Annotated in this window: 59 protein-coding genes and 1 pseudogene (2 of these 60 cut by a window edge); 34 read left to right on the forward strand and 26 right to left on the reverse strand. The window is 71.2% G+C overall.

Annotated features, from left to right (window positions below; translation table 11 throughout):
- Positions 1–535, forward strand: the 3' portion of a protein-coding gene (locus ACIBST_RS17860; RefSeq protein ID WP_397172810.1) for a response regulator. It extends 89 nt beyond the left edge of the window; 535 of the gene's 624 nt are visible here — the last part of the coding sequence; its start codon lies off the left edge, out of view; the stop codon is at positions 533–535.
- An 18-nt stretch (positions 536–553) separates the two neighbouring features.
- On the opposite strand, the gene ACIBST_RS17865 is transcribed toward ACIBST_RS17860, so the two are convergent.
- Positions 554–1,219, reverse strand: a complete 666-nt coding sequence (locus tag ACIBST_RS17865) for a hypothetical protein (RefSeq protein WP_397172811.1) — start codon at positions 1,217–1,219, stop codon at positions 554–556.
- 169 nt (positions 1,220–1,388) lie between these two features.
- Between ACIBST_RS17865 and ACIBST_RS17870 the strand changes: the two genes are divergently transcribed.
- Positions 1,389–3,989 carry a protein kinase gene (locus ACIBST_RS17870; RefSeq protein ID WP_397172812.1) on the forward strand — a complete coding sequence of 867 codons (2,601 nt, stop codon included), beginning with the start codon at positions 1,389–1,391 and terminating at the stop codon, positions 3,987–3,989.
- A 5-nt stretch (positions 3,990–3,994) separates the two neighbouring features.
- Here the strand turns inward: ACIBST_RS17870 and ACIBST_RS17875 are convergent, their stop codons facing one another.
- On the reverse strand, positions 3,995–4,711 hold the full coding sequence (locus tag ACIBST_RS17875; RefSeq protein WP_397172814.1) for a hypothetical protein: 717 nt from the start codon (positions 4,709–4,711) through the stop codon (positions 3,995–3,997).
- A gap of 89 nt (positions 4,712–4,800) precedes the next feature.
- Here ACIBST_RS17875 and ACIBST_RS17880 point away from each other — a divergent pair, with 89 nt between their 5' ends.
- The 3 genes from ACIBST_RS17880 (at position 4,801) to ACIBST_RS17890 (ending at position 6,893) form a co-directional block, all read left to right on the forward strand.
- Positions 4,801–5,589: an ABC transporter ATP-binding protein gene (locus ACIBST_RS17880; protein WP_352319106.1), complete on the forward strand. Its 789-nt coding sequence runs from the start codon at positions 4,801–4,803 to the stop codon at positions 5,587–5,589.
- 95 nt (positions 5,590–5,684) lie between these two features.
- Positions 5,685–6,611 (forward strand): SPFH domain-containing protein, encoded by a 927-nt coding sequence (locus tag ACIBST_RS17885; protein WP_397172816.1) that lies wholly within the window; start codon positions 5,685–5,687, stop codon positions 6,609–6,611.
- A gap of 51 nt (positions 6,612–6,662) precedes the next feature.
- The gene (locus ACIBST_RS17890; protein WP_352319104.1) at positions 6,663–6,893 is read left to right on the forward strand and encodes a hypothetical protein; all 231 of its coding nucleotides are present in this window, start codon (positions 6,663–6,665) and stop codon (positions 6,891–6,893) included.
- Here ACIBST_RS17890 and ACIBST_RS17895 read toward each other — a convergent pair.
- The 6 genes from ACIBST_RS17895 to ACIBST_RS17920 form a co-directional block, all read right to left on the reverse strand.
- A complete protein-coding gene (locus tag ACIBST_RS17895; protein WP_397172817.1) occupies positions 6,890–7,729 on the reverse strand; it encodes an NAD(P)H-binding protein in 840 nt (279 codons plus the stop codon). The two genes, ACIBST_RS17890 and ACIBST_RS17895, sit on opposite strands and share 4 nt — an antisense overlap.
- A gap of 29 nt (positions 7,730–7,758) precedes the next feature.
- Positions 7,759–8,580 carry a Rieske 2Fe-2S domain-containing protein gene (locus tag ACIBST_RS17900; protein ID WP_397172819.1) on the reverse strand — a complete coding sequence of 274 codons (822 nt, stop codon included), beginning with the start codon at positions 8,578–8,580 and terminating at the stop codon, positions 7,759–7,761.
- A 120-nt stretch (positions 8,581–8,700) separates the two neighbouring features.
- Positions 8,701–9,312: an HD family hydrolase gene (locus tag ACIBST_RS17905; protein ID WP_397172821.1), complete on the reverse strand. Its 612-nt coding sequence runs from the start codon at positions 9,310–9,312 to the stop codon at positions 8,701–8,703.
- A 1-nt stretch (position 9,313) separates the two neighbouring features.
- Positions 9,314–11,530 (reverse strand): molybdopterin-dependent oxidoreductase, encoded by a 2,217-nt coding sequence (locus ACIBST_RS17910; RefSeq protein ID WP_397172823.1) that lies wholly within the window; start codon positions 11,528–11,530, stop codon positions 9,314–9,316.
- A gap of 119 nt (positions 11,531–11,649) precedes the next feature.
- Entirely contained in the window at positions 11,650–12,300 is a 651-nt protein-coding gene (locus tag ACIBST_RS17915) for a hypothetical protein (RefSeq protein ID WP_397172825.1), read from the reverse strand.
- Position 12,301: 1 nt separating this feature from the next.
- Positions 12,302–12,517, reverse strand: a complete 216-nt coding sequence (locus tag ACIBST_RS17920; RefSeq protein ID WP_358290371.1) for a hypothetical protein — start codon at positions 12,515–12,517, stop codon at positions 12,302–12,304.
- Positions 12,518–13,184: 667 nt separating this feature from the next.
- Here ACIBST_RS17920 and ACIBST_RS17925 point away from each other — a divergent pair.
- Both ACIBST_RS17925 and ACIBST_RS17930 read left to right on the forward strand, forming a co-directional pair.
- Positions 13,185–14,048: a helix-turn-helix transcriptional regulator gene (locus ACIBST_RS17925; protein ID WP_352319091.1), complete on the forward strand. Its 864-nt coding sequence runs from the start codon at positions 13,185–13,187 to the stop codon at positions 14,046–14,048.
- A 56-nt stretch (positions 14,049–14,104) separates the two neighbouring features.
- The gene (locus ACIBST_RS17930) at positions 14,105–14,329 is read left to right on the forward strand and encodes a DUF397 domain-containing protein (protein WP_397172827.1); all 225 of its coding nucleotides are present in this window, start codon (positions 14,105–14,107) and stop codon (positions 14,327–14,329) included.
- Between the two features lie 161 nt (positions 14,330–14,490).
- Here ACIBST_RS17930 and ACIBST_RS17935 read toward each other — a convergent pair whose 3' ends face one another.
- Positions 14,491–15,900 (reverse strand): MFS transporter, encoded by a 1,410-nt coding sequence (locus ACIBST_RS17935; protein ID WP_397172828.1) that lies wholly within the window; start codon positions 15,898–15,900, stop codon positions 14,491–14,493.
- A gap of 109 nt (positions 15,901–16,009) precedes the next feature.
- Between ACIBST_RS17935 and ACIBST_RS17940 the strand changes: the two genes are divergently transcribed.
- From ACIBST_RS17940 to ACIBST_RS17955, 4 genes are all read left to right on the forward strand, one after another.
- Positions 16,010–16,846 carry a helix-turn-helix transcriptional regulator gene (locus ACIBST_RS17940; protein WP_397172830.1) on the forward strand — a complete coding sequence of 279 codons (837 nt, stop codon included), beginning with the start codon at positions 16,010–16,012 and terminating at the stop codon, positions 16,844–16,846.
- A 59-nt stretch (positions 16,847–16,905) separates the two neighbouring features.
- Positions 16,906–17,979 carry a CapA family protein gene (locus ACIBST_RS17945; RefSeq protein WP_397172831.1) on the forward strand — a complete coding sequence of 358 codons (1,074 nt, stop codon included), beginning with the start codon at positions 16,906–16,908 and terminating at the stop codon, positions 17,977–17,979.
- 833 nt (positions 17,980–18,812) lie between these two features.
- A complete protein-coding gene (locus ACIBST_RS17950; RefSeq protein WP_397173527.1) occupies positions 18,813–19,403 on the forward strand; it encodes a TetR/AcrR family transcriptional regulator in 591 nt (196 codons plus the stop codon).
- Positions 19,404–19,470: 67 nt separating this feature from the next.
- On the forward strand, positions 19,471–19,626 hold the full coding sequence (locus ACIBST_RS17955) for a hypothetical protein (protein WP_397172833.1): 156 nt from the start codon (positions 19,471–19,473) through the stop codon (positions 19,624–19,626).
- Here the strand turns inward: ACIBST_RS17955 and ACIBST_RS17960 are convergent.
- Positions 19,604–19,963: a hypothetical protein gene (locus tag ACIBST_RS17960; RefSeq protein WP_397172835.1), complete on the reverse strand. Its 360-nt coding sequence runs from the start codon at positions 19,961–19,963 to the stop codon at positions 19,604–19,606. The genes ACIBST_RS17955 and ACIBST_RS17960 overlap by 23 nt on opposite strands.
- A 182-nt stretch (positions 19,964–20,145) precedes the next feature.
- Here ACIBST_RS17960 and ACIBST_RS17965 point away from each other — a divergent pair, with 182 nt between their 5' ends.
- Positions 20,146–20,667, forward strand: a complete 522-nt coding sequence (locus tag ACIBST_RS17965) for a tetratricopeptide repeat protein (protein ID WP_397172837.1) — start codon at positions 20,146–20,148, stop codon at positions 20,665–20,667.
- A gap of 182 nt (positions 20,668–20,849) precedes the next feature.
- Here ACIBST_RS17965 and ACIBST_RS17970 read toward each other — a convergent pair whose 3' ends face one another.
- The 6 genes and pseudogenes from ACIBST_RS17970 to dnaK form a co-directional block, all read right to left on the reverse strand.
- Positions 20,850–21,503 (reverse strand): hypothetical protein, encoded by a 654-nt coding sequence (locus ACIBST_RS17970; protein WP_397172839.1) that lies wholly within the window; start codon positions 21,501–21,503, stop codon positions 20,850–20,852.
- Positions 21,504–21,721: 218 nt separating this feature from the next.
- Positions 21,722–24,292: an ATP-dependent chaperone ClpB gene (gene clpB, locus ACIBST_RS17975; RefSeq protein WP_397172840.1), complete on the reverse strand. Its 2,571-nt coding sequence runs from the start codon at positions 24,290–24,292 to the stop codon at positions 21,722–21,724.
- 30 nt (positions 24,293–24,322) lie between these two features.
- A pseudogene (locus ACIBST_RS17980) lies at positions 24,323–24,646 on the reverse strand (heat shock protein transcriptional repressor HspR); the annotation flags it as partial.
- 3 nt (positions 24,647–24,649) lie between these two features.
- Positions 24,650–25,831 (reverse strand): molecular chaperone DnaJ, encoded by a 1,182-nt coding sequence (dnaJ, locus tag ACIBST_RS17985; RefSeq protein ID WP_397172842.1) that lies wholly within the window; start codon positions 25,829–25,831, stop codon positions 24,650–24,652.
- 21 nt (positions 25,832–25,852) lie between these two features.
- The gene (gene grpE, locus ACIBST_RS17990; RefSeq protein WP_357966251.1) at positions 25,853–26,452 is read right to left on the reverse strand and encodes a nucleotide exchange factor GrpE; all 600 of its coding nucleotides are present in this window, start codon (positions 26,450–26,452) and stop codon (positions 25,853–25,855) included.
- Complete coding sequence (gene dnaK, locus ACIBST_RS17995; RefSeq protein WP_397172843.1) at positions 26,452–28,323, reverse strand: molecular chaperone DnaK; 1,872 nt, start codon at positions 28,321–28,323, stop codon at positions 26,452–26,454. Before dnaK ends, grpE begins: the two co-directional genes overlap by 1 nt.
- A 174-nt stretch (positions 28,324–28,497) precedes the next feature.
- Between dnaK and ACIBST_RS18000 the strand changes: the two genes are divergently transcribed.
- Genes ACIBST_RS18000 through ACIBST_RS18010 form a run of 3 tightly spaced genes read left to right on the forward strand, consistent with a single transcriptional unit; the run spans position 28,498 to position 30,021 of the window.
- Entirely contained in the window at positions 28,498–29,025 is a 528-nt protein-coding gene (locus ACIBST_RS18000; protein WP_397172845.1) for an RNA polymerase sigma factor, read from the forward strand.
- Positions 29,018–29,377 carry a hypothetical protein gene (locus ACIBST_RS18005; protein ID WP_397172846.1) on the forward strand — a complete coding sequence of 120 codons (360 nt, stop codon included), beginning with the start codon at positions 29,018–29,020 and terminating at the stop codon, positions 29,375–29,377. The genes ACIBST_RS18000 and ACIBST_RS18005 overlap by 8 nt, the downstream gene beginning before the upstream one ends.
- The gene (locus tag ACIBST_RS18010; protein WP_397172848.1) at positions 29,329–30,021 is read left to right on the forward strand and encodes a hypothetical protein; all 693 of its coding nucleotides are present in this window, start codon (positions 29,329–29,331) and stop codon (positions 30,019–30,021) included. Before ACIBST_RS18005 ends, ACIBST_RS18010 begins: the two co-directional genes overlap by 49 nt.
- Here the strand turns inward: ACIBST_RS18010 and ACIBST_RS18015 are convergent.
- Positions 30,018–30,461: a hypothetical protein gene (locus ACIBST_RS18015; RefSeq protein WP_397172849.1), complete on the reverse strand. Its 444-nt coding sequence runs from the start codon at positions 30,459–30,461 to the stop codon at positions 30,018–30,020. The two genes, ACIBST_RS18010 and ACIBST_RS18015, sit on opposite strands and share 4 nt — an antisense overlap.
- Before the next feature lie 81 nt (positions 30,462–30,542).
- On the opposite strand from ACIBST_RS18015, the gene ACIBST_RS18020 reads away from it, so the two are divergent.
- Together ACIBST_RS18020 and proC are read left to right on the forward strand one after the other, a co-directional pair.
- Entirely contained in the window at positions 30,543–31,424 is an 882-nt protein-coding gene (locus ACIBST_RS18020) for a proline dehydrogenase family protein (RefSeq protein WP_397172850.1), read from the forward strand.
- A gap of 39 nt (positions 31,425–31,463) precedes the next feature.
- Positions 31,464–32,258 (forward strand): pyrroline-5-carboxylate reductase, encoded by a 795-nt coding sequence (proC, locus tag ACIBST_RS18025; RefSeq protein WP_397172852.1) that lies wholly within the window; start codon positions 31,464–31,466, stop codon positions 32,256–32,258.
- A gap of 70 nt (positions 32,259–32,328) precedes the next feature.
- Here the strand turns inward: proC and ACIBST_RS18030 are convergent, their stop codons facing one another.
- The 4 genes from ACIBST_RS18030 to ACIBST_RS18045 form a co-directional block, all read right to left on the reverse strand.
- Positions 32,329–33,072: an ABC transporter permease gene (locus ACIBST_RS18030; protein WP_397172853.1), complete on the reverse strand. Its 744-nt coding sequence runs from the start codon at positions 33,070–33,072 to the stop codon at positions 32,329–32,331.
- The gene (locus ACIBST_RS18035) at positions 33,069–33,959 is read right to left on the reverse strand and encodes an ABC transporter ATP-binding protein (protein ID WP_397172855.1); all 891 of its coding nucleotides are present in this window, start codon (positions 33,957–33,959) and stop codon (positions 33,069–33,071) included. Before ACIBST_RS18035 ends, ACIBST_RS18030 begins: the two co-directional genes overlap by 4 nt.
- 81 nt (positions 33,960–34,040) lie before the next feature.
- Complete coding sequence (locus tag ACIBST_RS18040) at positions 34,041–34,700, reverse strand: response regulator (RefSeq protein WP_397172857.1); 660 nt, start codon at positions 34,698–34,700, stop codon at positions 34,041–34,043.
- A complete protein-coding gene (locus ACIBST_RS18045; RefSeq protein ID WP_397172858.1) occupies positions 34,697–35,794 on the reverse strand; it encodes a sensor histidine kinase in 1,098 nt (365 codons plus the stop codon). The genes ACIBST_RS18040 and ACIBST_RS18045 overlap by 4 nt, the downstream gene beginning before the upstream one ends.
- A 157-nt stretch (positions 35,795–35,951) precedes the next feature.
- Between ACIBST_RS18045 and ACIBST_RS18050 the strand changes: the two genes are divergently transcribed.
- The 9 genes from ACIBST_RS18050 to ACIBST_RS18090 all read left to right on the forward strand — a co-directional run bounded on the left by ACIBST_RS18050 (position 35,952) and on the right by ACIBST_RS18090 (position 43,167).
- A complete protein-coding gene (locus ACIBST_RS18050; RefSeq protein ID WP_397172860.1) occupies positions 35,952–37,115 on the forward strand; it encodes an acetoin utilization protein AcuC in 1,164 nt (387 codons plus the stop codon).
- Positions 37,116–37,167: 52 nt separating this feature from the next.
- On the forward strand, positions 37,168–37,950 hold the full coding sequence (locus tag ACIBST_RS18055) for a phosphatase (protein WP_397172862.1): 783 nt from the start codon (positions 37,168–37,170) through the stop codon (positions 37,948–37,950).
- Positions 37,951–38,262: 312 nt separating this feature from the next.
- The gene (locus ACIBST_RS18060; protein ID WP_026214222.1) at positions 38,263–38,466 is read left to right on the forward strand and encodes a helix-turn-helix domain-containing protein; all 204 of its coding nucleotides are present in this window, start codon (positions 38,263–38,265) and stop codon (positions 38,464–38,466) included.
- A gap of 175 nt (positions 38,467–38,641) precedes the next feature.
- Positions 38,642–38,740, forward strand: coding sequence for a 30S ribosomal protein bS22 (locus ACIBST_RS18065; protein WP_018654693.1), 99 nt, complete (start codon positions 38,642–38,644; stop codon positions 38,738–38,740).
- A 22-nt stretch (positions 38,741–38,762) separates the two neighbouring features.
- On the forward strand, positions 38,763–39,758 hold the full coding sequence (locus ACIBST_RS18070; protein ID WP_352325265.1) for an NAD-dependent epimerase/dehydratase family protein: 996 nt from the start codon (positions 38,763–38,765) through the stop codon (positions 39,756–39,758).
- A complete protein-coding gene (locus ACIBST_RS18075; protein WP_397172863.1) occupies positions 39,755–40,654 on the forward strand; it encodes a lysophospholipid acyltransferase family protein in 900 nt (299 codons plus the stop codon). The genes ACIBST_RS18070 and ACIBST_RS18075 overlap by 4 nt, the downstream gene beginning before the upstream one ends.
- 71 nt (positions 40,655–40,725) lie before the next feature.
- Positions 40,726–41,511 (forward strand): SDR family NAD(P)-dependent oxidoreductase, encoded by a 786-nt coding sequence (locus ACIBST_RS18080; RefSeq protein WP_352325267.1) that lies wholly within the window; start codon positions 40,726–40,728, stop codon positions 41,509–41,511.
- 58 nt (positions 41,512–41,569) lie between these two features.
- A complete protein-coding gene (locus tag ACIBST_RS18085; protein ID WP_397172865.1) occupies positions 41,570–42,151 on the forward strand; it encodes an RNA polymerase sigma factor in 582 nt (193 codons plus the stop codon).
- A 2-nt stretch (positions 42,152–42,153) separates the two neighbouring features.
- Positions 42,154–43,167, forward strand: a complete 1,014-nt coding sequence (locus ACIBST_RS18090) for an LCP family protein (protein ID WP_397172867.1) — start codon at positions 42,154–42,156, stop codon at positions 43,165–43,167.
- A gap of 13 nt (positions 43,168–43,180) precedes the next feature.
- Here the strand turns inward: ACIBST_RS18090 and ACIBST_RS18095 are convergent, their stop codons facing one another.
- Genes ACIBST_RS18095 through ACIBST_RS18105 form a run of 3 tightly spaced genes read right to left on the reverse strand, consistent with a single transcriptional unit; the run spans position 43,181 to position 45,338 of the window.
- Positions 43,181–44,050 (reverse strand): HAD family hydrolase, encoded by an 870-nt coding sequence (locus ACIBST_RS18095; RefSeq protein ID WP_397172869.1) that lies wholly within the window; start codon positions 44,048–44,050, stop codon positions 43,181–43,183.
- Positions 44,051–44,072: 22 nt separating this feature from the next.
- Positions 44,073–44,714, reverse strand: coding sequence for a DUF5667 domain-containing protein (locus ACIBST_RS18100; RefSeq protein ID WP_397172870.1), 642 nt, complete (start codon positions 44,712–44,714; stop codon positions 44,073–44,075).
- Between the two features lie 60 nt (positions 44,715–44,774).
- Positions 44,775–45,338 (reverse strand): sigma-70 family RNA polymerase sigma factor, encoded by a 564-nt coding sequence (locus tag ACIBST_RS18105; RefSeq protein ID WP_357966288.1) that lies wholly within the window; start codon positions 45,336–45,338, stop codon positions 44,775–44,777.
- Between the two features lie 288 nt (positions 45,339–45,626).
- On the opposite strand from ACIBST_RS18105, the gene ACIBST_RS18110 reads away from it, so the two are divergent.
- Positions 45,627–47,033, forward strand: coding sequence for a putative quinol monooxygenase (locus ACIBST_RS18110; protein ID WP_397172871.1), 1,407 nt, complete (start codon positions 45,627–45,629; stop codon positions 47,031–47,033).
- Here the strand turns inward: ACIBST_RS18110 and ACIBST_RS18115 are convergent.
- Positions 47,030–47,275, reverse strand: coding sequence for a glutaredoxin family protein (locus ACIBST_RS18115; RefSeq protein ID WP_397172873.1), 246 nt, complete (start codon positions 47,273–47,275; stop codon positions 47,030–47,032). The genes ACIBST_RS18110 and ACIBST_RS18115 overlap by 4 nt on opposite strands.
- A gap of 112 nt (positions 47,276–47,387) precedes the next feature.
- Between ACIBST_RS18115 and ACIBST_RS18120 the strand changes: the two genes are divergently transcribed.
- The 7 genes from ACIBST_RS18120 to hemL all read left to right on the forward strand — a co-directional run bounded on the left by ACIBST_RS18120 (position 47,388) and on the right by hemL (position 54,837).
- Entirely contained in the window at positions 47,388–48,065 is a 678-nt protein-coding gene (locus tag ACIBST_RS18120) for a redox-sensing transcriptional repressor Rex (RefSeq protein ID WP_352357297.1), read from the forward strand.
- A complete protein-coding gene (locus ACIBST_RS18125; RefSeq protein WP_397172875.1) occupies positions 48,062–49,318 on the forward strand; it encodes a glutamyl-tRNA reductase in 1,257 nt (418 codons plus the stop codon). Before ACIBST_RS18120 ends, ACIBST_RS18125 begins: the two co-directional genes overlap by 4 nt.
- Positions 49,315–50,220 carry a hydroxymethylbilane synthase gene (gene hemC, locus ACIBST_RS18130; protein WP_397172876.1) on the forward strand — a complete coding sequence of 302 codons (906 nt, stop codon included), beginning with the start codon at positions 49,315–49,317 and terminating at the stop codon, positions 50,218–50,220. Before ACIBST_RS18125 ends, hemC begins: the two co-directional genes overlap by 4 nt.
- Before the next feature lie 35 nt (positions 50,221–50,255).
- Positions 50,256–51,761, forward strand: a complete 1,506-nt coding sequence (locus ACIBST_RS18135; RefSeq protein WP_358007896.1) for a bifunctional uroporphyrinogen-III C-methyltransferase/uroporphyrinogen-III synthase — start codon at positions 50,256–50,258, stop codon at positions 51,759–51,761.
- A complete protein-coding gene (hemB, locus tag ACIBST_RS18140; protein ID WP_397172878.1) occupies positions 51,758–52,741 on the forward strand; it encodes a porphobilinogen synthase in 984 nt (327 codons plus the stop codon). The genes ACIBST_RS18135 and hemB overlap by 4 nt, the downstream gene beginning before the upstream one ends.
- A gap of 128 nt (positions 52,742–52,869) precedes the next feature.
- Positions 52,870–53,499, forward strand: a complete 630-nt coding sequence (locus ACIBST_RS18145; protein ID WP_397172880.1) for a bifunctional DNA primase/polymerase — start codon at positions 52,870–52,872, stop codon at positions 53,497–53,499.
- Between the two features lie 48 nt (positions 53,500–53,547).
- On the forward strand, positions 53,548–54,837 hold the full coding sequence (hemL, locus tag ACIBST_RS18150; RefSeq protein ID WP_397172882.1) for a glutamate-1-semialdehyde 2,1-aminomutase: 1,290 nt from the start codon (positions 53,548–53,550) through the stop codon (positions 54,835–54,837).
- On the opposite strand, the gene ACIBST_RS18155 is transcribed toward hemL, so the two are convergent.
- Positions 54,779–54,945: the 3' portion of an EamA family transporter gene (locus ACIBST_RS18155; RefSeq protein ID WP_397172884.1), read on the reverse strand. The gene runs 733 nt beyond the window's last position; only the last 167 of its 900 coding nucleotides appear in the window; the start codon falls outside the window, past its right edge; it ends in the stop codon at positions 54,779–54,781. The genes hemL and ACIBST_RS18155 overlap by 59 nt on opposite strands.

Here is a 54,945-nt window from a genome sequence, read left to right on the forward strand (position 1 = left end):
CGGCGAGGCGGCCGACGGCGCGCAGGCCGTCGAGCTGGTCGGCGAGCTGACGCCCGACGTGCTGCTGCTCGACCTGAAGATGCCGGTGCTCGACGGGCTCGGCGCGCTGGAGCGGCTGGCCGGCTCGGCCACGCGGGTGGTGGTGCTGACGTCCGTGAGCGACCGGTCCGACGTCGGCCCGGCGATGCGGGCGGGAGCCGCGGGCTTCCTCTACAAGGACGTCGATCCGTCCGCGCTGGTCCAGGCCGTGCGGGCGGTGCACAACGGGCAGGTGCTGCTCGCGCCGGAGGCGGCCGAGGCGATGCTGTCCGCCCCGGCGGCCGTGGCCGCCGCGCCGGGGCCGGCGCCGCTGACCGAGCGCGAGCGGGAGGTGCTCGCGCTGATCGCGGCCGGGCGGTCCAACAGGGAGATCGCGCGCAGCCTCGCCGTCGCGGAGAAGACGGTCAAGACCCACGTGTCGAACGTGCTGATGAAGCTGGGCGTCCAGGACCGGACCCAGGCCGCGCTGTACGCCGTGCGGCACGGCCTGGCCTGATCAGCCGGGATCAGCCGGTCAGGTGTCCTTCTTCTTGTTGGACTCCTCGTGGCTGGCCGGCGGGTTGTACTCCTTGACGGGCGGCGGCGGCGTCCAGTGCTTGGTGGGCTTGCGCGGCGGGACCACGATCTTGGTCTTGGCCGTCTTGAGCCAGGTGTAGCCCTTGATGCCGAGGCGCTTGAGCTCTTCCTTGTCGATGTTCTCCATGCCCTGGTCGACGTCGTACGCGATGACGCCGAGCTTGGCGACGGCCACGCCCCTGGTGCCCTTCTTCATGGTGACCTGGAAGTTCAGCCAGTCCGTCTTGCCCTTCTGCAGGACGAATCGGCCCCAGCACCAGAACCAGCGGCCCTCCCAGGTGCACTTCGTGCCCTTCGGCGCCCCCCAGCGCAGCGTGGGCACCACGCCCTTGGGCACCTGCCCGCCGATCCAGTAATAGTCGGCGTAGTACGGCCCTAAATTCTTCGCTTTGAGGTAGTAAGTGATCTTTCCGCCGCTTCTGGTGCGGTTGTTGTACTTAACGGAGATCTTGAAGTTCGAGAACGGCTTGGCGGCGGCCCGCGTCGTCGTGGTGGTCACGGTGGTCGCGGTGGTCGCAGTGGTCGCGGCCTCTGCCTGGGCCGGGGCCGCCAATGGCACGGCGGCCAGGCCGCTGACTAACAACAGGCTGAAGCTCTTGCGCATGTGACGGCTCCCCGTACGGTGCTGGAAATCCCCGATCTTCTCCGTGATTATTGCGTAGGGCAAATTTTTCGCAAACAGCGATGATCTTTCGTGACTTGGGATGGATTGCGGGCTTTTCGCATGGTTCATCACGCTTCGATCGGGGGTCTCAGCGCAAGGGGAGGACCAGGTGCCGGAGACGCACCCATTACAGCCCGGCGATCCGCGATCTCTGGGCGCCTACCGGCTGCTGGCGCGCCTCGGCAAGGGGGCCCAGGGGGTCGTCTTCAAGGCGGCGGGCCCCGACGGGCGGCTCGTCGCCATCAAACTGCTGAACACGCTGCTCGACCGGCCCGGACTTGACGGGGAACGGTTCCTGCGCGAGGTCGCCGCCGCGCGCCGGGTGGCCCAGTTCTGCACCGCGCAGGTGCTGGGGGCCAACCTGGACGGCGAGCAGCCGTACATCGTGAGCGAGCTGGTCGAGGGGGTGTCGCTCCAGGTCGTGGTGCAGCGGGAGGGGCCGCGCCAGGGCGGGGCGCTGTACCGGCTGGCCGTCGGCACCGTCACCGCGCTGGCCGCCATCCACCGGGCCGGGATCGTCCACAGGGACTTCAAGCCGAGCAACGTGCTGCTGGGGACCGACGGGCCGCGCGTGATCGACTTCGGCATCGCCAGGGCCTTGGACTCGGCGATGACGATCAGCAGCGGGGTGGTCGGGACGCCGGCGTACATGTCGCCCGAGCAGATCTCGGGCGAGCGCGTGGGGCCCGCCGGCGACATGTTCAGCTGGGCGCTCACCATGCTGTACGCCGCCACCGGGCGGCCCGCGTTCGGCCAGGACAGCCTGCCCGCGGTCATCTACCGGGTGATGAACGAGGAGCCGGACCTGTCGGCGCTGCCCGGCGAGCTGCGGCCGTTGGTGCAGGCGTGCCTGAGCAAGCGCGCCGAGGACCGGCCCACGGCGGCGGACGCGCTGTTCGCCCTGCTGGAGAACCAGGGGACGGCGGCCGAGCTGGACGCCGAGGTCGCCCTCAACACCGGCTCCCGGCTCGCCGCCGACCACCCCGGCCCCGCCCCTTCGAGCCCGCCGCCTTCCGGTCCTTTCCCGGGCGCCGGGCCGTCCGGGCCGTCCGGGCCTGCCGGGGGGATGAAGGCTCCGGGGCCGGTAGGAGGTCGGGGGCCGCAGGGGGCGCCCGCGGCGACCGGGTGGGCCAATCCGTCCGGGTGGGCCAATCCGTCCGGGGCGTCCTACGCCCCGCCACCTGCGACGCCCGCCGCCCGGCCGCCGCAGGCGGGTGAGGCCGGGGGAGGGCAGGCCGGGGCGCCGTTCGGCGGGCCCGGGGCGGGCGGCCGGCAGGAGGGGGACACGCGGTACGTCCGGCAGACGCCCGCCGGACCCTACGGACAGCCGCCGCAGCTTCCGCCGCCGTACCCCATGGGGCCGCGGCAGGCGCCGGCCGGCAGCGGCAACGACGCGTTCTTCAGGCACGCCCCCGCCGTCGAGCCGCCCGACGAGGCCAAGGCCAGGCGCAGGCGCGCGATCATGGTGTCCGGCGCGCTGGCCGTGGCGCTCGCGCTGGCCGGCGGCGTGCTGTTCCTGGGGCCGAGGATGTTCGGCCAGGAGACCCCGCCGAGCCCCCGCGCGGCGGCCGAGGCCACCACGTCCCTGGCCCCGAGCCCCGGTCTGCCCACCGTCCAGCCCACGGCCCAGCCCACTGTCCAGCCCACTGCGACGCTGCCCGCCACCGCCACCCCGCCGTCCACACCGGTCGCGAGCCCCACCCTCACGCCCATGCCCACGCAGACGGTCCCGCCGCCGCAGGCCGTCGCCGCCCTCGGCAAGCAGGACGGCAAGTCGCTCAAGGGCCACACCAAGGGCGTCCAGACGATCTCCGCCCTGTCCCTGGGCGACGGCGGGACCTGGCTGGTGTCCGGCGGCCAGGACGGCCGCGTCCGCCTGTGGGACCTGGGCAGGCGCAAGCCGCTGGCCACCATGAGGGGCCACAGCGAGGAGGTGTACGCCGTGGCCGCCGTCATGATGGGCAAGACCCCCATGGCGGTGTCCGGCGGCTACGACGGCAGCGTCCGCCTGTGGAACCTCAAGACGCACAAGGGCAAGGTCCTCGGCTGGCACGGTGACGCCGTCTACTCGGTCGCGCTGACCAAGGCGGGCGGAAAGTGGATCGCCGTGACCGGGGACGCCAACGGCTGGCTGCGCTTCTGGGACCTGAAGAGGCGCAAGGCCACCGGCGGGGCCGTCAAGGCCCACCGCACGTCCGTGAACTGGCTCAACGCCACCCACCTCGGTGACCGGGCGATCGTCGTCTCGGCCGGCGAGGACGCGACCCTGCGCCTGTGGGACGTTACCCGCCACAAGCCTTACGGAAAGGCGTACAAGGGGCACGCGAAGGGCGTGTACGCGGTGACCACCGGCAGGCTCGGAGACCGGACGGTGGTCGCGTCCGGCGGCAAGGACCGGAAGATCCGGATCTGGGACCCGAAGACCGGCAAGACCATCGGCTCGCCCCTATCCGGTCACAAGAAGATCATCTACTCCCTGTCCTTCGGCACGCTGGGCGGCCGCACGGTCCTGCTGTCCGGCTCGACCGACGGGACCATCCGCCTCTGGGACCCCGAGACGCACAAGCCCCTGGGCAAACCCGTCAAGGCCCACAAGCGCGGCGTGTACGCGGTCGGGATCGTCCCCTCGGACGGCGGCCCGGTCGTCGTGTCGGCCGGCAAGGACAAGGTCATCCGCCTCTGGAAGCCGAAGCAGGAGGCCGGGTCCTGAGCCGCCTACGAGTGGCGTACCGGCTCGAAGATGGCGTGATGGGCGGCCACCAGTGCGCGGCGGACGGCCCGGTCGAGCTCCCGCAGGGCCGTGGCCCTGGCCGCGACCTGCGTCGAGGTGAGTCCGCGGTCGTCGGCCAGGACGAGGACGGCGGCCAGCCGGGTGGCCAGCGTGGAGACGCGGTGGGCGCGGGCCGGGTAGCCGGGGGCCAGCTCGCCGCCGCGCTGCGGCCGGTCGGGCCGGGCCTGGACCGGGCCGTCGACGCCGGTCAGCGCCTCGGTGGCGGCGCGCATGGCCGACGACAGCTCGTGCTCGGCCTCGGCCAGCGAGGGCAGGTCCTGGCGCACGGGCCCGGCGTCGTGCACCTCCAGGCGGGTGCCCACGTACGAGGAGCCGCGCCGGTCGGGGACGGGCACCAGGCCGAGCCGCCGGTCGCGCAGCACGGCCACCGCGGCCTGCCCGGCCTCGACGGCGGAGGAGTTGAAGGTCGCCGGCCCGGACAGCCCCAGCGGGTCGCCGGGTGCGGGAAGGGCGAGCCGGAACTCGTGCAGGCCGTCGGACCGCAGGTTTGCGAGGTATTTACGCAGCGGCACGTCACCGGCGACGACGGGCCCCGCGACGGCTTCCACGTGGTCAGCCGCCTCGTCGAGGCCGACGTGACCGGAGAGCCACGCGTTGCCCCAGGCGACCAGCGAGGGACAGACAGGTGATTCAGGGTGCACCGATCCACGATAAGCGCTCGCCCTGCAATAGGTTTGTCCCCAGGGTGACTCCAAAGGTCTCCAGAGTGACTCCAAGGGAGGGAACGGGGATGGGTGGTCAGGTGCTGCGGCTCCAGGACGTCGCCGTCAGGCGCGACGGGGCGGCCCTGCTGCGCGGCATCGACTGGACGGTCAACGAGGACGAGCGCTGGGTCGTCATCGGTCCCAACGGCGCGGGCAAGACCACGTTGTTGCAGGTCGCCGCGACGCTGCTCTATCCGACCGAGGGCGTGGTCGAGGTGCTGGGGGAGCGGCTGGGGCAGACCGACGTGTTCGACCTGCGGCCGCGCATCGGGCTGGCGAGCGCCGCGCTGGCCGAGCGCATCCCGCCGGAGGAGAAGGTCATCGACCTCGTCCTGACGGCCTCGTACGCCATCATGGGCCGCTGGACGGAGGAGTACGACTCCAACGACGTGACCAGGGCCGTCGAGCTGATCGACATGATGGGCGCGGCCCACCTGATCAGGCGGCGGTTCGGCACCCTGTCGGAGGGCGAGCGCAAGCGGGTGCAGATCGCCCGCGCGCTCATGCCCGACCCCGAGATGCTCCTGCTCGACGAGCCGGCCGCCGGCCTCGACCTGGGCGGCAGGGAAGACCTGGTGCGCCGGCTGTCGGCGCTGGCCGGCGACTACCGCTCGCCGACGCTGGTGCTGGTGACGCACCACGTCGAGGAGGTGCCGAGCGGGTTCACGCACGGCCTGCTGCTGCGGCACGGGTCCGTGGTGGCGCAGGGGCCGCTCGACCACGTGATGACGGCCGACAACCTCTCCCGTACGTTCGGGGTGCCGCTGACGCTCGACCGGAGTGCCGAGGGCCGCTGGTACGCCAGGGCACACTGACCTCACTGGATCGCCATTTATGCGGATATCGGTCGCCTAAAGGCGAAACGAAATATCATGCACCGAGTCGGTCCCCTCGACTCCGGAGCTTCGCCATGTCGACCGAGCAGCTCGTCGTCGCCCTCGTCGTGGTCGCGGCGATGGGATTCGTGGTGGCCCGCAGCATCCGCATCATCCCGCAGGCCACGGCCGCCATCATCGAACGGCTGGGCCGCTACCACCGCACGCTGACGCCCGGCCTCAACGTGGTGGTCCCGTTCGTCGACCGCATCAAAGACCTGATCGACCTGCGGGAACAGGTGGTCTCGTTCCCGCCGCAGCCGGTGATCACGTCCGACAACCTGGTGGTGTCGATCGACACGGTCATCTACTTCCAGGTCACCAACCCCAAGGCGGCCACGTACGAGATCGCGAACTTCCTGATCGGCGTCGAGCAGCTCACCGTCACCACGCTGCGCAACGTGGTCGGCGGCATGGACCTGGAACGCACGCTGACCTCGCGCGAGGAGATCAACACCGAGCTGCGCGGCAGCCTGGACGAGGCCACCGGCAAGTGGGGCATCCGGGTCAACAGGGTCGAGCTGAAGGCCATCGACCCGCCCGTCTCCATCCAGGACTCGATGGAGAAGCAGATGCGCGCCGACCGGGACAAGCGCGCCGCCGTGCTGGCCGCCGAGGGGCAGCGCCAGGCGGCGATCCTGGCCGCCGAGGGCGACAAGCAGGCGGCCGTGCTGCGCGCCAGGGGCGAGGCGGAGGCGGCCGTGCTGCGGGCGCAGGCGGACGCCGAGGCCCAGGCCATGCGCGCCAAGGGCCAGGCGGACGCGATCGGCATGGTGTTCAAGGCCATCCACGACGGCAGGCCCGACCAGAGCCTGCTGGCCTACCAGTACCTCCAGACCCTGCCCGAGATCGCCAAGGGCGACGCCAACAAGGTCTGGATCGTGCCCTCGGAGATGGGCAAGGTGCTGGAAGGGCTGGGCGGGCTGTTCGCCCCGCCCGTCCCGAAGAACCCCGAGGGATAACTCAAACACATGTACGGATAAATACCGGACTAAGTGGGTATAAATCAGTACATGAAGGGTGATCGGGTGGAGATCGTCATCGACGCGGGCGGCTCCCCGCGAACCTACGAGGTCACGGCCACCCGCGCGGGCCGGCGTGTCGAGGTGGCCAACCGGCGCGGGCTGGTGGAGGTGAGCGAGGTCACCCGCAGCGGCACGCCGGTACGCACGGCCCGCTTCATGTCCAGCCGGATCCTCGCCCTCGTGGAGCATCCGGCCGACGAAGCCGCCGGGGACGACTAGCGGAAGTCCGCCACGTGGTCCTCGGCCCACTGGCGGAAGGTCAGCGCGGGCCGGCCGAGCAGGCGCTGCACCGTGTCGGTCACCCGCTCCGGGTTGTGCACCGCCGCCCCCCAGCCCTTCAGCGCGGCCTCCACGAACCCGGGATCGCCCCAGGCCGCCGTCAGGTGCGCGCGGGCCTCGTCCAGCGGCTGCTCCTCCCAGCGCACCTCGTGCCCGGCCACCTCGCCGATGATCCGCACCTGCTCGGCCTGGGTGAGCTGCTCGGGGCCGGAGAGCACGTACTTGCCGCCCGTGTGGCCGGCCGAGGTGAGCACGTGCGTGGCCACCGCGGCGATGTCCTTCTCGTGGATCAGCGCTCTGACCGCCTGACCGAACGGCCAGCGCACGACCCCCTGCCGGATCTGGGGGGCCCAGCCCAGCGTGTTGGCCGCGAAGCCGCCGGGGCGCAGGAACGTCCAGGCCAGGTCGGAATGCCGGATCAGCCGCTCGACACTCTGGTGGAACAGCGTCGGCTCCTCGCCGTCGGCCAGGTCCTCGACGTCGGCGGACAGGTAGACCACGCGGCGGGCGTGCCGGGCCAGGGCCGTCACCGCGTCCGCGGTCGCCGCCTCGGAGTAGCCGGGCCACAGCAGGAAGACGCTCTCGACGTCCCGCAGCGCCGGTTCAAGCGTCTCGGGCACGGTCAGGTCGCCGCGCACCGCCTCCACGCCCTCGGGAAGCCGGGCCTTGTCAGGGTTCCTGACCAGCGCCCGCACGTCCAGGCCCGCCTCCGCGAGCTGGGAGACCACATGTTTGCCCACATTGCCGGTAGCGCCGGTCACCAGGATCTTGCTCATGGCCCCGACGGTAGGACCTCAAGTTAAGTTCAGGTCAACCCCGGCCGTACCTGGATCGTGCCGTCGCGGCGGATGCGGGTCTCGAACATGGGCGCGGGCGCGGTCGCCGGACCGTGCTTCACCGAGCCGTCGGTCAGCCGGAACGTGCTGCTGTGCCACGGGCAGACCACGCACGCCTCGCCGTCCTCCATGACCAGCCGGCCCTGGTGCAGCGGGCCGGCCAGGTGCGGGCAGCGGTCGGCCAGCACGGTCACCCCGTCGCCCTGGCGCAGCACGAAGAGCTGGATGTAGCCGAGCCGGCGCGCGACCGGCCTGCCGTCGGGCAGGTCCTTGAGCGGGCACAGGTCGTGCCAGCCCAGCGGTACGAGATGGGCGACCTGCGGCGCGTGGTTGGCCCCCGCGGCCTGGCGGTAGGCCATGTGGCCGCCGAGGTAGCCGCCCAGCCCGCCGAGCCCGAGCCCGACGTAGGACAGCACGCGCCCGGCCCGCTCGGCGCCGCGCAGCCGGGCCACCAGCGAGGCCGACATCAGGCCCAGGGCGGCCATGTTGGCGGCCATGTGCACGAAGCCCACGCGCTGCTGCTCGCGGTGGAGCGAGGACCAGTCGGTCAGCCCGGCCGCCGCCGTGGGCAGCGCGTTGCCGATGCCCGTCGCCAGGAGCAGCCTGCTCGCCCGGGGATCGGCGTGGGCCAGGTCGAGCACGGCGGCCGACAGCCAGCAGCCGAGGGTGACCGTGGCCAGCGGCGGGTGCAGCGGTTTCCCCGTGGGCACGCCGTGCAGCAGGTCGCGCAGAGTGCCCTGACGCAGGCGCTCGCGTACGACCTTGGCCAGCCCCCGGATCGGTTTGTCCATCGCCTTCGACTTCTCAAGTCGATCGGCGAGGTCAACCGGACCGACGAAACCCCGCAATTGCCGACGCTTCGCTCGCACTGTCTCTTTCACGACAAGTCCCCTACCCCGGCCTTGACGGGATCACTCGGCGAGGTGTCCCCTGGCCACGGAGAGTTCTACCAGCTCCAGCGCGTACGCGCCGAGCGAGGCCGATCCCTCCTGGATGATCCGCACCTTCTCCCTGACCTCGCCGGCCGTCACCTTGAACAGCGGCCACGTGCCGCCCTCGGTGTGGTGGTTGGCCAGGATCGGCGCGAACCGGTCGAGAGCCTTGGCGAACCTGGCCTCCGGCGTCCGCCTGGCCTCGAACTCGTCCCAGAGCTCCCGCAGCCGGGCGCCCTGCTCCGCGGGGAGCAGGCCGAAGATGCGATCGGCCGCGGCGGTCTCGGCGGCGGCCTGGGCGGCGACCGCCACGTGGTCGTAGACGAAGGTGTCGCCGGCGTCGATCTCGACCAGGTCGTGCACGAGTAACATCGCCACCACCCGCTGGAGGTCCGTCCCGGGTGGGGCGTGCTCGCCGAGGACCATCGCCAGCGTGCCCACGTACCAGGAGTGCTCGGCGGAGTTCTCCCGCCGCGACCCGTCGATCAGATGGTTGCGGCGGATGATCCGCTTCAACTTGTCGATCTCGACGGCGAACGCGATCTGGGCGTACAGGCGGTCCTCTTCTGGCGCGATAGTCACGCGCGACACCCTAATGTGCGGTGATCACCCCGGTTGGTGAAATCGTGACCGGAACTCCGTTGAACACTGCGTTACCACTTGGGATATCCAGGGCGGATTCGTCCGTCAGCACGTTCGTGTTGACACCGGCGTGTTGGGCCGCCACCTGCTGCGTGCTGCCCGCGTGCCCCCAGCCGTGCGGCAGGCTCACCACGCCCGGCATGATCGTGTCGGTGGGCTCCAGCGTCACCGTGAGGCTGCCGGTGGCCGAGGTGACCACGGCCTGGCCGGTCAGGCCCAGCCTGGCCACGTCGGCGGGGTTGATCTGGAGCGTGCAGGTGTTGCTGCCGCCGACCAGCGGGCCCACGTTGTGCAGCCAGCTGTTGTTGGAGCGCAGGTGCCGCCGTCCGATCAGCACGACGTCCGGCGGCTCCTCCGCCAGCCCGCCGCGCAGGCGCTCGACGTCCTCGACGAGCTGCGGCGGGGCCAGCTCGATCACACCGGAGGCGGTCTTCAGCACCTCGGGCAGCCGGGGCTCCAGGGCGCCGAGGTCCAGGCCGTGCGGGTGGTCCAGCAGCTTGCGCAGCGACAGGTCGCCCTTGCCGGCCCACTCGCCGTACGGGCCGAGCCGGAGCATGAGGTCCAGCCTGCGCTCGGCGCCCGTCTCGCCCTCCAGCGCGGCCCGCAGCGCGGCCACGTCGTGTCCCTCGACGCCGGAGCCGGGGGTCTGCACGGCTTTGCGCAGCATCTCGCCGATCAGGAACTCGTCCAGGTCCGCTTCCGGCCCGTCCGGTCCGTGCGGCCCTTCCAGTCCGGACGCGATCGCGGCCAGCCTGGCCAGGATCCGGGCCTCGCTGGGCCGTCCGTCCAGCGGGAGCGCGGGACGCGAGTAACGGGCGTAGTTGCGTACGGCGAACCCGAGCAGCGCGAAGTCGTAGTGGCCCGACTGCAGCACGCGCGGCGGCGGCAGGATCACGTGCGCGTGCCGGGTGGTCTCGTTCAGGTACGGGTCGACGCTCACCATGAAGTCGAGCCCGGCGAAGGCCGTCGCCAGCCGGTCGCCGTGCGGCGCGGACAGCACCGGGTTGCCCGCGACCGTGACCAGCATCCTGACCTGGCCCTCGCCCGGCGTCTCGATCTCGTCGGCCAGCGTGGCCACCGGCAGCTCGCCGTTGGCCTCGGGCAGCCCCCGCACCCGGCTGCGCCACCGGCCCACCGCGTACGGCCGCCGCCGCGCCCCGAACTCGGTCGCCGGCTTGGGGAACATGGCCCCGCCCGGCCGGTCGAGATTGCCGGTGAGCACGTTGAGCACGTCCACGAGCCACTGGGCCAGCGTGCCGAACTCGGTCGTGCAGGTGCCCATCCGGGCGTACACGGCGGCCGTCCGCGCGCCGGCCAGCTCCCTGGCCAGCCGGACGATCGTCGCCGCCGGCACCCCGGTACGCCGGGCCACCGCCTCCGGCGGGAAGTGCTTGGCCGCCTCGCGCACCTCGGCCAGCCCGTTGACCTCGTGCCACGGCCTGGCCAGATCCTCGGCGAACAGCGTGTGCACGATCCCGAACAGCAGGTACGCGTCCGAGCCCGGCCGGACGAAGACGTGCTCGTCGGCCAGCGCCGCCGTCCTGGTCCGGCGCGGGTCCACCACGACGAGCCTGCCGCCGCGCCGGCGCAGGGCCTTGAGCCGGCCGGGGAAGTCGGGGGCGGTGCACAGCGAGCCGTTCGACTCCAGCGGGTTGGCGCCGAGCATCAGCAGGAAGTCGGTCCGGTCCAGGTCGGGGACCGGGACGGCCAGGGGGTGGCCGAACATCAGGCCGCTGGCGACGTGCTTGGGCATCTGGTCGGCGGTGGCGGCGGTGAAGACGTTGCGGGTGCCGAGCGCCTTGACCAGCGGCCCGGCGTAGAGGCCGCCGGCCATCGTGTGGGCGTTGGGGTTGCCCAGGTAGACCGCCACCGACCGGCGTCCGTACCGCTCGGTGACGCGGGCCAGGCCCCGCCCGACGGCCTCGAACGCCTCCTCCCAGCTCGCCTCGCGCCACTGGTCGCCCTCGCGGATCAGCGGCTTGCGCAGGCGGTCGGGGTCCTCGTCGAGGCGGCCCAGGCTCGCGCCCTTGGGGCAGATGAACCCCTTGCTGAAGGGGTCGTCCCGGTCGCCGCGGACGCCGGTGACGTGGCCGCCGTCGTCGAGGGTGAGCGTCAGGCCGCAGACGGCCTCGCAGAGGGGACAGGTGCGGTGGACGGTCGAGGTCATCGCGACTCCTGAGTTCGCCAGGTGAACTCATCTTGGCCCGTCCCGTCCGCATGGGGAAGCCCCGGGAGCCCCCGCGGTCCCCGGGGCCGTTCCCAGGGAGACGTCCCGCCTTCCCTAGGTCATCGGACGACCTGCGGCAACGCCGGCGGCGCGCGCAGATCGTGCGGCTCCTCAAGGTCGGACCGCAGCGGCGTCCAGGAGCGGCGGCCGTACAGGCGTTCCAGGCCGGGAGCGGTCACGCCGGGCAGCTCGTCCCGCCGGACGATCTCCACCAGCAGCAGCTGGGCCCGGTCGCGGTGCCTGTGGACGGTGGCGCTCCTGGCCCAGCAGGCCGCCGCGATCTCCTCGGCGTACGCGTCGAACTCCTCGGCCGAGATGCCCGCCCGCGTCATGACCAGCGCCTTCTCGCCCCTGGCCGAGGGGGTGATCCAGAGCACCAGCGGGATCCGTCCCGCCCGGGTGTGCATGGTGGTCTCCAGGCAGACCCGCTGCAGGCGGTGGCGGGAGACCACGCACCAGAAGTGGGCCAGGGCCCAGTTGCGGCCGGTCCTGGTGGCGGCGGGCACCGAGACGGCGCTGCTCAGCAGGACGAACGGCACCCAGTGGCCGTCCCGCGCGGCGCCCAGCAGGGCCAGGACGAACAGCCCCAGCCCCGCCAGCACCATGAGCTCGCTGCGGACGCGCCAGATCCGCGTCAGCGGGCCCCCGCCGCCCGCGCCCGGGAGGTCCTCGACGGCCGGGTAGATCTGGTTGCGCGGGTTCCTCGACATGTCAGGACACCTCCTCGGGCACCCGTGACGCCACCGTGAGCTGGTCGAAGCGTGGGTCGCGGTAGGCGCGGGCGCCGAAGCCCGTCCTGGTGACCGTCCAGCCCCGGTAGATGGCGAACTCGTCCGGCTCCATGCAGATCTCGCGGTCCGTCCATGCGATCAGATCCCGGATCCGGGACTTGATTCGGCCGAGCCCCTTGGTACCTTGTGAGTACATAGAAGACCCCTTTCGCGGCATTTCCAGAGGTGGCTTCTTCGCCGGGTCGCAGGTCGGGTCCCGTCCCGCCGCAGGGTGGCAGCCCATATGCGGCGAACGCGGATCCGGTCTCGGCCCGGCATTTTCTTCCTGCTCCGATGAGCGACACGCTTTTCAGGCGATGGGACGGTCCTTCCGGCAAGCGGCCTCCCTCATGTGGACATTCGTATCCGGGACGGCTCCGTTGCCGGTGAGGCGGCCCTCGCGCGGGCGCCCGATCGTGAGCGGAGAGCCCGACGTGCGGGGCCGTTTCGTCATCCCGGCCTCCCCTCGTCGGTCGAGAACCCTCCTGGCTCGATCGTCCTCCGCGTTCGGTGATGCTGCAATACATCGAGCAAGGGAAGAATTAAGTTTCTTCGCAGATTGCTGTTCTAGTTGCCGTGCAACTTGCACGCGTTCTGTCAGGGGCACATGAGACCTCCAGGACGGCCGTAAATCCTCCCCCTGACCTCTATACCTACGTGAAGCCTTGTCTTGCTCCCACGCTCTCTCCGTGAAAGCCTTCGGGCAACCCCATGCGGCAGAGTTCGTGCAAGTTGCAGTGTAAGATTGAGTGAACGGCCCACAAACCGGGTTGCCAAACGATCCGTTCCCGCCACACCTTCATTCCCGACAAGGAGAGTGGACGGTGCCATCGCAGCAGGGCAGTCCGACAGTGCGCAGGCTCCGCCTAGGCCAGGAGTTGCGCCTCCTTCGCGAACGACGGAAGTTCACCGGGGCCCGGGCGGCGCGCGAGCTCGGCTGGTCGGCCAGCAAGGTCAGCCGCATCGAAGCCGCGAAGACCATGCCGAGCGCCGCCGACATCAAGGCGCTGGGCGAGCTCTACAGCCTCGACGGCGACAGACTTGACGAACTCTTCGGCCTCCTGCGAGATGCGGAGCAGCGTGGGTGGTGGGAAGATTATGAAGACTCCCTGCCCGAGGAGTACATCAGGCTTCTCGGGCTGGAGGCGGAGGCGACGGTTCAGCGCAACTGGGAACCCCAGTTGGTGTCCGGTCTCCTCCAGACCGAGGACTACGCGCGAGAGGTCATCCTCTCCGCGCGCGGAATCGTCCGGATCACGCACAGCGGCGTGCGCAGTCGCGTCGAGGCCCGCCTCGACCGGCAGCAACGGGTTCTGCACCGGCCCGATCCCTGCCGCCTCAACGTGGTGCTCGACGAAGCGGTGCTGATGCGGCGCTTCGGGGAGCCCTCGGTCATGCGGGAGCAGATGGAACACCTCATCGAGGTCTCCCTGTTGCCGCACGTCAACGTCCGGGTGTTGCCGCTGGACTCGCTCCATCCGGTCAATACCGGGGCGTTCATTCATCTGAAGTTCACCGGTTTCGACGATGTCGTCTATTTGGAGCACTTGTACACTGCTCACTTCGTAGAGGACCTCGAACGAGTCGCCGGCTATGAGAACGCTTTTGACCACATGTGGGCAGAGGCACTCGACGAGGACGAATCCCGCGTACTCATCCAACGCAAAGCCATGTTGTGGCGGCGCTAGAGCGCGCGGTCCCAGTAGGCAGGCAAAGGGGCCTGCCTATACCTTTTGGGGAGAAAATGCACACCACTACTACGATCCGGGCCTGGCGGAAGAGCAGCTTCTGCAACGGAGCGTCTTCTTGCGTCGAGGTCGCACCTCTGGGCGACGGCAACGTCGCCCTGCGGGACAGCAAGGTGCAGGACGGCCCGGTGCTCGTCTTCACGCCGTCCGAGTGGGCCGCCTTCACGGCCGGCGTGCGCGGCGGTGAGTTCGACCTGGACTCCCTGGCCGCCAGCGCGTGAAAAGCGGCCCTGGCGAGTTGGTGGCACACCCTCGCAGGGCCGCTCAGGACGAGCCCGGACGGCCACGACCGCACTTCGGCCGCCCAACGGCCCTGGCCCCTCGCGCGCCGAGCCCCAGGGCCCCCTTCTCCCCGAAACATCGCGCGCGCCGGGCCGGCCGGTCAGCGCATGGCCCGGCGGCGGACCAGGAAGAGGCTGCTCAGGCCCGCCAGTACGGCCAGGCCCGCCATCGCGACGGCGGCCATGAGGGAGGCCGAGACGGTCCCGTGGCCCTGGCTCAGCGAGATGAACAGGGTGCCCACGGTCGAGACGCCGATGACCTGGCCGAGCTGCATCACGGTGAGCAGCGCGCCGCTCGCGTCCGCCGCGTAGGCGCCGTCCACCTGCTCGGTCGCCATGTTGGTCACCGCCACCTGCACGCCTAGCCCGGCGCCGATGAGGGCGCTCATGACCGCGTACAGGACGCCGCCGTCGGCGGCGAGGCCGAGGCCGAGGTAGGCGGGCGCGGCCACCACGTAACCGACCGGGACGAGCGGGCGCTGCAGCCCCGCGGGCAGCCGCGGCCACAGCAGGCCGACGATGCCGAAGGCGAGCGCGCACGGCACCAGCATCATGCCCGAGCCGAGCGGGGAGAGGTGCAGGTCGCCCTGGAGGTGCAGGGCCGAGGTGAACAGGAACGCGCCCCAGGTCGCCGGGCCGAACAGCAGGATCGCCAGGCCGGGACGCATGCCCGGCGCGGCCAGCACCTTGGCGTCCACCAGCGGCCGCCCGCCCCGACCGGTCACCCAGCGCTCGACCCGGACGAACGCCACGAACATCACGACACTGAGCCCCATCGACACCCAGCCCCAGACGGGCCAGCCCAGGTCACGTCCGAGCACCAGCGGCACCACGAACAGCAGCACGGCCGCGGACAGGGTCACCAGGCCCCACGGGTCGAGCCCGGTCCTGCCGCCGCCCTCGTCGGCGGGCAGGGCGCGGAACCCGATGCCGAGCAGCACCGCCCCGACCGGCACGAGCACCAGGAACACCACCCGCCAGCCGGCTCCGAACCCGAGCAGGATGCCGCCGAGCGCCTGGCCCACGACGATGCCGCCGCTGATCACCAGTGACCAGAGCCCGATCGCCCGTCCGCGGGCCGCGCCCTGGTAGTTGCGCTGGATCAGGGTCAGCACCTGCGGCATCATCATGGCCGCGCCGGCGCCTTGGGCGAGGCGGAAGCCGATCAGCCAGCCCGTCGAGGGCGCGAGGCCGGCGCCGAGCGTGGTGACGGTGAACACGGCCAGGCCGCCGAGGAAGGCGTTGCGGTAACCGAAGAGGTCGCCGATCCGGGCGCCGGTGATCAGAAGGACGGCATAGACGATGGTGTAGCCGGCGACGATCATCTGCAGCCCCGCGCCGGAGGAGTGCAGGTCCGCCTCGATGGTCGGGGTGGCCACGTTGACGATGTTGACGTTGAGGATGGCCAGGAACTGCCCGACGAGGATCACTGCGAGGAGCAGACCGCTGGCCTTGGCCCTGTCCGGTGGGGTGACCTGGACAGGAGAGACTACTGTGGCGGATTCGGTCATGTGTTTCATTATTCTGCGAACCCGATACCAGTAACGAGAGTCCCTTTATACTGGTATTGGCGGCACCTGGATAAGTGTGCGCGGATGCCCCCATAGTGGAGGTGTGACCGTGACCGAGGCAAGACGTACGGATCTGGCGGCGTTCCTCCGGACCCGCCGGGAGCGCATCACCCCCGAGATGGTGAACCTCGCGCCGGGCCCCCGCAGGCGTACGCCGGGGCTGCGCCGCGAGGAGGTCGCCCAGCTCGCCGGGGTGGGCGTCACCTGGTACACGTGGCTGGAGCAGGGCCGGCCGATCAACGTCAGCGGCCAGGTGATCGACGCCGTCGCCCGTACGCTCATGCTGGACAACGCCGAGCGTCAGCACCTCTACCGGCTCACCGGCCAGGCCGAGGCCCCCGCCGTCGCCGACGCCAGCCGCATGCCGCCCGAGATGCAGGGCATCCTCGACCAGCTCGGCGACATGCCCGCGTCCGTCACCAACAGCCGTTCCGACCTGCTGGCCTGGAACGCCGCCTACGCCACCCTGTTCCCGCACGTCGTCGAGGCCCCGGACGGCGAGCGGAACTCGTTGTGGCAGACGTTCGTCAACACGCGGGCCACGACCACCCTCGTCAACCGCGAATCGGAGCTGCCGCGCGCGGTCGCGGTCTTCAGGGGCGCCTACAGCCGGCACGCCGACGACCCCTGCTGGCAGGACTTCGTGCGGCGGCTGAGCGCGGAGAGCGCCGAGTTCGCCCGCATGTGGGCCAGGCAGGACGTGGCCGAGCCGGGCCCCCGCGTGAAGGTCTTCAAGCACGAGGTCGCCGGCGACCTCCGCTTCAGCACGACCAGCCTGAACGTCTCCGCCACGCCCGAGACGCGGCTGATCGTCTACAGCCCCAAGGACGACGCCACCAGGTCCGCTTTGGCCTGGTTGATGGGAAGTGGTGATACCAAGTCCTAATCTGCCGCCCATAGAATGCTCGATCCGTAAAAGTCTGGATCAAGCGGAAATGGCGGTAGATGAGACTCCCCCGTGTTCTACCGGTGCTGGTCGTCGCCGCCTCCCTCGCGGCGTGCTCGTCGGCGCCTGACAAAGAGCCGCAGAGCAAGCAGGTCGAGCAGCAGGCGGCCGGGTCGCCGAGCTCGAAGCCGAAGCCCACGCGGCGGCCGTTCACCATCTCCTTCGGCGGCGACGTGCACTTCGAGGGCGTCCTGCGCGGCCGGCTCGCCAACCCGGGCACCGCGCTCGGGCCCATCGCGAACGTGCTGCGCAAGGCCGACCTGACGATGGTCAACCTGGAGACCGCCATCACCACGGCCGGGACGCCCGCGCCCGGCAAGCAGTTCACCTTCCGCGCGCCGGCGACCGCGTTCAACGCGCTCAAGGCGGCCGGGGTGGACGTCGCCTCCATGGCCAACAACCACGGCATGGACTACATGGAGAGCGGCCTGGCCGACTCGCTGGCGGCCATCAAGCGCAGCAAGTTCCCGATCGTGGGCATCGGGGCGAACGCCGCGCAGGCCTACAAACCCTTCCGCAGGACGGTGAACGGCAACCGGGTGTCGATCATCGGTGCGACGCAGGTGCTCGACGCCGAGTTCATCCAGTCGTGGACGGCCACGGCCGACAAGGGCGGACTGGCCTCGGCCAAGGACGAGGCGAGCCTGCTGAGGGCCGTACGCCAGGCGCGCAAGAACTCCGACACCGTCATCGTGCACCTGCACTGGGGCACCGAGATGCAGAAATGCCCCAACGAGGCCCAGCGCTCGCTCGCCCCCAAGCTGGTCGCGGCGGGCGCCGACGTCGTGGTCGGCGGGCACGCGCACATCCTGCTCGGCGCCGGGTACCTGGACAACGCCTACGTCAGCTACGGCATGGGCAACTTCGTCTTCTACAACTCCACCCCGGGCACCACGGGCAGGACCGGCGTGCTGACGTTGACGATCAACGGCCGCAAGGTGCTCAAGGACCAGTGGACCCCGGCCACGATCCAGGGCGGCATCCCGATCCCCATGACGGGCGCGGCCAGGACCCAGGCCGTGAGCGACTGGAAGGCGCTGCGCACGTGCTCGGGGCTGGCCGCGCGGCCATGATCGATCTATCCTCCGGACAGTTCGTCCAATAGGAGGTCGCCATGCGGCGGGTCGGGTGCGGCGGGGTGCGTCCGGCGGTCTCCGAGGCGGGTGACCCCGCCGCCATCCTGCCGCACGACTCCCCGGACACCCGCCGTCGGCGCGTTCCGGCTGCCGGTGCCGGTGCGGCTCGTCGCGGCGCGCAGGGACCCGTTCGTCACCCCGGCGCTGCCGGCGGCGACCGCCCGGCCGTGGCACCGCACGAACGAGGCTGGCCACTGGGCGCAGCGCAGCCACCCCGCAGCGGGCCACCGGGCAGCGCGCAGCCGCACCGCAGTGGCCCGCTGGGCGCAGCGCAGCCGCTCCGCGGCGGGCGCCGTCGCGCGAGGACGGCGCCTCCGGGCCGGCTCGCGGTCGCCGATATCGCTCGAATTGAAGATTATTCGCGAAATATCGTCTCGCAATATAGTGTCCCGGGCATTGTGCCGAACAATATGGCGGCCACCGTCGGGGAACTTTTATCGAACATATCATCGGCGGGATGTTATCCGGGGGCCTCGTCTCGTGGGAGCCGCGCCGGGCCACCAGGCGTCCGCGCTGGGCCGCGGGCCGCGAGCCGGTCCGGATTCGGCGCGCCGACCAGTACGGAAATTCGGTTACGCCGCCCCATGGATTTCGCCATGGACGACGCGGCGGGCAGTCATCCGAGAAATCCCGCAAATGAGTAGGTAACGATCGTGCAGACGAGAGAAGATGAATCCGTGTCTTCGCCGCAAATGGATGATGACTGCGTCCACCCCAAAGCTCTCCGGCGGCAGCCGGCCCAACGCCGCAGCGCCCGGCGCGTCGAGCGCATGCTCGACGCCTGCGCCGAACTCCTCGACGAGACCGGCTACGAGGCCCTGTCCACCACCCGCATAGCCGAGCGGGCAGGCGTCGCGATCGGTTCGGTCTACCAGTTCTTCCCCGACAAGCGGGCCATCACCCAGGAGCTCACCCGGCGCAACGTCGAGCAGTTCGTGGCGCGGGTGGGCCTGCGGTTCATGGAGGAGGAGTACCGCGGCTGGTGGGAGGCCGTCGACGCGATCATCGACGAGTACGTCGACATGCACCGCACGGTCCCCGGCTTCCGGAGCCTGCACTTCGGCGACGTCGTCGACCTCAACCTGCTCGACTCCGACTCCGAGAACAACACGGTCATCGCGGGCAGGCTGCGCGGCCTGCTGCTCAAGGAGTTCGGGCTGGCCGACAGCGAGATGCTCGACCTGGCCGTGCTGGTCGCGGTCGAGGCCGGCGACGCGGTGCTCAAGCTGGCCTTCCGGCGCGACCCGGCCGGCGCGCCCGACATCATCGACGCCGCCAAGCACCTGATGCGGGGGTTCCTGTCGCGGCAGCTCAAGTCGTGGTCGCCGCACGTGCTGACCGAGGGCGAGGTGGGACGCTGACCGGGATCTGGGCATGACAGCGACGAGCGATCGTCACTGTCCGTCACGGGTCTCTTCGGAGGTGAAGATGTACGATCTTCCGCCGTCCGCCTTCAAGCGCAGTGCCCCCTTCGACCCCCGCCACCCCCGCCACCGGCGTGGGCCGGTCCGCGTCGCGCTCGGGCTCGCCCGGGCCGTGCGGTCCGTGGTCGCCGGCCGGATCACCGGGCCGTACCGGCGATGACCGGTCGCTGGGCGCCGGGCGCGGCCCGCTGCCGCGGCTCGGGCGCCAGGGGCGCCGGCTCCCGGTGCCGGCGCCGGGTGAGCTGCCGGTCGCCCAGCGCGGTGGCGGGCACCTGCTGGATGCGCGGCGTCACCGGCGTGCGCAGGCAGGGCAGGGGGAACGACACCGGCCGGACGTCCCGGGCCTGCCGGATGTCGAGCCTGGCCTGCAGCGCGTGCAGGTTGCGTTCGGCCGTCCGGATCGCCTCCAGGCGGGCCGACAGATACCCGGCCACGCCGGGCCCGAGAGCCGAGAGAACGACGACGCAAGCCAGCGTGAAGGTCATCTGTCGAGACATGCCCATTACAGCCCCTTCCGCCCGCGTACCGCAAAGCATGCCGTATATGCCCGTTGACCTGCGTATACACGCACAGCGTGACCAGGCTTGGACGAGACGTTGCCGAATTTGCATGTGACCGGCGATGCGCATTGACCGGGCAAAGCGCCTGACGGCTCGGTAGTCTCGCAGGTGTGGCGCATGTGACCCGAGAGCACCTTGATCGTCTGCTGGAGCAGGCCCTGCTGGCCGACGACCACAGTTCCTTGGCCAGTCGGCTTTACGACGTCGCGCTCGGTTATTCGTCCGGCGACGTCTCCAGGGCGTCCATCCTCGTCCTCGCCGCCGAGGAGTGGCGAGCGGCGGGACAGCCCGCACGCGCGATGGAGTGTTTCCAGCGCGCCGTGGAGGACGGCGGCGACGCGGGCTTCGACCCGCGCGCGGGCATCGCCGACACCCTCTTCGAGCTCGAACGGCCCGACGAGGCCCGGGAGCTCATCGAGACCATCCGCGCGGAGGGCGACGTCTCCACGGCGACCGCCCACACCATCGCGGAGACCCTGGTCGCCTACGGCGATCTGCGGGGCGGCCTCGAATGGGCCACCCAGGCCGTGCTGGGCTGCGACGAGGGCGACCCCGAGCAGGTGGCGCTGCTGCGGACGCGCTACCGGATCAGGGTCGACCTCGGCCTTCCGGAGGACGAGCTCGACGAGCTCGTCTCCTAGTCGCGGAGGCCGGCCGCCGGGCCCCGCGCGGGGCCCGTCTTGTCGCGCGCCCGCGAAACCGGCACCGGACGGGCCGCAACACGCTGAGGCCAGGCCGGAGGGGCCGCGACAGTGCGCGGTCGCGGCCCCCCGGTTGAGGAAGCCGGGCGCGGCAGGCACGACCCGCGCCCGGACACATTGGCTCAGTGCAGGTCGAGACCGGGCAGCAGGCGGCTGAAGCCGTCGATCGCCGGGTAGCCGCCGGGCAGCGCCGACGCGCCCTCGATGCTCTGCACGGCCCTGGGCAGCAGGTTCGAGATCAGATTGCCGTCGACCTCCCGCACCGGCTGCCGCGCCTGACGCGGCGACTTCGCGGCGCGGGCCGAGGCGGGGGCGGTGGGCCGCTCGCCGAGCGTCATCTCGGCCGGCACCCGGGCCGCGACGGGCGTCTGCGGCAGCGCGGGGAGGGCGGGCAGCGCGGGCACCTGCAACGTCGTGGCCAGGTCACGCATCCCGCTGTCGCCGGCGGACGCGGGGAACAACGCGGGCGAGGTGCTGTTCAGCGAGGGCATGCCCCACGTCGCCCCGACGCCGCCGAGATCGGCCAGCGGGCCCATGGCGGACCTGGCAGCCGCCAGACCCGTCAGGCCGAGCCGCCTGGCCATGTCGCCGGCCGCCATGGCCAGCTTGCCCACCTCCTCGGTGACCACCCGGCGGCCGTTCGTCCTGCCCTCGTTGAGCTGGAGCTTGGCGTGGCCGTCGCAGTAGGAGGCGATCGCCTCGGAGTACGGCCGGCAGGTGTCGGCCACCGAAGGACCGGCGACCGGCCAGGTGACGCCCGCGGTCAGAGCGGCCACCGTGAGGATGCTTCGGATCTTACGAGATGACACCGCACGTCCCTCTGATCGGAATCGGTGATCTGACGAACGCCGAAGCTAGCCACGTGTCCGGCCGGTCGCGTGCGGCTTGTCCGAAGGGTGGCGGGAACCTTACCCCGCGGCGACGGGATATGACCCTGGCATGACATGCCGGAGCCCGGAGATCCGCGGGGATCTCCGGGCTCGCCGGGACCGTCTCAGCCGCGCTGGATGACCAGCTCGTCGTCGCCGAGCTCCACCCTGACCTTGTCGCCGTCGGCGATCTCGCCGGACAGCACGGCCTTGGCCAGCTTGTCGCCGATGGCCGACTGGACCAGGCGGCGCAGCGGGCGGGCGCCGTACATGGGGTCGTAGCCGGTCAGCGAGAGCCATTCGCGGGCGGCCGGGCTGACCTCCAGCGTCAGCCGGCGGTCGGACAGGCGCCGGGCCAGGCGGTCGACCTGGAGGTCGACGATCTGGGCCAGCTCCTCGGAGCCGAGCGCGTCGAAGAGGATGACGTCGTCGAGCCGGTTGAGGAACTCCGGCTTGAACGAGCCGCGCACCGCCCCCATGACGGCCTCGCGCTTGGCGTCGTTCTCCAGCTTCGGATCGACCAGGAACTGCGAGCCGATGTTGGAGGTCAGGATCAGGATCGTGTTGCGGAAGTCGACCGTGCGGCCCTGGCCGTCGGTCAGCCGTCCGTCGTCGAGCACCTGGAGGAGGATGTCGAACACCTCCGGGTGCGCCTTCTCCACCTCGTCCAGCAGCACCACCGTGTACGGCCGCCGCCGGACGGCCTCGGTGAGCTGGCCGCCCTCCTCGTAGCCGACGTAGCCGGGAGGAGCGCCGACGAGCCGGGCCACGCTGTGCTTCTCGGAGTACTCGCTCATGTCGATGCGGGTCATCGCCCGCTCGTCGTCGAACAGGAACTCCGCCAGCGCCTTGGCCAGCTCGGTCTTGCCCACGCCGGTGGGCCCGAGGAACAGGAACGAGCCCGTGGGACGGTCGGGGTCGGCGATGCCGGCCCGGCTGCGGCGTACGGCGTCGGAGACGGCCTGTACGGCCTGCTGCTGGCCGATGAGCCGCCGGCCCAGCTCCTCCTCCATCCGCAGCAGTTTGGCCGTCTCGGCCTCCAGCAGGCGGCCGGCGGGGATGCCCGTCCAGGAGGAGATGACCTCGGCGATGTCGTCGGCGCCGACCTCCTCCTTGACCATGGCGTTGTCCGGCGGCGCGGCGTCGGAGGCGGCCTGGAGGGCCTGCTCCAGCCGGGGCACCTCGGCGTACATGAGCCGGGAGGCGGCCTCGAAGTCGCCGTCGCGCTGGGCCCGCTCGGCCGCGCCCCTGGCCTCGTCGAGCTGCTTCTTCAGCTCGCCGACCTTGTTGAGCCCGGCCTTCTCGTGCTCCCAGCGGCCGACGAGGGCGTTGAGCTCCTCCTGGCGGTCGGCCAGCTCCTGACGCAGGCGTTCGAGCCTCTGGACCGACGCCTCGTCGGTCTCCTTCGTCAGGGCCAGCTCCTCCATCTTCATGCGGTCGACGCTCCGCTGGAGCTGGTCGATCTCCACCGGACGGGAGTCGATCTCCATGCGCAGCCGCGAGGCGGCCTCGTCGACCAGGTCGATGGCCTTGTCGGGGAGGAAGCGGTTGGTGATGTAGCGGTCGGACAGGGCGGCGGCGGCGACCAGCGCGCTGTCGGCGATCTGCACCTGGTGGTGCGCCTCGTAGCGGCCCTTGAGCCCGCGCAGGATCGCGATCGTGTCCTCGACCGTGGGCTCGCCCACGTAGACCTGCTGGAAGCGGCGCTCCAGCGCGGGGTCCTTCTCGATGCGCTCGCGGTATTCGTCGAGCGTGGTCGCGCCGATCATGCGCAGCTCGCCGCGGGCCAGCATGGGCTTGAGCATGTTGCCGGCGTCCATGGCGCCCTCGGCGGCCCCCGCGCCGACGACGGTGTGCAGCTCGTCGATGAACGTCACGATCTGCCCGTTGCTCTCCTTGATCTCGGAGAGGACGGCCTTGAGACGCTCCTCGAACTCGCCGCGGTACTTCGCGCCGGCCACCATCGCGCCCAGGTCGAGCGAGATCAGCCGCTTGTTGCGCAGCGACTCGGGCACGTCGCCGGCCACGATGCGCTGGGCCAGGCCCTCGACGACGGCCGTCTTGCCGACGCCGGGCTCGCCGATCAGCACCGGGTTGTTCTTCGTGCGGCGGCTGAGCACCTGGACCACGCGGCGGATCTCCGAATCGCGGCCGATCACCGGGTCGAGGCCGCCGCCGCGGGCCCGCTCGGTCAGGTCGACGCCGTACTTCTCCAGCGCCTGGTAGGTGTCCTCGGGCGTCTCGCTGGTGACGCGGGCGTGGCCGCGTACCTTCTCGAAGGCGTCGAGCAGCGCCTGCGGGGTCGCGCCCTGCGCCTTGAGCAGCTCGGCCATCGCGCCGCCGTCGGCCGCCAGGCCGACGAGCAGGTGCTCGGTGGAGACATAGAGGTCTTCGAGGCGGTTGGCGTGCTGGGCGGCGGTGTTCATGACGGTGAGGAGCTGCCGCGAGCTCGACGGCGCGCCCACTGTCGCGCCCTGAGCCTTCGGCAGCGCCGCGAGCTGCTCCTCGACGCGCGCCCGCAGCGTGCGCCAGTCGGCGCCGACCGCTTCGAGCAGCGGCACGGCCGTGCCGCCCGTCTGGGAGAGCAGCGTGGAGAGCAGATGGGCCGGAGAGATCTCCGGGTTGCCCTCGGCGGCGGCGCGCCGCATGGCGCCCGAGAGCGCTTCCTGGCTCTTCTGGGTGAGCTTGTAGTCCATAACCTAGGCCCCCGGTGGCAGCTCGTAGCGGATCAGCGCCCTGACCATCCGCATCTCGGCGCGCAGGCGGTGAACCTCCTCACGCAGCCGCAGAGCTTCGTTCTCGAGCTCGAGTATCCGCTTGATGCCCGCGAGGTTGATGCCCTCCTCCTGGGAGAGCCGCTGGACCTCGCGGAGCTGGATGATGTCTCTTGTGGAGTAGAGGCGGCCGCGCCCGGCGGTGCGGCCCGGGCTGACCAGGCCGAGCCGGTCGTACTGGCGCAGCGTCTGCGGGTGGAGCCCGGAGAGCTGCGCGGCCACCGAAATCACATAAACAGGCGTGTCGTCGGACAGGTCGAAATAGTTGGCGTCCATCGGCTACTCGCTTCTGGCTCGCTGAATGAGATCGGCGCGCGGGTCGTCGCCCGCGGTCGCGGTGTTGAACTCGGTGAGGAGCTCGCGCGACTTGTCGTCGAGCGTCTTCGGCACGAGCACCTCGACGCTGGCGAGCAGGTCACCCTTGGTGCCGTCCTTGCGGGTGACGCCCCTGCCCCGCACGCGGAATGTGCGGCCGTTGGGCGTGCCCGCCGGGACGCGCAGGGTCACCGGCATGCCCTTGAGGATCGGCACCTTGATCTCGGCGCCCAGCGCGGCCTCCGAGAACGTCACGGGAACCGTGATCGTCAGGTTGTCGCCCATCCGGCCGAACACGGGGTGCGGCTTGACGTGCGTCAGGATGTAGAGGTCGCCGGCCGGGCCGCCGTTCTCGCCCGGCGCGCCCTTGCCCTTGAGCTTGACCCGCTGCCCGTCGGCCACGCCGGCGGGGATCCTGGCCTGGATCGTGCGGGTGCTCTTGGCCCGGCCGCTGCCCTCACACACGGGGCAGGGGTCGTCCACGAGCAGCCCGCGGCCCTTGCAGTCGCGGCAGGGCTCGGAGAAGGCGAAGTTGCCCAGGTTGCGGCTGGCCGCGCCGGTGCCCTCGCAGGTGGGACAGACCCGGGGGGTCGTGCCCGCCTTGGCGCCGGTGCCGCTGCACGCGGTGCAGGCGGCCGAGCTGGTCAGCCTGAGCGACACCGTGGTGCCCTCGACGGCCTCGGTGAACGAGAGCGTGACCTCGGACTCGACGTCCTGGCCGCGGCGCGGTCTGGTGGCGCTGGTCGTGCGGGTGGAGCCCCCCGCCCCACCGCGGTTGAACAGCCCGCCGAACAGGTCGCCGAGCCGCTCACCGGCGCCCCCGCCCTGCTGGCCGGCGGTGCCGCCGAACAGGTCGCCGAAGTCGAACGGGAAACCGCCACCGCCGGGGCGCTGACCGCCCACCCCGGACCCGAACAGCGTGCGCGCCTCGTCGTACTCCTTGCGGCGCTTGCCGTCGGACAGGATGTCGTACGCCTCGGAGACCTCCTTGAACTTGGTCTCCTTGGCGGCGTCGCCCTGGTTGGTGTCCGGGTGGTACTGCCTGGCCAGCTTCCGGTACGCCTTCTTGATCTCGTCGGCGGTGGCGGTCTTGGGCACACCAAGGACGGCGTAGTAGTCCTTTTCCAGGTAGTCCTTGGTGCTCATCTACGGCCCTTCGTCCTTTTGTCAGTTTGCTTCGTCGTCATTGGACGCGGGAGGAGCGTCCTCGGGCTCGGCCACCGCCACCCGCGCCGGGCGCAGCACCCGCTCGCCCATCCGGTAACCGGGCTGGAGCACCTCGATCGCGGTGGGCTCGGTCACGTCGGGCGAGTAGCTGTGCATCAGCGCCTCGTGGACCGTCGGGTCGAACGGGTCGCCCTTCTGGCCATAGGCGCTGAGGCCCAGCTTGGTGAGCACCGACTCCAGCGACTCCGCCACCTTCGCGAAGCCACCGGTCAGCTCGCCGTGGTCACGGGCCCGTCCGATGTCGTCGAGCACAGGGAGCAGCTCGGTCAGCGCGCCGGCGACGGCCTGCTCGCGGACCGCGACCCTGTCGCGCTCGACCCTTCTGCGGTAGTTCGTGTACTCCGCCTGGAGGCGCTGGAGGTCGGCGGTCCGCTCGGCGAGCTGGGCCGCCAGCTCACCGTCGTGGGCCGCCGCCGGCGCCTGCTCGGCGGGCGCCTCGGGCTGCTCGCCCGAGGTCTCCCGAACCTCGCCCGTCTCCGGGTCGATCTTGCGCTTGTCGCGGATCACCGGCTCCTCGTGCCCGTTGTCGCGCGCCGGCATCACTGGTCCTTCTTCGGCTGGTCTTCGTCGACGATCTCGGCCTCGACCACGTCGTCGTCGGCCTTGGCGCCCTGACCGGCCGAGGCGTCCTGCGGAGCGCCCTCGGGGCCGGCCTGCTGGCCCTGGCTGGCGGCGTAGATGGCCGAGCCCATCTTCTGGCTGACCGTGGCGAGCTTCTCCGCGGAGGTGCGGATGACGTCGGTGTCGGTGCCCTCAAGAGCCTTCTTCAGCTCCGACAGGGCGTCGTTGACCTCGGTCTTGATGTCGCCGGGGACCTTCTCGTCGTTCTCGCGGAGGAACTTCTCCGTCTGGTAGGCCAGACCGTCCGCGTTGTTGCGGACCTCGGCCTCCTCGCGGCGCTTCTTGTCCTCCTCGGCGTACGACTCGGCCTCGCGCATCATGCGCTCGATGTCGTCCTTCGGCAGCGCGGAGCCGCCGGTGATGGTCATCGTCTGCTCCTTGCCGGTGCCGAGGTCCTTGGCGGAGACGTTGACGATGCCGTTGGCGTCGATGTCGAAGGTGACCTCGATCTGCGGGATGCCGCGCGGCGCCGGGGCGATGCCGGTCAGCTCGAAGGTGGCCAGCTTCTTGTTGTACGAGGCGATCTCGCGCTCGCCCTGGTAGACCTGGATCTGCACCGACGGCTGGTTGTCCTCGGCCGTGGTGAAGACCTCCGAGCGCTTGGTCGGGATCGTCGTGTTGCGCTCGATGATCTTGGTGAAGATGCCGCCCTTGGTCTCGATGCCCAGCGACAGCGGGGTCACGTCGAGCAGGAGGACGTCCTTGACCTCACCCTTGAGCACGCCGGCCTGGAGAGCGGCGCCGATGGCGACGACCTCGTCGGGGTTGACGCCCTTGTTGGGCTCCTTGCCGCCGGTCAGCTCGCGGACGAGCTCGGTGACGGCGGGCATGCGGGTCGAGCCGCCGACGAGCACCACGTGCGCGATGTCGGAGACCTTGATGCCGGCGTCCTTGATGACCTGGTGGAACGGGCCCTTGGTCCGCTCGAGCAGGTCGGCCGTCAGGCGCTGGAACTCGGCCCTGGTCAGCTTCTCGTCGAGGTGCAGCGGGCCCTCGGAGGAGGCGGTGATGTAGGGCAGGTTGATGTTGGTCTCGGCCTGGCTGGACAGCTCGATCTTGGCCTTCTCCGCGGCCTCACGCAGGCGCTGGAGAGCCATCTTGTCCTTGGCGAGGTCGACGCCGTGGGCGTTCTGGAAGCGCTTGACCAGCTCGTCGACGACGCGCTGGTCCCAGTCGTCGCCACCGAGGTGGTTGTCGCCGGAGGTGGCCTTGACCTCGACGAAGCCGTGGCCGTCCTCCTGGCCGACGTCGAGCAGCGAGACGTCGAAGGTGCCGCCGCCGAGGTCGAAGACCAGGATCGTCTGGTCCTGCTCCTTGTCGAGCCCGTAGGCGAGGGCCGCGGCGGTCGGCTCGTTGATGATGCGCAGGACGTTGAGGCCCGCGACCGTGCCGGCCTCCTTGGTGGCCTGGCGCTGGGCGTCGTTGAAGTAGGCCGGGACGGTGACCACCGCGTCGGTGATCTTCTCGCCCAGGTACGCCTCGGCGTCCTGCTTCAGCTTCTGCAGCACGAAGGCGCTGATCTGCTGGGGGGAGAACTTCTTGCCGTCGATCTCCTGAGACCAGTTGGTGCCCATCTCACGCTTGACCGAGCGGATCGTCCGGTCAACGTTGGTGACGGCCTGCCGCTTGGCGACCTCGCCCACCAGGACCTCGCCGTTCTTCGCGAAGGCGACCACGGACGGCGTGGTCCGCGAGCCCTGCGCGTTGGCGATGACGGTGGGCTCACCGCCCTCGAGGATCGAGACGACGGAGTTGGTCGTCCCAAGGTCGATACCTACCGCACGTGCCATGAGTACGTCCTTGTAGTCAAAGTTGAGTCGGTTGGACTCAAGCTACGGATTCGTGTCGTCTTTGTCAAACGACTTGAGCCTACCCGACTCAACCCCTCTGAGCGTGACACCATTCCCGGCGATCGGGCAACAACCACCGTGATTCCACACAACACGCGTAACGGGGGCGGGCGCTTGGCAGTTCCACCCGATCGCGGGGCGGACCTGTTCGACCTGCACTTCGCCGAGATCCACCGGTACCTCGCCCGCCGCCTCCCCGAGGACGTGGCCGACGATCTGGCCGCCGAGGTGTTCGTCATCGCCCTGGGCGGCGGGCACGACCCGTCCCTGGGCGAGCCCAGGCCCTGGCTGTACGGGATCGTCACCAACCTCGCCGCCCGCCACCGCCGCAGCGAGGTCAGACGGTGGCGGGCCATCGGCAGGGCGGCCGGCCGCCAGGACGCGGGCCACGAGGAGGACGTCCTCGACCGCGTGGACGCCGCCCGCTTCACCCGGCCGCTCGCCAGCGCCCTGGCCGCGCTCAAGCAGCGCGACCGCGACGTGGTCCTGCTGGTCGCGCTGGGCGGCCTGTCCCACGCCGAGGTCGCCGCCGCCCTGGACATCCCGTACGGAACCGTCGCGTCCCGGCTCAACAGGGCGCGCAGGCAGCTTCGCAAGGCGCTCGGCGCCGCCAACCCGTTCAAGGAGGACCTCGATGGATGAGCTGGACCTGCTCGGCCGCGCGCTGCCCGCCGCCCGGCCGCCGTCCCCCGAGGTCGTGGCGCGCGCCCGCGCCCGCGCCGAGGCCGCCCGCGCGCCGCACCGGCCCCCGCACCGGCCCCCGCACCGGCCCCCGCACCGGCCCCCGCCCCGGCCCCCGCGCCGGTCCCGGGCCTGGACGGTGGCCGGGCTCGCCACGGCGGCGGTCGTGGCGCTGGTCTTCTCGCTGGCCGCCGCCCTGCGCCCGGATGCCGCGCCGGTGCTGGCCCCGCCGCGCAACCAGGCGCGCTCGACCTGGCCGACAGGGTGGCGCGGCTGCCCGTCGCGACCGGCCGGTACTGGCACTACTCCGTGACCGTCACCACGCGCAGGAAGAACGGCCGCATGGAGGTCGGCCGGCGGGAGCAGTGGTTCCCGCGGGACCACTCCGCGGACCCCGTGCTCCGGTGGTCGCGGACGGAGGGGAAGCCGGACTGCCGGTACAGCCGGCACCGGGGCGTCCCCGGAGTCGTCCCGCTCATGGTCGCCACGATGACGCTGAAGGACGTCGCGGCCCTGCCCGCCGGGGAGGAGGAACTGCGGAAGAGGCTGCGCGCGCTGCACGCCCGGAACCGCGAGCTGGGCTCCGGGCGGTCGTTCGAGCAGTTCCTGCCCTACGGCCTCGGCCAGTTGCTGACCCTGCCGCTGCGGCCCGGCCAGCGGGCCGCGGTGCTCCGGCTTCTGGCCGCCCTGCCCACCACCGACGTGCGCGGCGTCGTCCGGGATCCCGAAGGCAGGCCGGGGCTGGAGGTGCGCACCGAGCCGGAGTCGTGGCGCTTCTTCGCCGACCTGGCATCCGACGTGCTGGTCCTCGACCAGAGCAGCGGCGAGCCGCTCGCCACGTCCGCCCGCAAGGCCAGGGCCGCGGGGGACGTGCCGGTCGCCGTCACGTACCTGCCGGGGAACGGCTGGACCGACGCGTACCCGGCCGTCCCCGAGGGCTGCCGGCGGCTCTCCTAGGGCTTCGCGCCGTCCACGAGCTTGCGCTTGCCGAGGGCGTGCTTGAGCTTGACGGTGGTGGTCTTCTCCACGGCCAGCATGATGCAGGAGACGTTCCTGGCCTTGGGGGACGTGCCCTCGTACAGGGTGACGGTGACCTTCTTGGCGGTCTCCTTGACCTTGACCCTGTCCAGCACGGTGCACGGCTCCACCCCCGACCACCAGGTGAGCCTGACCTGCTTGCCGCGTGCGACGGCCGTGGCCTTGGTCCAGCGGACCTTGTGCACGTTGATGGCGTCGCCGGTGGGCCTGACCGGCTCGGGGGCCTTGCTGGGGGCGGTGGTGACCGGCGTCACGACGTGCTCGGCGGGCGTCTGCGGCAGCGGACGGGCGGCCGGCGGCGATGTGGCACAACCCGTCGCGAGCACCAGAGAACCGGCGAGAAGAGTCGCTTTCGTCATTGTGCGCATATCCCTAAGACGAAAAGGGCAGGTCCGCGGTTCAGCGATATACCCGGGAAGTGGGCGGTTAGTGTGGGTCACGTGCTCCGTCAGGCAATGCTCGCCGTCTCCAAGAGCGAACGCGCCGAACGCGTCATCACCACATCGCCGCTGACCAGGGACGTGGTCAAGCGATACGTCGCCGACGACGTCGGCGCGGTCATCCGCGGGCTGTCGCACGAGGGCCTGCTCGTGACAGTCGACCACCTGGGCGAAGAGGTGACCGACCGGAGACAGGCCGAGGCGGCCGTGCGCGAGTACCTGTCGCTGCTCGACCGGCTGCCGCCGGGCGGCGACGCCTCGGTCAAGCTGACCGCGCTCGGGCTCCGGCTGTCGGAGCAGGTCGCGCTCGACAACGCGGCCACCATCTGCGAGGTGGCGGCCGCCCGCGGCATCACGATCACGCTCGACGCCGAGGAGCACGACACGATCGGCGGCCTGCACTTCGTGCACGCCACCCTGCGCAAGGAGCACCCCGACGTCGGGATCGTGGTCCAGGCGTACCTGCCCGACGCGCTCGAACGCTGCGAGAAGCTGGCCGGCGCCCGCGTACGGCTCTGCAAGGGCGCCTACACCGCCCCCGGCGCCTACAGCAGGCCGGCCGACATCGACCGATCGTTCGTGCGCTGCCTCAAGATCCTCATGGCGGGCACCGGCTACCCCATGATCGCCACGCACGACCCCAGGATGATCCAGATCGCCTCCACCCTGGCCGTGCTCGACGGCCGCGACGTCAACGGCTTCGAGTACCAGATGCTGTACGGCGTGCGCCCCGGCGAGCAGCGCCGTCTGGCCGGGCTCGGCGGCCAGGTGCGCGTGTACGTCCCGTACGGCGCCGACTGGTACGCCTACCTCATGCGCCGCCTGGCCGAACGCCCCCGTAACCTGGCGTTCTTCCTCAGGTCGCTGCTGTCGCGGGGCTAGTAGGCTGGGCCGGCGTCCGTTCCCCTTCGAGAGGTCGAGATGATCGCGATTCTGGGCACCGGCAAGATGGGCGAGGCCCTGCTGTCCGGGCTGCTGCGCGCCGGGTTCAAGCCGGGCGACATCATGGCGACCAGCCGCCGTCCGGAGCGGGCGCAGGCGCTGCGCGAGACCTACGGCGTGCGCACGGTCGGCAACGCCGAGGCGGCCAAGTCGGCCGACACCCTGATCCTGGCCGTCAAGCCCCAGGACATGGCGACCCTGCTGGCGGAGATCGCCCCCTACGTCCCGGCCGACCGCCTGGTCATCACGGCGGCGGCCGGCATCACCACCGCCTTCGTGGAGCAGCGGCTCGGCGTCGAGGTGCCGGTGGTCCGGGTCATGTCCAACACGCCGATCAAGTTCGACGAGGCGATGAGCGTGATCTCGGCGGGCGCGCACGCCGGCGAGGAGCACCTCAAGCTCACCGAGGGCCTGCTCAAGCCGGTCGGCAAGGTGCTGCGCATCCCCGAGTCCCAGCAGGACGCCGCGACCGCGCTGTCCGGCAGCGGCCCCGCCTACTTCTTCTACCTGGTCGAGGCCATGGTCGACGCGGGCATCCTGCTCGGCATGCCGCGGGCCGCCGCGCTCGACATGGTCACGCAGTCGATCGTCGGCGCGGCCGTGATGCTGCGCGACTCCGGGGAGCACCCGGTGATCCTGCGGGAGGCCGTCACCTCGCCGGGCGGCACCACCATCGCGGCCATCGCCGAGCTGGAGCGCCACAGCGTGCGCGCCGCCTTCCTGGCCGCCATCGAGGCCGCCCGCGACCGGGGCCGCCAGCTCGCCTCGGGCTGACCGGCGGCGGGGGAGCGCGGTCGCCTCGAAAGCTGACCGGCGGCGGGGGAGCCCGGCCGCAGGGTGCGGCTCAGGCGTCCCGCCGCTGCATGAGCACGGCCCCCGCCACCACCGCGGCGGCCACCCACAGCGCGTAGACGCCGAGCCCGCTCCACGGTCCGAGCGGGTTCCCGGGCTGGTCCAGCACGATCTCCAGGCCGGCGTTGGTGGTGAAGTGGTCGGCGACGGCCTTGCCCCACTCGCCGGGCAGCGCGCTGGTGAGCTGCGGCAGCACCAGCATCAGCGCGATGGCCGAGACGATCGCGCCCGGCGTGTGCCGGATCAGCGTGCCGAGCCCCAGCCCGAACAGGCCGCAGGCGGTGAGGTAGAGCCCGGCCCCGAACACCGACTGCGCCACGGTCCCCGGGTCGACCGAGCCCGGCCGGAGGATCGCCAGGCCGACGGCCACCGCGGCGGCCGCCGCGACCGTGGAGACGACCAGCGCCGTCACGGTGAACACCACGATCTTGCCGGTGAGCAGCCTCATCCGCCTCGGCACGGCCAGCAGCGACGTGCGGATGCCGCCGGTCCGGTACTCGCTGGAGATCACCAGCACGCCCAGCGTGGCCATGGACAGCGAGGCGAACATCAGACCGGTCAGGCTCGTCATGACGGCCTGGTCGCCGGTGATGGGCTGCCCACCGGCCGTGGCCCTGGACGCCACCGACAGCAGCCCGCCCAGGCCGATCATGAGCAGGGCGGTGACGGCGAGCGTCCACACCGTCGAACGCACCGAGCGGATCTTGGTCCATTCGGACCTCAGGATGTTGGTCATGACGAGTACTCCACACTGTCCTTGGTGAGCTCCATGTACGCCGCTTCGAGCGAGGGCTGCACGAATGTCAGCTCCTCCAGGGGGATCCCGGCCCGAGCGGTCAGGGTGCCGATCTCCAGCGTGCTCATCGCGGTGACGCGCAGGTGGTCGGGGTACAGGTCGCCCACCTTCACCAGCTCGGCGACCTCGGCCAGGCGCGGCGAGCGCACCCGTACGTAGCCCTGCGAGCTGCGCCCGATGAACTCCTGCACGCTCGTATCGGCGATCAGCCGGCCCCGGCCGATCACGATCAGGTGGTCGGCCGTCTGGGCCATCTCGCTCATGAGGTGGCTGGAGACGAACACCGTCCGCCCTTCGGCGGCCAGCTTGCGCATGAACGTGCGGATCCACAGGATGCCCTCGGGGTCGAGCCCGTTGACCGGCTCGTCGAAGAGCAGGATCTCGGGGTCGCCGAGCAGCGCGGCCGCGATGCCCAGGCGCTGCGACATGCCGAGCGAGAAGCCGCCGATCCGCCGCCGCGCCACCTCGCGCAGGCCGACGGCCTCCAGCACCTCGGTCACCCGGCCCGCCGGGATGCCGTTGCTCTGGGCGATGGCCAGCAGGTGGTTGCGGGCGCTGCGGCCGCCGTGCACGGCCTTGGCGTCCAGCAGCGCGCCCACCTTGCGCAGCGGGTGCCGGTGCTCCTGGTACGGCCGTCCGTCCACCAGCACGGACCCGCTCGACGGCCGGTCGAGGCCGAGGATCATCCGCATGGTCGTGGACTTGCCGGCGCCGTTGGGCCCGAGGAACCCGGTCACCTGGCCGGGCTCGACGTCGAACGACAGGTCCGCGACGGCGTGGGTGGCGCCGTAGCGTTTGCTCAGGTTGGTTGCGCGAATCGCCGTCATGCCACCAAGCGTGCCGCCGGGGCCCGCCGTTCTCTTCGGCCGTGAGGACGTTCTTGCCGGTGACGGCCTGGGAGCCTGGTCCTAGTCTCCAGGTTTGATCAGCGCCGCCTCGTACGCGACGATCACGGCCTGCGCCCGGTCCCTGACCCCGATCTTGGCGAACAGGCTGGTCACGTGGTTCTTGACGGTCGAGGGGGAGACGGCGAGCTGCCCGGCGATCTCGGTGTTCGACCGGCCTCTGGCGATCAGTACGAGGATCTCCCGCTCGCGCTCGGTCAGCGCGTCCAGCACGGGCGGCGCGGGCGCGGCCGGCGGCCTCGACGCCCGGACGAACGTGCCGATCAGCCGGGTCAGCAGCCGCGGCGCGACCGCCGACTCGCCCCGGTGCACCACGCGGACGCCCTCGATCAGCTCCTCGGGGGAGACGTCCTTGGGCAGGAAGCCGTCGGCGCCCGCCCGCAGCGCCGCGACCACGTTCTCGTCCAGGTCGAACGTGCTCAGCGCGAGCACCCGCACGCCCGGCAGCTCCGAGGTGATCATCTCGGTCGCCCGCACGCCGTCGAGCCCCGGCATGTGCAGGTCCATCAGCACCACGTCGGGACGCAGCCGCCGGCTCAGCTCGACGGCCAGCTCGCCGTCGCCGGCCTCGCCCACCACGGACAGGTCGGGCTGCGCGTCGAGCATCAGCCGGAACCCCTTGCGGACCAGCTCGTGGTCGTCGACCAGCAGCACCGTGATCATGTTGCCTCCAGGGGGATGCGGGCGTGCACCCGGAATCCTCCCCCGGGGCGCGGGCCGGTCGTGAGCCGGCCGCCGCACAACGCGACCCGCTCGGCCATGCCGCCCAGCCCGAACCCCGGCGTGCCGCCCTGCTGCGGCACGCCGTCGTCGAGCACCTCCACCTCCACCGCCTCGGACCCGTAGGCCAGGCGCACGCTGGCCCTGGCGCCGGACGCGTGCTTGCGGGTGTTGGTCAGGGCCTCCTGCACGATCCGGTAGACGGCGTGGTCCACGGCCGTGGGCAGCGTCACCGGCTCGCCCGTGACGGTCAGGCTGGCGGGCAGCCCGGCGCTCCTGGCCTCGCCGATGAGCGCGGGCAGCCGGTCGGCCCCCACGCCGGTCGCGGCGTCCGGGCCGTCGTTGCCGTCGGCCCGCAGCACGTGCAGCAGCCGGCGCATCTCCGACATCGCCTGGCGGGCGGTCTCCTGGGCGCTCTCCAGCGCCTCCCGGGTGACCTCCTGCTCGGGCGCGAGCGTCGCCCGCGCGCCGCCGACCAGGGCGTTGATCACCGTGATGTGGTGCGCGACGACGTCGTGCAGCTCCCTCGCGATGCGCCGACGCTCGGCCTGCACGGCGGCGTCGGCGGCCGCCCGCCTGCCCCGCTCGTGCAGCTCGGCCCTGGTCTTGACCAGCGCGCCGATGCCGGCCGGGATCGCGACGACGAAGGCGCCGGCCAGGAACTGCCCGATGCCCGGTCCCTTGATCTCCATCACCGTGCCGTAGGCGGCCATCCCCACGGCCGTCATGACCAGCGACGGGCGGCCGGAGGAGTGGCGCGCCAGGCTGTAGAACGCGATCGCCTCCGGGACGGTGGCCGAGGTCACCAGTCCGGCCGCGATGCCGATCACGTCGAACGCCGTGACGGCCCCGGCCACCAGCACCGGCCTGCTCCGGCGGACGAGCAGCAGCACGCTGGTCAGCAGGAAGTGCGCCGACCCCAGCGCCCCGTCGACCCCCGTCTGGACGGACGACAGGATCAGCCCGAGGCCCGCGAACAGGGCGAGCACGACCACGATCGTGGTGTCGAAAACCCGGGGACGTCGGAAGAAATTCAAGATTCTCAGGAAAGGTCGCGCCCAGCGCACCATAAAACACTAAGTCACGAAATTTCTGATGCGACCCAGGCCGTCCCCGACGATCACCCGGGCTACAACCGGAACAGGGCGCTGCGGTAACGTCGGCGCAAGGTGAGGGACGCGCGGAGGGCGGGGCATGAGCCGAACGGCACGAGTCATCTGGGACGACGCTCTCACCTCCTACAACTTCGGCCCGAGCCACCCGCTGGCGCCCATCAGGGTCGAGCTGACGATCGCGCTCGCCCGCTCGCTCGGCGTCCTCGACAAGGTCGAGATGGCCGGCTGCGCGCCCGCCGGCGACGACGAGCTGGCGCTGGTGCACGACCGCGGCTACATCGAGGCGGTCAAGGGCGTCTCCGTGGCCGGCGTGCCCGACCTGCGGGCGGGGCTCGGCACCACCGACAATCCTGCCTTCAAGGGCGTGCACGAGGCGTCCGCGCTGATCGCGGGGGCGTCCCTGGCGGCGGCGCGCGCGGTCTGGGAGGGCCGGGCCGAGCACGCGGTCAACGTCGCGGGCGGGCTCCACCACGCCATGCCGGCCGCGGCCAGCGGCTTCTGCGTCTACAACGACCCGGCCCTGGCCATCGCCTGGCTGCTGGAGCAGGGGGCCACGCGGGTGGCCTACGTCGACGTCGACGTGCACCACGGCGACGGCGTGCAGGCCGTCTTCTACGACGACCCCCGGGTGCTGACGATCAGCCTGCACGAGAGCCCGCGCACGCTGTTCCCGGGCACCGGCTTCCCGCACGAGACCGGCGCGGATGGCACGGCCGTCAACGTGGCGCTCCCGGCCGGCTGCGGCGACTCCGGCTGGCTGCGCGCCTTCCACGCGGTCGTGCCGCCGCTGCTGCGCGAGTTCGGCCCGCAGATCCTGGTCACCCAGCACGGCTGCGACAGCCACGCGCTCGACCCCCTCGCCAACCTCATGCTCAGCATCGACGGCCAGCGCGCCGCCTACGCCGCCCTGCACGACCTGGCGCACGAGACGGCGGGCGGCCGGTGGATCGCGGTGGGCGGCGGCGGTTACGAGCTGGTCCAGGTCGTGCCGCGCATCTGGACGCACCTCATCGCCGAGGCGGCCGGCCATCCCGTCGATCCGGCCACGCCCACCCCCGAAGCCTGGCGCCAGTACGTCAGGGAGCGCACCGGCGAGACGCCCCCGCTGACCATGACCGACGGGCGCAATCCGGAATTTCACGACATCTCCGGCGGTTATGACCCAGCGGACCCCATCGACCGTGCGGTCATGGCGACCCGGCAGGCGGTGTTCCCCCTGCACGGCCTCGACCCGATGCCCTGACGACTGCCCTCACGACGCCTGACGTCCTCGATGCCCCTGATGAGGAAGACCTGTGCTGAGCCGCGACGAACTCCGCCGACACCTGATCCACAGCCGCATCGCCGGTGACGTCGCGACGTCGCGCGAGAACAACCTCGACCACTACAGCTCGCTGGCCAACCGCGACCCGTACTACATGCTCGGCCTGACGTTCGAGCAGCCGTGGACCTTCCGGGACGTCCTCGACCTGATGGCCAAGTCGGCCGGCGTGGTCGCCGACCCGGGCCACCGCCGGGGCCAGGACACCATCGACGCCGACCTGACGATCGACGCGATCGACGCCATGGCGGCGCGCATCGCGTCGGTGCTGTCGCGGCCGTCCCCCCGGGTGCTGTTCGCCACCGGCCACCCGACCGGGCTGCTCGCCGTCCACCTGCCGCTGGCCAGGTTCGCCGTCGAGCGCGGCGCGACCCTGCTCACCCCGGCCGAGGGCTGGACGTACGCCGGCTCCGGCTTCGGACGCCCGCGCCGCATCCGCTACCTCCAGGACGTCGCCATGCTCGACGACCGCGGCGGCTTCGTGCACACCCACGACTCGGCCCCGATGCGGCACATGCTCGACGAGCTCGAAGGCGAGCTGCCCGACCTGGTGATCGCCGACCACGGCTGGGCGGGGGCGGCGGGCGAGGCGGGCGTGCCGACGGTGGCCTTCGCCGACAGCAACGACCCCGGCCTGTTCCTCGGCGAGGCCGAGGGAAAGATCGACGTCGTCGTGCCACTCGACGACAATGTGCTACCCCGCTATTACACTCCGCTGACCGAGCGGTTGGTCACTCTGGTCTCACGAGCCCTTTGAGTCGAAAACGGCCCTCCGCATACCGTCTTTTCGCGCCTGCATTCCAAGGGGCTCGCTGTCCCTTTGCCAACTTTTGACGGGGCTTGGGCGACTCTTATGTGTGACAACTTGGACAGTTCCAAGGTCCAGGCGAGGTGCTCGGCCTGGCTGCTAACCAGCGACTTTACTGGTCCGGCTGACAGGTGGCTCCGCGGACTGAGAAAATAGGGGGTTTGCGCACCCGGAGTCCCGACTTACGCTGACGGCAGTACACGTGCGTGAGCAATGGCACCAGTGGGGATAACCCGGAAACACGTGCGGAAGAGGCGTCCGATGGGTGCAGGCGAAAGACCTCTCAGCGAGGTGAAGTTCCTGACCGTGGCTGAAGTCGCGACGGTCATGAGGGTGTCCAAGATGACGGTGTACCGGCTCGTCCACTCAGGGGAGCTGCCGGCCATCCGAGTTGGCCGGTCCTTCAGAGTGCCCGAGCAGGCGGTCCACGACTATCTGCGGGAGGCCTACATCGAGGCAGGTTGAAGTAGCGGCGCGCCCGAACGCGCCGTGAATTCGGTCGCGGGAGAGGCCCGGCCTGCGCACCACGAGGCCGGGCTCTCACCCCCCAAGGGGCGATCTACCTCGGATCGCCGGTAGTCTGTGACCCGGTGTGCGCTCGCACATCGATTCAGACTTGCTATCAGTACCTGGGGGTCCCGTGGGCTCTGTGATCAAGAAGCGCCGCAAGCGGATGGCCAAGAAGAAGCACCGCAAGCTGCTCAAGAAGACGCGCATCCAGCGGCGTAACAAGAAGTAACCGACGCAGCTGCGAGGCGCTGATGACCCACACCGTGCTTGTCACCGGGGTCTCGCGCCACATAGGCGCCCGGGTGGCGAGCGTCCTCGCGGCAGACCCGGAGATCAGCCGCGTCATCGGAGTGGACACCGTGCCGCCCCCCTCGCTGACGCGGGACGGCGGCATCACTCTGGGCCGGACGGAGTTCGTCCGGGTCGATCTGCGCAGCCCCGACATCGCTGAGGTGATCGCGGCCGCGGACATCGACACCGTTGTGCACATGAGCCTGGTCAGCGCCCCGTCCAAGGGCGACGGCAGGGCTGCCATGAAGGAGCACAACGTCATAGGCACCATGCAACTGCTCGGTGCCTGCCAGCGGTCGTCGACCGTGCGGCGCGTGGTGGTGCGCTCCACCACCGCCGTCTACGGCTCGTCCCCACGCGATCCGGCGGTGTTCACCGAGGACCTGGAACCGCATGTCGGTCCGGTCCACGGCTACGCCAAGGACGCGGCGGAGGTCGAGGGCTACGTGCGCGGTTTCGCGCGCCGCCGCCCCGACGTGACGGTGTCGCTGCTGCGCTTCGCCAACTTCATGGGTCCGGGCGTCGACTCGCCGCTCACCCGTTACTTCACCCAGCCCGTCCTGCCGACGGTGTTCGGCTTCGATCCGCGGTTGCAGTTCGTCCATGAGGACGACGCGGTCGAGGTGCTGCGCAGGATGGCGAACGAAGACCACCCCGGCACGTTCAACGTGGCCGGGGCAGGCGTGTTGCTGCTGTCGCAGTGCGCGCGCCGGGCCGGGCGGGCGTCGCTGCCGCTGTTCGCGCCCGTCTTCCGCACGCTCGGCAACACCGTGCGCAGGCTCGGCCTCGTCGAGTACTCGCCCGAGCAGCTGCGGCTGATGAGCTACGGCCGGGCGGTCGACACCGCCAGGCTGGAGGCCGAGCTGGGCTGGCGGCCCAAGTACACCACCGCGGCGGCCTTCGACGACTTCGTGCGTTCGCGGGGTATGCATCCGTTCGGAGGTGTGCGTCCGTGAGCGTGCCGCACGAGCAGGAGGGCCGGGTGATCCCGATCAGCGCCGCGCCGTCCTTCGAGGAGCCCGATCCGCTGGCCCGGCTGCTGGCGTTCGTCCGCCGGCGCATCACCGGCGAGTACGAGGTCGACGAGTTCGGCTACGACCCCGAGCTGACCGACAAGGTGCTCCTTGAGCTGATCAGGCCGCTCTACCACCGCTGGTTCAGGGTCGAGACGGCCGAGCTGAAGAACGTGCCCGCCGAGGGCGGCGCGCTGGTGGTGGCCAACCACTCCGGCACGCTGCCGATCGACGCGCTCATGATGCAGGTCGCCCTGCACGACGAGGCGGGCCGGGCCGTCCGCCTGCTCGGGGCCGACCTGGTCTACCAGCTCCCGCTGCTCGGCCACCTGTCCCGCAAGACCGGCCACACGCTGGCCTGCCCCGAGGACGCCGACCGGCTGCTGCGCAAGGGCGAGCTGGTCGGCGTGTTCCCCGAGGGCTTCAAGGGCGTCGGCAAGCCGTTCTCCGAGCGCTACAGGCTCCAGCGGTTCGGCCGGGGCGGGTTCGTGGCCTCGGCGATCCGCGCGGGCGTGCCGATCGTGCCCACGGCCATCGTGGGGGCCGAGGAGATCTATCCGAAGATCGGCGACCTGAAGTTCCTGGCCCGCATCCTCGGCGTCCCCTATCTGCCGATCACGCCGTTCTTCCCGCTGCTCGGGCCGCTCGGGCTGGTGCCGCTGCCGTCCAAGTGGATGATCGAGTTCGGCGAGCCGATCCGCACCGACGAGTACGAGCCCGCCGCGGCCGACGACCCGATGCTGGTGTTCAACCTGACCGACCACGTGCGCGAGGTCATCCAGCAGATGCTCAACGAGTTGCGGCTGCGCAGGGGGCCGGCCTTCCCGCCGTTCCTGTGAAGGGTGCAACCGGTCGCGCCGGGCCGGTGTTCTGCGGGTGTAGTCACTGACACCCGAGAGGAACCTCTTCGATGGATCTCCAGCTTTCCGGCCGCGTGGCCGTGGTCACCGGCGCGTCCAAGGGCATCGGCCTGGCCGTCGCGCGCACCCTGGCGGAGGAGGGCGCGCACGTCGTGGCGGCCTCGCGGACCGCGCCCGACGCCAAGGTGACGCACGTCGCGGTGGACCTGATGGACCCGCAGGCGCCCGCCCGGGTGATCGCCCGAGCCGTCGAGGAGTTCGGCGGGGTGGACATCCTGGTCAACAACGCCGGCGGCCCGCCCCCCGGCGTGACGCTGCCCCGGGTCGGGTTCATGGCGCCGGGCGACGACGACTGGCAGGCCATGTTCGAGTTCAACCTGTTCGCGGCCGTACGGATGATCCGCGCGGCCGTGCCCCTCATGGTGGAGCGCGGCGGCGGCTCCATCGTGAACATCTCCTCCGGCTCGGCCCGCCAGCCCGGTGCCATGAACGTGGACTACGGCGCGGCCAAGGCCGCCATGAACCACGTGAGCAAGGCCGTCTCGGAGGAGTACGGCCCGCAGGGCGTCCGGGTGAACACGATCTCGCCCGGCCCGGTGCTGACCGACTGGTGGACCAAGGACGGCGGCGCCGCCGACGTCATCGCCGGGATGGCAGGCGCCTCGAAGGAGGACGTCATCGCCCAGGTCGCCCCCGGCATGATGAAGCTGGCCACCGGACGCCTGGTGAGCCCGCAGGAGATCGCCGACATGGTCGCCCTGCTGGTCTCGCCGCGCTCGGGCAGCACGACCGGCGCCGACATCGCCGTGGACGGCGGGTTCCTCAAGGAGATCTGAACCCTCCCGGCGGGTTGTGGCAAGACATCCGTGACCGATTCTCCACAGAAGGGCGGAGATGATCACGCAACCCGCCACCAGGGGGGCGGACTCGGAGCTCGTGAGCGCCTCCCTGACCGAGCCGGAGGCGTTCGCCGCGCTGTTCGACCGCTACTCCGCCATGCTCTACCGGTACGTCTCCAAACGCCTCGGCCCTGAGCCCGCCGAGGACCTCGTCGGCGAGACGTTCCTCGTCGCCTTCTCCCGCCGCAAGAGCTACGACCTGTCCTGCCCCGACGCCAGGCCGTGGCTCTTCGGCATCCTCACCAAGCTCATCTCCCGCCACCACCGCAAGGAGGCGGCGCGTTACCGGGCGTTCCTGCGGACCCCGCCCGACCAGGACGTGGAGTCGCCCGCCGACCGCGTCGCCGCGGGGGTCACGGCGCAGGCCAGCCGTCCCCGCCTGGCGGGCGCGCTGGCCGCGCTGCCCGCCAAGGACCGGGACGTCCTGCTGCTGATCGCCTGGGGCGACCTCACCTACGAAGAGGTCGCCCGGGCGCTCGGCATCCCGATCGGAACCGTGCGCTCCCGCCTCAACAGGGGCAGGCGGAAGGTACGGGCCGCGCTCGGCGACACCAACCCCATGCTGGAGGAGGAGTGACCATGGACGATCTGCGGATGCTCCGCGACCTCGGCGGGGAACTGGAGCACGAGCCGCCCCCGACGCTCGCCCGCCAGCGCGACCGCCTGCTGCGGGAGCGCCCGCGCCGCAGATGGACCGCCTACTGGACGGCCGGCCTGGTCGCCGTGGGCACGGCCGCGGCCGTCGCGGTGCCGACCATGCTGGTCAACGGCAACACCGTGGCCGGTCCGTCGACGGGCGCCCGGCCGGTCGACATGACCGGCGCCCGCAACATCCTGGTGATCGGCTCCGACACGCGCGGCGGACCGGGCAACGCCAAGTACGGCCCCGCCCTGGCCAGGACGCCCGACAAGGGCGGCAGGCGCTCCGACACCATCCTGCTCGTGCACGTGCCCGCCGACCGCGGCCAGGCCGTCGGGATCAGCGTGCCGCGCGACTCGATCGTGCAGATCCCGTCGTGCGGGTCGGACCCGGCGCGCAAGGACATGATCAACTCGGCGTACGACAGCGGGGGAGCGGGCTGCCTGAGGAAGACGCTGGAGAAGCTGACCGGCGTACGGGTGGACCACACCGTCGAGGTCGACTTCGCCGGCTTCAAGGGCATGGTGGACGCGCTCGGCGGCGTGCAGATCACGCTCAGATCCCCCGTGGACGACAAGGCGTCGAAGCTGAGACTGCCCGCGGGCAAGGTCATGCTCGACGGCGAGAGCGCCCTCGGCTACGCCCGCCTGCGCCGCTACGGCGACGGCTCGGACGTCCAGCGGATCAAGCGGCAGCAGATCCTGCTGCTGGCGATGCTGAAGAAGGCGAGGAGCACGGTCGCCGACCCGGCCCGGCTGCGCGGCTTCCTCGGCGAAGTCCGCAAGTCGGTCAGGACGGACCTGAGCCTGGAGGCCATGGTCGAGCTGGCCAAGAGCATGCCCGCCACGCAGGTGGCGTTCGCCACCGTGCCCTGGAAACCGGCCCAGGACGACCCCAACCGGGTCGAGTGGCAGCAGCCGGACGCCCAGAAGCTGTTCGACCGCCTGCGATGACCGGCGCGGGCGGCTAGTGGGAGCGGTAGTGCCTGCGCAGGGCGATGCCCGCTGCCACGCCGCCCGCGATCGCGCCCACCCCGGCCGCGATCGGCAGAGCGGTCATGGTGGCCTTGCGGCCGGTACGGAAGTCCTTGACCGGCCAGTCGTGCTTCCTGGCGTGCTCGCGCAGCTCGCTGTCGGGGTTGATCGCCACCGCGCTGCCGACCAGCGACAGCATCGGCAGGTCGTTGGCCGAGTCGCTGTAGGCCGTGCAGCGGGTCAGGTCGAGCCCTTCGCGGCGGGCCAGCGCGCGCACCGCCTCGGCCTTGGCCGGGCCGTGCAGCAGGTCGCCCACCAGATGGCCGGTGTAGACGCCGCCGGCCGTCTCGGCGACCGTGCCGAGCGCGCCGGTGAGGCCGAGCCGCTGGGCGATGACCCGGGCCAGCTCGACGGGCGTGGCCGTGACGAGCCAGACCCGCTGGCCGGCGTCGAGGTGGCTCTGCGCGAGCGCGCGGGTGCCGCCCCAGATGCGGTCGGCCATGACCTCGTCGTAGATCTCCTCGCCGAGGCGGACGACGTCGTCGACCTTGGCGCCCGCGACGAAGGCGAGCGCGGTCTCCCGGGCGACCGCGATGTGCTCCGGGTTCTCGTTGCCGCGCAGCCGGAACACGGCCTGGCCGACGGCGAACTTCAGCAGATCGGACGTGGTGAACATGCCGCGCGTGGCCAGCCCGCGGGCGAAGTGGTAGATGGACGCGCCGCGCATCATGGTGTTGTCGACGTCGAAGAAGGCCGCCGCCTCCAGGTCGGGTTCGACCGGCTCGGCAGGCGCGACGGTGACCGCCGCCCGCGCCGCGGCCTCGCCGGCGGCCTCGGCCCCAACCTCGTGTCGTCGTCGCATTAGCCGCCACATGCGGTTCAGCTTACCTAGCCGGTGCGACGAGCCCCTCGATGTAGTCGAGGTAGCCGGCGGCCTGTCCCTTCTGTGCCTCGTTGAGGTGGTCCAGCATCGGCTCGACCGTCTCCCGCTGCTTCTGGGCGAACTTCTTGATCTTGGACGAGCGGGGCTGCGTACGCGTCAGCCGGCTGATCCCGGAGCGGGTGGAGTCCTCCATGTCCTTGAGCGTCTGGCCGACCAGCGGGCTGTCGGTGGACGAGCCGAGCAGGCTCGCGACCTCCTTGGCGCGCGTCTCGGCAGAGGCCAGCTCGCGCTCGCCGCGCTGGGCGTCGTCGGTGCTCAGGTGCACGAGGGTGCTCTCCGCGGCCCTCTTGAGCGGGTAGAGCGTGTCGCCCGGGACCGCCTGGTACGTGGCGAAGGAGGCCACCATCATGGCCCCCGCCAGCCCCAGCGTGGCGACCTGGGACAGCAGCGGACGACGCCGCCGGCGTACGGACGTGACCGGCGCGCGCTCCTCGTCGGGGGCCGTCAGCAGCAGGCGGCCGGAGACCAGGTCCTCGCGCAGGCGCTCGCGGAAGGCCGGCTCGGGCCCGCCGCCCAGAGACGGGCCGTGCAGCTCCGTGAGACGCTCGATGACGAGCTCCCGCCGCCTGCGCGCCCTACTCATGACAGCTCCCTGAGGGATCCAGCCGTGACAACTGGCCTAACGAGGTGCGGGTGGGAGAGGTTACGCCAGGTCGTGCTTGAGTGCCCTGGCGAGCGTTCGGATGGCCCGAAACTGCAGCGCTTTGATCGCTCCACTCTTCTTCCCCATGATCAACGCGGTTTCCGCGAGCGAGAGGCCGTGCAGGAAGCGCAGCACCACGCATTCCTGCTGGTCGGGATTGAGATCGCGGACGGCGCGCAGCACCCGGTCGTTCATGATGGCCGTGACCACCGCGTTCTCCGGGATGTGCGCGCCTTCGAGCGGCACGTCGATCAGCTCTCCCGTCGGGATCTCCAGTCGGTAGCGGCCGGATTTGAAGTGGTCGGCCACCAGGTTCCTGGCGATGGTGACGAGCCAGGCGCCGAAGTCGCGGCCCTGCCAGGTGAAGTCGCCGATCCTGCGCAGCGCGCGCAGGAAGGTCTCGCTGGTCAGGTCCTCGGCGAGCTGGTGGGAGCCGACCCGGAAGTAGATGTACCGGTAGACCAGGTCGACGTAGCGGTCGTAGAGCGTGCCAAAGGAGTCCGTGCATCCGTTCTTGGCGTGCAGCACCAGGGTGCGGATGTCGTCGGGCACTTCTTCGCGCACGCCAAGCTCGCCCGTCCGGGCAGGTCCAGCGACCGCTGGAGCAAGCAGCCCGGCGAACGGCCACGAATCAGGCATCCGGTATCCCTAGGGGTCAGGGGTGCGGCGTGCTCGAATACTCTAGAAATCAACTGGAAATTCCACAATCCGCGCCTGCTGGCCTGGCTACGAGTAATCGCCCTATACCGTATAGGCGCCTACCCCACAGCCTGCGGCGAAGCCCCTCATGGAGCGCCTGTTTCCTCTTCGGCTACCGGCCGGGAGGCATCGTCCGGCAGCATTGGAGTCACCATGGAGATCCTCGTTGCTGTCATAGCCCTTGCCGGTGCGCTCCTCGCCGCCGTCGCGACCGGAGCCCTGATCCGCCGGCTGCGCGACGAGCCCGAGGGGTGGTTGATCGCCTGGACCGTTGCAGCTGGAGCCCTGTGCCTGTCGCTGGCCGCGATCGGCGTCGGTTACGTCCTGGGGTTCGGGCCGGTCACGTTCCGCCTCTACCAGGTGACCGGGTCGCTGCTCGCGCCGCTCTGGCTGGCCGTGGGCCTGATCCAGCTGCTGTCCGACAAGGTGCCGCCGAGGTTCCTGGCCTGGCTGTTCGGCATCGCGCTCACCGTCGTCTCCGTCGCGATCCTGACCTTCGACCCGCTCAGGTCCACCGACCTGGGCAAGGCGCTGCCGTCCGGCTCGGCCATGTGGGGGCTCATCCCGGACAAGCTGCTCATCGGCGTGCACGCGATCGACGTGCTCGTCCTGCTGGCGTGCGTGGTGGTGGCCGGGCTCAAGTGGCGCGGCGGCGACGAGTACGACACCGACAACCTCCATGCGGTCCTGGTCATCGCGCCGTCGAGCATCGCCCTGGTGGGGGCCATGCGGTTCGCGGTGCCGCCGCTGTTCACCACCGCGCTGCTCGCGGTGGGCGCGGCGGCGATCTGGTACACCATGCTGCGCCCGCTGGCGCCGTACGAGGACGACGAGGACGACCTGGAGACGCCGCACGACGACGTGGAGCGCCGGCCTGGCCGCAGGGTCGCGCCCGCGCCCGCGCCCGAGCCCGTGCCGATGCCGGCGCCGGCCGCCGAGCCGCCTCCCGTGGCGCCCCCGCGCCGCTCGCCCGGCCTGGGCGACCTGGTGGCCGAGTACCGGGCGGGCGACCAGCAGGTCGACTACGCCGCCCGGATGGGGGCCGCGCCCGACTCGGGCCCCGCGACCGGCTACATCATGAACGGCTCCCCGCCCCCGCGCATGGACACCTCCCCGCGCATGGACGCCCAGCCCCCCCGGCCCGACTACGCGATGCCCGGCACCGGCGTGGTCTACCCGGGCGCCGAGCTGTTCACCCCGTCGCAGCCGCAGCAGGCGGGCGGCAGGCCCTCGCCCAGCATCTACGGCCTGCTCACCGTCTTCACGATCATGGACGGCGCCGGCGAGGCGTTCGACCGCCTGGCCGAGGCCACTGTCGAGGCCGTGCGCCGCGGCGAGCCCGACACGCTCGTCTACGCCTGCCACGCCGTCAAGTCGGCCCCCTTGCAGCGCATCGTCTACGAGCTCTACCGCGACGAGGTCGCCTACCGCGACCACCAGCGCCAGCCGCACGTCGAGCGGTTCCTCAACGAGCGTCAGGCGATGGTGCTGGCCACCAACGTCATCGAGCTCAACGTCAACGCCGCGAAGGTGGTGCCGCTGCCCACCGTCATGTTCTAGGCCGTGTCCCAGGCGAGGGCGGCGCGCAGGCGGGCCTCGTCGACCCGCCAGAAGTCGTGCTGCACGCCGTCGATCAGCGTCACCGGGATCATCTCCCAGTACTTCTCCCTGAGCTCCTCGGAGGAGTCGATGCTGACCTCCTCCCACGGCACGCCCAGCTCTCCGGCCACCCTGGCGATGACCGCGCGGGCGTCGTCACAGAGGTGGCAGCCGGGTTTGCCGAGCAAGGTGATGCGATGCATGTCCCAACCGTAGCGCCCCTACTTTGTGCATCGGTTCACAAAGGGATTAACCTGAAAGACGGTTCTAATCCGTTCAGCGGTCCCCACCGCCCGTTCCCTGGAGCTCCGGCACGTGAAGAGCCCGTCCCAGTCCCGTGACCGCGGCATCCCCGAGGCGACGGTCGCCAGGCTTCCGTTGTACCTCCGGGCGCTGCACGGGATGGCGGAGCGCGGCGTCGCGACCGTGAGCTCGGAGGACCTGGCCGTGGCCGCGGGCGTGAACTCGGCCAAGCTCCGCAAGGACCTTTCGCACCTCGGCTCGTACGGCACCCGCGGCGTAGGCTATGAGGTGGAGTACCTCGTCTACCAGATCTCCCGCGAGCTCGGCCTGACGCAGGACTGGGCGGTGGCGATCGTCGGAGTCGGCAACCTCGGCCGCGCTCTGGCGAACTACGGCGGCTTCGTCTCCAGGGGCTTCCGCGTGGCCGCGCTCTTCGACGCCGACCCCGAAGTCGTGGGCGACACCATCGCGGGGTTGAATGTGGAGCACATCGACGAACTGGAAGCCGTCATCAAGCGGCGTGGAGTCTCGATCGTGGTACTGGCGACACCGGCGGCAGCGGCGCAGGAAGTGTGCGATCGTGTTGTCGCCGTGGGCGTGACCAGCATCCTGAACTTCGCCCCAGTCGTTCTCACCGTTCCGGACACCGTCGACGTCCGGAAGGTCGACTTGTCAATCGAACTGCAGATTCTCGCGTTCCACGAGCAACGCAAGGCTGGGGGGCCACTCATGGCGGTGGACGGTCAATGAGTGTTCTGGCGATCGGACTCAGCCACCGGACCGCTCCGGTGGCGCTTCTCGAACGCGTCTCGGTGACCGGTGACGCGCTGGTCAAGCTGCTGCACGACGTGCAGCAGGACACCAGCGTCGCGGAGGCCATGGTGATCTCGACCTGCAACAGGGTCGAGATCTACGTCACGGTCGACCGCTTTCACGCCGCGGTCACCTCGATCAGCGGGCTGCTGGCCGTTCACTCCGGCGTGCCGGCCGACGAGCTGACCCCGCATCTCTTCGTGCACTACGAGGAGCGGGCCGTCGAGCACCTGTTCTCGATGGTGTGCGGCCTCGACTCCATGGCCGTCGGCGAGGGCCAGATCCTGGGCCAGGTCCGCCAGGCGCTCAAGCTCGCCCAGAAGCACGGCACGGTCGGCGCGACCCTCAACGAGCTGACGCAGCAGGCGCTGCGCGTCGGCAAGCGCGCCCACACCGACACCGGCATCGACCAGGCCGGCCCCTCGCTGGTCTCGGCGGGCCTCGCGCTGGCCGGCGACCTGGCCGGGCGGCGGGCGCTGGTGGTGGGCGCGGGCTCGATGAGCTCGCTGGCCGCCGTCACGCTCCAGCGCGCCGGGGTCACCGACATCGTCGTGGCCAACCGCACGTACGAGCGGGGCGCGCGGCTGGCCGAATCGGTCGGCGGGCGGGCCGTCGCGTTCGCCGCCGTGCGCGAGGAGCTGGCGGGCGCCGACGTCGTCATCACCTGCACCGGCGCCGGGCGGCACGTCATCACCCCCGACATGCTGACCAGGGGCGTGTTCCTGCTCGACCTGGCGCTGCCGCACGACATCGACCCGGCCGTGCGCCAGGTGCCCGGCGTCACGCTGGTAGACCTGGAGACGATCCAGGAGTCCGGCGTCGGCGCGCGCGGCGGCGACGCCGTCGAGTCCGTGCGCGCGCTCGTGGCCGAGGAGCTGAACGCCTACCTCGACGCCGCCCGCGCCGCCCGCGTCACCCCGACCGTGGTGGCGCTGCGCAGCAAGGCGGCGGGCGTGGTGGAGTCCGAGCTGGGCCGCCTGATGATGCGCATGCCCGATCTCGACGACAAGGCCAGGGACGAGATCGCCATGACCGTGCAGCGGGTCGTTGACAAACTGCTTCACGAGCCGACTGTGCGTGTCAAGCAGCTCGCCGCCGGTCCAGGGGGCGATCATTATGCGGAAGCCCTGCGTGAATTGTTCGATCTCGATCCGAAGATGCCCGCGGCCGTGAGGGAGGTGGAGCTGTGAACCTGCGGTTGGGTACCCGCCGCAGCATGCTGGCGACCACGCAGTCCCAGATGGTGGCCGACGCTCTCACCGCGCGCACCGGGCGTCCGGTCGAGCTGGTGGGCGTGACGACCTTCGGCGACGTGACCAAGGCGCACCTGGCGCAGCTCGGCGGCACCGGCGTGTTCGTCAGCGCGTTGCGCGACAAGCTGGTCGAGGGTGAGATCGACTTCGCCGTCCACTCGCTGAAGGACCTGCCGACCAAGCAGGACCCGCGCTTCACGCTGGCCGCGCTCCCCGAGCGCCACGACCACCGCGACGCGCTGGTCGGCTCGCACAAGTTCGCCGACCTGCCCGCCGGGGCCCGGGTCGGCACGGGCTCGCCGCGCCGCGTCGCCATGCTGAGCGCGCTCCGCCCCGACCTGGAGTACGTCCCGATCCGCGGCAACGCCGACACGCGCATCGGCAAGATCGCCGCGGGCGAGCTCGACGCCGTCGTGCTGGCCAGCGCCGGGCTCACCAGGCTCGGCCGCGGCGGCGAGATCGCGCAGATCTTCGAGGTCGAGGAGCTGCTGCCGGCCCCCGGCCAGGGCGCGCTCGCCGTGGAGTGCCTGGCCGCGCGCGCCGACCTGATCGAGACCCTGTCCGTGCTCGACGACCCGCGCACGCGCAGCGCGGTGACCGCCGAGCGCGCCGTGCTGTCCGCCCTGGAAGCAGGCTGCGCCGCCCCCGTGGGTGCTTTCGCGGCCGATCACGGGCACACTCTGAACCTGACCGCCGTGGTCGTCTCCATCGACGGCCGCGAAGCGGTCCGCAAGTCCGCCGCCGGTTCTCCTTCGGAGGCTGCACAGCTGGGCCGCCTCCTGGCGGCCGAGATGATCGCCGAAGGGGCCGACAGATTGATGGGGGAGCATTCCCATTGAGCTCCGATAGTCCAACCTCCGGTTTCGTCGCCTTCGTGGGGGCGGGTCCCGGTGACCCCAACCTGCTGACGCTCCGCGCCGCCGAACTTCTCGGCAAGGCGGACGCCGTCGTGCTCGACGACGAGCAGTTCGGCCCGCTGCTCAAGCACTGCCGCGAGGGCGTCGAGGTCGCCGAGGGCGACTACGTCCAGCGGGCCAAGGCCGGGCAGCTCGTGGTGCGCCTGTGCGCGGGCGACCCCATGTTGTTCTCCTCGATCGACGACGAGGTCGCGGCCTGCGTGGCGGCGGAGGTGGACTTCGAGATCGTGCCCGGCGTGCCGCCCGCGACCGCGGTGCTCACCTACGCCGGCATCCCGGCGGCCACGGCCGTGCCCGAGTTCCGCGTCGTCGACGCCGCTCAGGAGCAGGACTGGTCGTCCCACGCCGCCACCCGCGGCACGCTGGTGATCTACAACGGCATCACCGAGGCCGTCGCCATCGGCAAGGCGCTGATCGCCGGCGGCAAGCCCGACACCACGCCGGTCGCCGTCAGCAGCGGCGGCACCACCACCGAGCAGTACACCGTCGTGTCCTCGCTCGGCCGGCTGCAGGCCGACCTGAAGCACGCCGGGTTCACCGAGCCCGCGCTGATCGTGGTCGGCGAGGCCGTCGGGCAGCGCGAGCGGCTGTCGTGGTTCGAGACCAAGCCGCTGTTCGGCTGGCGGGTGCTGGTGCCGCGGACGAAGGAGCAGTCCCGCAGCCTGTCCGAGCAGCTCGTGGCCTACGGCGCGGTGCCCGAGGAGGTGCCGACCATCTCGGTCGAGCCGCCGCGCACGCCGCAGCAGATGGACCGCGCCATCAAGGGCCTGGTCACCGGCCGCTACGAGTGGGTGGCCTTCACCAGCGCCAACGCCGTCAAGGCGGTGCGCGAGAAGTTCGAGGAGTACGGGCTCGACGCGCGCGCCTTCGCCGGGCTCAAGGTGGCCGCCGTGGGCGAGGCCACCTCGCGGGCCCTGGTCGAGTTCGGCGTCAAGCCCGACCTGCTGCCCTCGGGCGAGCAGTCCTCAGAAGGGCTCGTGGCCGAGTGGCCGCCCTACGACTCGATGCTCGACCCGATCAACCGGGTGCTGCTGCCCAGGGCCGACATCTCGACCGACACGCTGGTGGCCGGGCTCACCGAACTGGGCTGGGAGTGCGACGACGTGACGGCGTACCGGACGGTGCGCGCCGCGCCGCCGCCCGCGCCCATCCGCGAGGCGATCAAGGGCGGCGGCTTCGACGCCGTGCTGTTCACCTCGTCCTCCACCGTGCGCAACCTGGTCGGCATCGCGGGCAAGCCGCACAACGTCACCGTGATCGCGGTGATCGGGCCGCAGACGGCCAAGACGGCCGAGGAGTTCGGGCTCCGGGTCGACGTCATGTCCGACAAGCCATCCGCATCAGCCCTGGCCGCAGCGCTGGCCGAGTTCGGTGCCAAGCAGCGCCAGGCGGCCGTGGCCGCGGGTGACAGCCCGCGCAGGCCCTCCCAGAACCGCCGTGGCGCCAGGAGGAGAGCCAAGTGACCGCCCAGTACCCCGTCGCCCGTCCCCGGCGCCTGCGTCGCAGCCAGGCGCTGCGCCGGATGGTGTCGGGCACGCGGCTGCACGCCGCGGACCTGATCCTGCCGATGTTCGTCAAGGAGGGCATCGACGCGCCGCAGCCGGTGGCGTCCATGCCGGGCGTGTTCCAGCACACCCGCGACTCGCTGCGCAAGGCCGCGCACGACGCGGCCGAGGCGGGCGTGGGCGGCCTGATCCTGTTCGGCATCCCCGCGGTCAAGGACGCGACCGGCTCGGCGGCCGACGACCCCGACGGCATCCTCCAGGTCGCGCTGCGCGAGGTGAGCGCCGAGGTCGGCGACGCCCTCGTGGTCATGGCCGACACCTGCCTCGACGAGTTCACCGACCACGGCCACTGCGGGATCCTGACCCCGTCCGGCGAGGTGGACAACGACGCCACGCTTGAACGTTACGCCTCCATCGCGCTGGCCCAGGCCGCCGCCGGCTCCCAGATGATCGCGCCGAGCGGCATGATGGACGGCCAGGTCGGCGCCATCCGCGCCGCGCTCGACGGCGCCGGCCACGCCGACGTCCCGATCCTGTCCTACTCCGTCAAGTACGCCTCCGCCTTCTTCGGCCCGTTCCGCGAGGCCGCCGAGTGCGCGCCGCAGTTCGGCGACCGCAGCACCCACCAGCAGGACCCGGCCGGTCCGCTGGAGGAGGCGCTGCGCGAGGTCAGGCTCGACCTGGCGGAGGGCGCCGACGCCGTCATGGTCAAGCCGGCGCTGGCCTACCTCGACGTCATCACCCGGGTGCGCGACGCGGTCGACGTGCCGGTGGCGGCCTACCAGGTGAGCGGCGAGTACGCGATGGTCGAGGCGGCGGCGGCCAACGGCTGGATCGACCGCGACCGGACGATCATGGAGTCGCTGGTCGCCATCAAGCGCGCCGGCGCCGACATGATCCTCACGTACTGGGCGACGGAAGTGGCGCGACAGCTCTAACCAAGGGGTTTCCCGTCAACTCCTGAGGCGTGTGCGTTAGAGTGCGATGACAAGTGCTGGTGTGTCCCGCGGTGTGCGAACGGCCCGGAGCCGGGACCTCCTCAGGCGCTGACTCGACGGGAGACACCATGGTGGGGGTACCACTGGCTCGGCGTACCAGAAAGCGGTCGCGGCCGACACGCATCGATTCCGTGCTGGAGTACGCGTCCCTGGGCTGGCCCGTCGTGCCGGGTGCCTTTCCGCTGCGTCAGGGCCCGCGCGCGTGTTCGTGCGACCGCGTCGGCTGTCCCGACCCCGGCGCCCATCCGCTCTCGCCCGCCTGGCACATGCAGGCCACGACGGACACGACGCTGCTGACCCGCTGGTGGGAGAGCGAGCCGGAGGCCAACGTGATCCTGCCCACGGGGCGCGTGTTCGACGTGTTCGACGTACCGCTCGCCTCCGGCCTGTCGGCCCTCACCAGGATCGACGCCGCCGGAGCCCACCCAGGCCCGGTCGCCGCTCAAGGCGACCGGGTCTTGTTTTATGTGGCCACCCGCGGCAACCCCGAGGACGAGGACGAGTGGTGGTCCTGCCAGCTCGACTGCGACCCGGCCACCATCGACGACACGCCGGGCCTGCGCTGGCACTGCCGCGACAGCTACGTGCTCGCGCCGCCCTCCATGCTGCCCTCGGGCCAGCCGGTGTCCTGGCTGCGGCCCCCCGACGGCCGTCCGCTGCCCGACCCGCTGCGCATCCTGGACTGGCTCGCCGACTGAGCACGCCCCGCGGCGGGGGCACGGACCTGCGGGACTAACCTGGGTCGGGTGAGCCGTACACAGAACTCCGAAGGTCTTTTCACCCGCGCCAGGGAAGTGGTGCCCGGCGGCGTCAACTCGCCCGTGCGCGCGTTCGGCGCGGTGGGCGGCACGCCGCGTTTCATGGCCTCGGGCCAGGGGCCGTACATCACCGACGTCGACGGCAACCGCTACGTCGACCTGGTCTGCTCCTGGGGCCCGATGATCCTCGGCCACCGGCATCCCGCGGTCGTCGAGGCCGTCTCCGGCGCGGTCGCCCACGGCTTCTCCTACGGCACCGCCACGCCGGGCGAGGTCGAGCTGGCCGAGGAGATCGTCTCCAGGATGGCGCCGGTCGAGAAGGTGCGCCTGGTCAGCTCCGGCACCGAGGCGACGATGAGCGCGGTGCGCCTGGCGCGCGGCTTCACCGGGCGGTCCAAGGTGATCAAGTTCGCCGGCTGCTACCACGGGCACGTCGACGCCCTGCTGGCCTCGGCCGGGTCGGGAGTGGTGACGTTCGGGCTGCCGGACACCCCCGGCGTCACCGGGGCGTCGGCGGCCGACACGATCGTGCTGCCGTACAACGACGTGCAGGCGGTGGAGGAGGCGTTCGCGGCCGCCGAGATCGCCTGCGTGATCACCGAGGCGTGCCCGGCGAACATGGGCGTCGTCCCGCCGCGCGACGGGTTCAACGCCCGGCTGCGCGAGCTGTGCACGGCCAACGGCGCGCTGCTCATCGTCGACGAGGTGCTGACCGGCTTCCGCGTCTCCTCCGCCGGCTGGTACGGCCTCGACCCGGTCGACGCCGACCTGATGACGTTCGGCAAGGTCATGGGCGGCGGGCTGCCCGCGGCGGCGTTCGGCGGCCGGGCCGACGTGATGGCCTTCCTGGCCCCGGAGGGCCCGGTCTACCAGGCGGGCACGCTGTCCGGCAATCCGCTGGCGTGCGCCGCGGGCCTGGCGACCCTGCGCGCCCTCGACGCCGACGCCTACGCGCGCATCGACGCCGCGGCGCTCGCGGTGGGCGACGCGGCGGCCGAGGCGCTGGCGAAGGCGGGCGTGCCCCACCGGTTGCAGCGTGCCGGCAGCCTGTTCTCGATCTTCTTCGCCGAGGGCGAGGTCGGCAACTTCGACCAGGCCAAGGCCCAGAACACCGCGGCCTTCACCGCGTTCTTCCACGCGATGCTCGACCAGGGCGTCTACCTGCCGCCGTCGGCGTACGAGGCGTGGTTCCTGTCGGCCTCGCACGACGACGAGGCGCTCAACCGGATCGCCGAGGCCCTGCCGGCAGCGGCGAAGGCGGCCGCGGCGGTTCTGTAGCCCGGCGCGGCCTGGTGCCGGCGTACAGCACGCCGGTGACGATGAGGGCCGCGGCCACGAGCTCGATCCAGGAGAGGGGCTCGCCGGCCACCAGCGCGGCCGACGACA

The sequence above is a fragment of the Nonomuraea sp. NPDC049684 genome (assembly GCF_044465345.1).
Taxonomy (GTDB): Bacteria; Actinomycetota; Actinomycetes; order Streptosporangiales; family Streptosporangiaceae; genus Nonomuraea.

Bases quoted from the DNA above. Each gene is read 5' to 3' on its own strand.
- ACIBST_RS18080 (WP_352325267.1), top strand. From the start codon at position 40,726: ATGGATCTCCAGCTTTCCGGCCGCGTGGCCGTGGTCACCGGCGCGTCC.
- ACIBST_RS17890 (WP_352319104.1), top strand. From the start codon at position 6,663: ATGAAGGGTGATCGGGTGGAGATCGTCATCGACGCGGGCGGCTCCCCG.
- ACIBST_RS17915 (WP_397172825.1), bottom strand. From the start codon at position 12,300: ATGTCGAGGAACCCGCGCAACCAGATCTACCCGGCCGTCGAGGACCTC.
- ACIBST_RS18005 (WP_397172846.1), top strand. From the start codon at position 29,018: ATGGATGAGCTGGACCTGCTCGGCCGCGCGCTGCCCGCCGCCCGGCCG.
- ACIBST_RS17930 (WP_397172827.1), top strand. From the start codon at position 14,105: ATGCACACCACTACTACGATCCGGGCCTGGCGGAAGAGCAGCTTCTGC.
- ACIBST_RS17960 (WP_397172835.1), bottom strand. From the start codon at position 19,963: ATGTCTCGACAGATGACCTTCACGCTGGCTTGCGTCGTCGTTCTCTCG.
- ACIBST_RS18115 (WP_397172873.1), bottom strand. From the start codon at position 47,275: ATGCATCGCATCACCTTGCTCGGCAAACCCGGCTGCCACCTCTGTGAC.
- proC (WP_397172852.1), top strand. From the start codon at position 31,464: ATGATCGCGATTCTGGGCACCGGCAAGATGGGCGAGGCCCTGCTGTCC.
- ACIBST_RS17910 (WP_397172823.1), bottom strand. From the start codon at position 11,530: ATGACCTCGACCGTCCACCGCACCTGTCCCCTCTGCGAGGCCGTCTGC.
- ACIBST_RS18015 (WP_397172849.1), bottom strand. From the start codon at position 30,461: ATGACGAAAGCGACTCTTCTCGCCGGTTCTCTGGTGCTCGCGACGGGT.
- ACIBST_RS17955 (WP_397172833.1), top strand. From the start codon at position 19,471: ATGTACGATCTTCCGCCGTCCGCCTTCAAGCGCAGTGCCCCCTTCGAC.
- ACIBST_RS17920 (WP_358290371.1), bottom strand. From the start codon at position 12,517: ATGTACTCACAAGGTACCAAGGGGCTCGGCCGAATCAAGTCCCGGATC.
- ACIBST_RS18125 (WP_397172875.1), top strand. From the start codon at position 48,062: ATGAGTGTTCTGGCGATCGGACTCAGCCACCGGACCGCTCCGGTGGCG.
- clpB (WP_397172840.1), bottom strand. From the start codon at position 24,292: ATGGACTACAAGCTCACCCAGAAGAGCCAGGAAGCGCTCTCGGGCGCC.
- ACIBST_RS18035 (WP_397172855.1), bottom strand. From the start codon at position 33,959: ATGACGGCGATTCGCGCAACCAACCTGAGCAAACGCTACGGCGCCACC.
- ACIBST_RS18085 (WP_397172865.1), top strand. From the start codon at position 41,570: ATGATCACGCAACCCGCCACCAGGGGGGCGGACTCGGAGCTCGTGAGC.
- ACIBST_RS18070 (WP_352325265.1), top strand. From the start codon at position 38,763: ATGACCCACACCGTGCTTGTCACCGGGGTCTCGCGCCACATAGGCGCC.
- ACIBST_RS17895 (WP_397172817.1), bottom strand. From the start codon at position 7,729: ATGAGCAAGATCCTGGTGACCGGCGCTACCGGCAATGTGGGCAAACAT.
- ACIBST_RS18060 (WP_026214222.1), top strand. From the start codon at position 38,263: ATGGGTGCAGGCGAAAGACCTCTCAGCGAGGTGAAGTTCCTGACCGTG.
- ACIBST_RS18100 (WP_397172870.1), bottom strand. From the start codon at position 44,714: ATGAGTAGGGCGCGCAGGCGGCGGGAGCTCGTCATCGAGCGTCTCACG.
- dnaJ (WP_397172842.1), bottom strand. From the start codon at position 25,831: ATGAGCACCAAGGACTACCTGGAAAAGGACTACTACGCCGTCCTTGGT.
- ACIBST_RS17950 (WP_397173527.1), top strand. From the start codon at position 18,813: ATGCTCGACGCCTGCGCCGAACTCCTCGACGAGACCGGCTACGAGGCC.
- ACIBST_RS18110 (WP_397172871.1), top strand. From the start codon at position 45,627: ATGGAGATCCTCGTTGCTGTCATAGCCCTTGCCGGTGCGCTCCTCGCC.
- ACIBST_RS18040 (WP_397172857.1), bottom strand. From the start codon at position 34,700: ATGATCACGGTGCTGCTGGTCGACGACCACGAGCTGGTCCGCAAGGGG.
- ACIBST_RS17880 (WP_352319106.1), top strand. From the start codon at position 4,801: ATGGGTGGTCAGGTGCTGCGGCTCCAGGACGTCGCCGTCAGGCGCGAC.
- ACIBST_RS18090 (WP_397172867.1), top strand. From the start codon at position 42,154: ATGGACGATCTGCGGATGCTCCGCGACCTCGGCGGGGAACTGGAGCAC.
- dnaK (WP_397172843.1), bottom strand. From the start codon at position 28,323: ATGGCACGTGCGGTAGGTATCGACCTTGGGACGACCAACTCCGTCGTC.
- ACIBST_RS18030 (WP_397172853.1), bottom strand. From the start codon at position 33,072: ATGACCAACATCCTGAGGTCCGAATGGACCAAGATCCGCTCGGTGCGT.
- grpE (WP_357966251.1), bottom strand. From the start codon at position 26,452: ATGCCGGCGCGCGACAACGGGCACGAGGAGCCGGTGATCCGCGACAAG.
- ACIBST_RS18145 (WP_397172880.1), top strand. From the start codon at position 52,870: ATGGTGGGGGTACCACTGGCTCGGCGTACCAGAAAGCGGTCGCGGCCG.
- ACIBST_RS18050 (WP_397172860.1), top strand. From the start codon at position 35,952: ATGAGCCGAACGGCACGAGTCATCTGGGACGACGCTCTCACCTCCTAC.
- ACIBST_RS17885 (WP_397172816.1), top strand. From the start codon at position 5,685: ATGTCGACCGAGCAGCTCGTCGTCGCCCTCGTCGTGGTCGCGGCGATG.
- ACIBST_RS17935 (WP_397172828.1), bottom strand. From the start codon at position 15,900: ATGACCGAATCCGCCACAGTAGTCTCTCCTGTCCAGGTCACCCCACCG.
- ACIBST_RS17865 (WP_397172811.1), bottom strand. From the start codon at position 1,219: ATGCGCAAGAGCTTCAGCCTGTTGTTAGTCAGCGGCCTGGCCGCCGTG.
- ACIBST_RS17900 (WP_397172819.1), bottom strand. From the start codon at position 8,580: ATGGACAAACCGATCCGGGGGCTGGCCAAGGTCGTACGCGAGCGCCTG.
- ACIBST_RS17945 (WP_397172831.1), top strand. From the start codon at position 16,906: ATGAGACTCCCCCGTGTTCTACCGGTGCTGGTCGTCGCCGCCTCCCTC.
- ACIBST_RS18095 (WP_397172869.1), bottom strand. From the start codon at position 44,050: ATGCGACGACGACACGAGGTTGGGGCCGAGGCCGCCGGCGAGGCCGCG.